Here is a 56,698-nt window from a genome sequence, read left to right on the forward strand (position 1 = left end):
CGCGAACATGTTCTTCGCCCGCTCGGCGTCCTTGCGGGCCAGCCCGCTGTCCTTCAGCGCCTCGACGGTGAGCGAGGTGAGCGGCACCTTGTGCAGGTGGTAGGCCTCCAGCGAGCCGTCCTGGAGCGGGTCGGCGGCGTAACCGACCTTGGCCAGCGCGCGTTTGGTGAACTCGTCGGTGTTGACGATGAGTTCGGCGCCGCGCGGGAGGTCGGCGATGTTCGCCTTCAGGGCGGCGGGGTTCATCGCGACGAGGACGTTCGGTGCGTCGCCGGGGGTGAGGATGTCGTGGTCGGCGAAGTGCAGCTGGAAGCTGGAGACACCCGGCAGCGTCCCGGCGGGGGCCCGGATCTCGGCGGGGAAGTTCGGCAGGGTGGAGAGGTCGTTGCCGAAGGACGCCGTCTCCGAGGTGAACCGGTCCCCGGTGAGCTGCATCCCGTCACCGGAGTCACCGGCGAACCGGATGACCACCCGGTCCAGCCGTCGGATGGGCTTGGCCTGCCGCTGTCTTCCACCGAGCGGAGCGGCGGGTACCGAGGCCCCGCCCTCCCCGTCCGAACCGTCGACTGCCTCGGACTGATCCACCTGACTGGTCACTGCCGCGGACCTCCTCGTGGGCGACCAGCCGCGGGCGTGAGCCGTGTGCCCCGTCCGCCTGGTGCACCATTCGCATCCTAAGCGCGCGGACGATCGCCGGACCGGAACCACGGAAAACGACACCGCCGACGGCCGGGGGCCACCGGCCCGGCCTCAGGAGTTGAGGTACGTCAGCACGGCGAGCACCCGGCGGTGGTCCTCGCCGCTCTGGGCCAGGCCCAGCTTGAGGAAGATGTTGCTGACGTGCTTCTCCACCGCGCCGTCCGAGACCACCAGCTGCCGGGCGACGGCCGCGTTGGTCCGCCCCTCGGCCATCAGGCCGAGCACCTCCCGCTCGCGCGGGGTGAGCCCCGTCAGGACGTCGCCCCGGCGGCTGCGGCTGAGCAGCTGCTGCACCACCTCCGGGTCCAGCGCCGTCCCGCCGCCCGCGACCCGCACCACGGCGTCGACGAACTCGCGGACCTCGGCGACCCGGTCCTTCAACAGGTACCCGACACCCCGCGTGGAGCCGGCCAGCAGCTCGCTCGCGTACTGCTCCTCCACGTACTGGGACAGCACCAGCACACCGACCTGCGGGTACAGCCCGCGCAGTGTCACGCAGGCGCGGATGCCCTCGTCGGTGTGGGTGGGCGGCATCCGGACGTCGGCCACCACCACGTCCGGCAGCGCGTCGGCGGCGGCCAGCTCGTGCACCGTCCGCAGCAGCGCCTCACCGTCCCCGACGCCCGCGACCACTTCGAGCCCCCGGTCGGTCAGCAGCCGGGTCAACCCCTCCCGCAGCAGTACCGAGTCCTCGGCGATGACGACGCGCAGCATGGGAACGGCCTCTCTCGGATCGGGGTAACCACACAAGTCGGGCTCACCCCAGGGGCGCGGGGAACTGCGCGAAACCGGAAGCAACGGCGCCGCACCTCCGCAGCGCGCGGCCCCTCGCGCCCCCGGACAGTGCATGGCGAGCGAAGGGCGATAGCCGAACTACATCGTACGGATGGCCACCGCGTCGCAGAGCCCCTGGAGCGCGGCCTTCGCCGGGCACTCCGGGAGGGGGGCCAGCAGTGCGCGGGCCTCCTCGGCGTAGCGCAGCGTCTCGCGGCGCGCCCGCTCCAACGCGGGGTGCCGGCGGAGCAGCCGTAGGGCCTCGGCGTGCAGCTGGTCGTCCTCGGCGAGGTCGAGCTCCAGCAGCTCGCGCAGCCGGACGTCCTCCGGGTCGGACTCGTCGGCCGGCGTCTGGTGCAGCAGCAGGACCGGCAGGGTCGGGACGCCCTCGCGCAGGTCCGTCCCGGGGGTCTTGCCGGACTCGTGGCCGTCGCTGGCGATGTCGAGCACGTCGTCGGCGAGCTGGAAGGCGGTGCCGATCCGCTCGCCGTACTGGGTGAGGATCTCGACCACCCACGGCTCGGCGCCGGCCATCAGCGCGCCGAAGCGGCCGGAGACCGCGAACAGCGCGCCGGTCTTGCCGGAGATCACGTCGAGGTAGTGCCGCAGCGGGTCGTCCTCGGGGCGGGGCCCAGCCGTCTCCAGGATCTGGCCGGTGACCAGCCGTTCGAAGGCCTCGGACTGGATCCGCACGGCCTCCGGGCCGAGGTCGGCGAGCACCTTGGAGGCGCGGGAGAACAGGAAGTCACCGGTGAGGATGGCGACGGAGTTGTCCCAGCGCAGGTTGGCGCTGGGGGCGCCCCGGCGTACGGGGGCCTCGTCCATCACGTCGTCGTGGTAGAGCGTGGCGAGGTGGGTCAGCTCGACGACCACGGCGGAGGGGACCACACCGGGGGCGTACGGGTCGCCGAACTGCGCGGCCAGCATCACCAGCAGCGGGCGGAAACGCTTGCCGCCCGCCTCGATCAGGTGGCTCGCGGTGATCGTGATGAACGGGACGTCGCTCTTCACGGTCTCGGTGAGCGAGGCCTCCACGGCATCCATCCCGGCCTGCACGTCCCGGGTCAGATCGTGGTCCTGCACGCTCAGCCCGAAGGGCCCCACGACGGTCACGAGGACCACTCCTATCCCTGGTCGAGTCTGCGGCCTGGTCCCTGATGTGCCACCGCTGGCCTACAAGGAGGGTATCCGGTCGTGAATGGATCACTGCACGGGCGTGCGGGTCCGGCACACTCGCGTGTGCCGGGAGACCTCAAGGGGCGCGGGGAACCGTGCGAACGCGGGAGGGCGCAGGTCGTCGCCTTCCGTTTCGCGCAGTTCCCCGCGCCCCTTCTGTGGCTGGTCACCGGCCTTGCAGGGCCGTCTAGCGGACGAAGACCGAGGCCTTGGCCGCCAGGTCGAGGAAGTACTGCGGGAGCAGTCCGAGCCCGAGGGTGACCAGCACGCCGAGGGCGATCGCGGTGGCCGTCATCGCACTCGGCACGGCGACCGCCGGACCGCCGGGCTGCGGGTCGGAGAAGAACATCAGCACGATCACCCGGATGTAGAAGAACGCCGCGACGGCGGAGCTCAGCACACCCACGATCACCAGCGGGGTCGCCCCACCGGCCGCCGCGGCCTGGAAGACCGCGAACTTCCCGGTGAAGCCGCTGGTCAGCGGGATGCCCGCGAAGGCCAGCAGGAAGAGCGCGAAGACCGCCGCCAGCAGCGGCGAGCGCCGGCCGAGCCCGGCCCAGCTGGAGAGGTGCGTCGCCTCGCCCTTGGAGTCGCGGACCAGCGTCACCACGGCGAACGCGCCGAGGGTGGTGAAGGAGTACGCCAGCAGGTAGAACAGCACCGCGCCGACGCCCTGCTTGTTGGTGGCGATCACGCCGGTCAGGATGAACCCGGCGTGCGCGATCGAGGAGTACGCGAGCAGCCGCTTCACGTCCTGCTGGGTGACGGCCAGCACCGCGCCGACCACCATGGTGAGGATCGCCACACCCCACATGACCGGCCGCCAGTCCCAGCGCAGGCCGGGGAAGGCGACGTAGAACAGGCGGAGGAAGGCGCCGAACGCCGCCGTCTTGGTCGCCGCCGCCATGAAGCCGGTGACGGGCGTCGGGGCGCCCTGGTACACGTCCGGGGTCCAGGAGTGGAACGGCACCGCGCCGACCTTGAACAGCAGGCCGACTGCCAGCAGTGCCAGCCCGATCAGCAGCAGCGCGTCGTTCTGGGTGGTGTTGGCCAGCGCCGGGGTGACCGGGGCGGTGCCCGAGACCACGTCGGCGATGTCGCTGAGCCGGACACTGCCCGCGTAGCCGTACAGCAGCGCGGTGCCGAACAGGAAGAACGCCGAGGCGAACGAGCCGAGCAGGAAGTACTTGACCGCCGCCTCCTGGGAGAGCAGCCGCCGCCTGCGGGCCAGCGCGCAGAGCAGGTAGAGCGGGAGCGAGAAGACCTCCAGCGCCACGAACATGGTCAGCAGGTCGTTGGCGGCCGGGAAGAGCAGCATGCCGCCGACGGCGAAGAGCGTGAGCGGGAAGACCTCGGTGGTGGTGAAGCCGGCCGTGGTCGCCTCGCGCTCCTGCTGCCCGCCCGGGACGGTCGCGCCCTGTGCGGTGAAGGCGTCCACCGCCGAGCCGTTGATGCGCGGCTCCAGCCGACGCTCGGCGTACAGCAGCACCGAGACGAAGGCGGACAGCAGGATCACGCCCTGCAGGAAGAGCGCCGGGCCGTCGAGCGCGACGGCGCCCATCGCCAGCAGCCCGGCCTTGGTGGTGCCGTAGCCCTGGGCGGCGAGCACCACCACGGCGGCGAAGGCGCCGACCAGGCCGAGCAGCGAGATCACCAGCTGGGCGGTGTAGCGGGAGCGGCGGGGCAGGAAGGCCTCGGCGAGGATCCCGACGACGGCCGCGCCGAAGACCACCAGCATCGGCGAGAGCTGGCTGTACTCGATGTGCGGCGCGGGGATGCTGGCGCTGTTGCCGCTCGCCGCCTCGATCCACAGGCTGTGGACAGCACTCACTTCTGCTCACCTCCGGAGGTGGCGGCGACCGGGTGGGCCGGCGCCGGGTCGGTCTGGTGGGTCTGGGAGAGCGTGGCGTTCACCGCCGGGTTGACCAGGTCGGTGAGCGGCTTCGGGTAGACACCGAGGAACAGCGTCAGCGCCACCAGCGGCGCGACCACCAGCAGTTCGCGCACCTTGAGGTCGGCCATGCCCTCGACACCGGCCTTGACCGGGCCGGTCATGGTGCGCTGGTAGAGCAGCAGCGCGTAGAGCGCGGCGAGCACGATGCCGAAGGTGGCGATGATGCCGATCACCGGGTACCTGGTGAAGGTGCCGACCAGGACCAGGAACTCGCTCACGAAGGGCGCCATGCCCGGCAGCGAGAGGGTGGCCAGCCCGCCGATCAGGAAGGTCCCGGCGAGCACCGGGGCGACCTTCTGCACGCCGCCGAAGTCGGCGATCAGGCGCGAGCCCCGGCGGGAGATCAGGAAGCCCGCGACCAGCATCCAGGCGGCGGTGGAGATGCCGTGGTTGACCATGTAGAGGGTCGCGCCGGTCTGGCCCTGGCTGGTGAAGGCGAAGATGCCCATGATGATGAAGCCGAAGTGCGAGATCGACGCGTACGCGACCAGGCGCTTGATGTCCTTCTGTCCGACCGCCAGCAGCGCGCCGTAGACGATCCCGACCAGCGCCAGCACCAGGATCGCCGGGCCGAAGGTCCGCGAGGCGTGCGGGAAGAGGCCGAGGCAGAACCGGAGCATCGCGAACGTGCCGACCTTGTCGACGACGGCCGTGATCAGGACGGCCGTTCCGGCGGTCGACTCGCCCATCGCGTTCGGCAGCCAGGTGTGCAGCGGCCAGAGCGGCGCCTTGACGGCGAAGGCGAAGAAGAAGCCCAGGAAGAGCGCCTTCTCGGCCGTCGGGTCGATCACCAGCTTGCCGTCGGCGATGGCGCCCGTGAGCGTCGGCAGGTCGAAGGTGGCGAAGCCCTGGCCCTGCGCGATCACGTACAGCCCGACCACGGCCGCCAGCATGACCAGGCCGCCGAGCAGGTTGTACAGCAGGAACTTCACGGCCGCGTACGAGCGTTGGGCACCCGAGTCCGGGCCGCCCGCGCGGTCGCCGAAGCCGCCGATCAGGAAGTACATCGGGATCAGCATGGCTTCGAAGAAGACGTAGAACACGAAGACGTCGGTGGCCAGGAAGGAGACGATCACCATCGCCTCGACCGCCAGGATCAGCGCGAAGAACGCCTGGGTACGCCGTTTGTTCTCGAAGGTGCCGTCGGGGTTCTGCGCAGGGTCGGCGTCGTGCCAGGAGGCGAGCATCACCACCGGGACGAGCACCGCCGTGAGCAGCATCAGCACCGCGCCGATGCCGTCCACGCCGAGCGAGAAGGAGATCCCGAACGAGCGGATCCAGCTGTACGACTCGGTCAACTGGTAACGGTCGCCGCCCGGTTCGAACTGGACCGCGACGACGGCGGCCAGCACCAGGGTGGCCAGCGAGACGGCCAGCGCGACGGTCTTGGTGGTGCGGCGGCGCGCCTCGTCGGATCCGGCGGGCAGCGCGGCGGTGAGCACCGCGCCGGCCGCGGGGACGGCACAGGTGGCGGTCAGCAGGTAGCTCATGGCCTTCCCTCCTGCTGAGGGTTTCGGCAATCCATCAGACGGACCTCATCAGGAGAGTGGTGGCGACCAGGAGGACCGTGCCGCCGAGCATGGAGAGCGCGTACGACCGGACGAAGCCGGTCTGGACGCGGCGCAGCCGGCCGGAGATCCCGCCGACGGTGGCGGCCAGGCCGTTGACGAAGCCGTCCAGCGCCTTGCTGTCGAGGTAGACCAGCGAGGCGGTGAGCGCGGAGCCGGGCCGGACCAGGACGGCGTGGTTGATCTCGTCCTGCATCAGGTCGCGGCGGGCCGCCCGGGTGAGCAGCGAGCCGACCGGCGGCGTGACGGGGACGGCGGCGCGCCCGTACATCAGGTACGAGAGCAGCACGCCCGCCAGCATGACGGCCGAGGTGAGCAGCGTGACCACGATCGGCGCCAGCGGGGAGTCGCCCTCGGCGTGGCCGGTGACGGGCTCCAGCCAGTGCAGGAAGGAGCTGTTGAAGGCGAACAGCCCGCCCGCGAAGACCGAGCCGAAGGCCAGCACGATCATCGGCAGCGTCATGGTGGACGGCGACTCGTGCGGGTGCGGCTGCTCGCCGGTCGCCGGGTCGGCCTGCCAGCGCTTCTCCCCGAAGAAGGTCATCAGCATCACGCGGGTCATGTAGAACGCGGTGACGGCGGCGCCGGTCAGCGCGCAGAGGCCGAGAATCCAGCCCTCCGTGCCGCCCTTGGCGAAGGCCGCCTCGATGATCTTGTCCTTGGAGAAGAAGCCCGACAGTCCGGGGAAGCCGATGATGGCCAGGTACCCGAGACCGAAGGTGAGGAAGGTGATCGGCATGTACTTGCGCAGGCCGCCGTAGTGGCGCATGTTCACCTCGTCGTTCATGCCGTGCATGACCGACCCGGCGCCGAGGAAGAGCCCGGCCTTGAAGAAGCCGTGCGTGACCAGGTGCATGATCGCGAAGACGTAGCCGATCGGGCCGAGCCCGGCGGCCAGCACCATGTAGCCGATCTGCGACATGGTCGAACCGGCCAGCGCCTTCTTGATGTCGTCCTTGGCGCAACCGACGATCGCACCGTAGAGCAGCGTGACGGCGCCGACCACGACCACCACGGTCTGGGCGTCGGGGGCCAGGTTGAAGATCGCGCTGGACCGGGTGATCAGGTAGACGCCGGCCGTCACCATGGTCGCGGCGTGGATCAGGGCCGAGACCGGGGTCGGGCCCTCCATCGCGTCGCCGAGCCAGGACTGCAGCGGCACCTGGGCGGACTTGCCGCAGGCGGCCAGCAGCAGCATCAGCGCGATCGCCGTCAGCTTGCCCGAACTCGCCTGCTGCGCCGTGCCGAAGACGCCGCTGAAGGTGAAGTTCCCGAACTCGGTGAACATCAGCATGATGGCGATCGACAGGCCCAGGTCGCCGACCCGGTTGACCAGGAAGGCCTTCTTGGCGGCCGTGGCGGCACTGGGCTTGTGCTGCCAGAAGCCGATCAGCAGGTACGAGGCGAGGCCGACGCCCTCCCAGCCGACGTACAGCAGCAGGTAGTTGTCGGCCAGCACCAGCAGCAGCATGGCGGCCAGGAAGAGGTTGAGATAGCCGAAGAAGCGGCGGCGGCGCTCGTCGTGCGCCATGTAACCCACCGAGTAGAGGTGGATCAGCGAGCCGACTCCGGTGATCAACAGGACGAAGGTGATGGACAGTTGGTCGAGCTGGAAGGAGACGTCGGCTTGGAAGCCGTTCACCGGGATCCAGCTGAACAGGTGCTGGTGGACGGCGCGTTGATCCGTCGGGCGGCCCAGCATGCTGACGAACAGCAGCAGGCCGAAGACGAAGGAGAGCGCGGCGGCGAAGGTGCCGAGCCAGTGGCCGAAGCGGTCCAGGTGGCGGCCGCCGAGCAGCAGCAGGGCGGCGCCGGCCAACGGCGCTGCCACGAGCAGCGGAATGAGAGAGTTCACCGAGGGCCTCCGCCTACAGCTTCATCAGGTTGCTGTCATCGACCGAAGCCGAGTGCCTGGTCCGGAAGATGCTCACGATGATGGCGAGGCCGACGACGACCTCCGCCGCCGCGACCACCATGGTGAAGAACGCGATGATCTGGCCGTCCAGGTTGCCGTGCAGCCGGGAGAAGGTGACCAGCGCCAGGTTCGAGGCGTTGAGCATCAGCTCGACGCACATGAACAGCACGATCGCGTTCCGCCGGATCAGCACACCGGAGGCGCCGATGGTGAACAACAGTGCTGCCAGATAGAGGTAGTTGACGGGGTTCACTCCCCACCCTCCCCGTTCTCGGCGGAGTTCTTGGGCACGGTCTCAAGCTCCTTGCGCGGTCCCGTCACGGGCGGCCGGGCGGACGGCGGACGGCCGAGCCACTCGGCGGTGCTGCCCTCCAGCTCGGCCATCCGGCGCAGCATCTCCTGGCTGACGTCGCGGATCTGGCCGCGCTCGCGCAGCGTCCCCATCACCGAGTCCTCGGCGACGGTGCCGTCCGGCAGCAGGCCGGGGACGTCCACCGCGTTGTGCCGGGCGTACACGCCGGGGGCGGGCAGCGGCGGCACCTGGATGTTGTCCCGGACGCGCTTGTCGGCCAGCTCGCGCTGGGTACTGGGGGCCTTCACGTGCTCGCGGTGGGTGAGCACCATCGCGCCGATGGCGGCGGTGATCAGCAGTGCGCCGGTGACCTCGAAGGCCCAGACGTACTTGGTGAAGATCAGCCGGGCCAGGCCCTGCACGTTGCCCTCGGCGTTCGCCGCGGCGAGCCCGGTGAAGTGCGAGAGCTTCGCGTTGGCGATGCCGGCGATCAGCAGCACCCCGAAGCCGAGGCCGCAGACCACGGCCGCGATCCGCTGGCCCTTCAGCTGCTCCTTGAGCGAGTCCTCCGAGGTGACGCCGACCAGCATCACCACGAACAGGAAGAGCATCATGATCGCGCCGGTGTACACCACGATCTGCACGATGCCGAGGAACACCGCGCCCTGGGCGAGGTAGCAGACCGCCAGGGCGAGCATGGTGGCCGCCAGGCAGAGCGCGCTGTGCACGGCCTTCTTCATCAACAGCATGCCGAGCGCGCCGCCGACGGCGATCACGGCGAGGATCCAGAACTGCACGGCTTCGCCGGTGGAGGTCATGAGTGCGTCTCCTTCTCCCGGTCCGTCCGCTCCTGCGGGACGGTGCCCGGCGCCGCCGCGCTGATCTCGCCCCGGTAGTACGCGCCTTCGTCGGCGCCCGGGAAGATCGAGTGCGGCGAGTCGACCATGCCCTCGGTCAGGCCGACCAGCAGCTGTTCCTTGGTGAAGATCAGCGACTCGCGGGAGGAGTCGGCGAGTTCGTACTCGTTGGTCATCGTCAGCGCCCGGGTCGGGCAGGCCTCGATGCAGAGCCCGCACAGGATGCAGCGGGCGTAGTTGATCTGGTAGACCGCGCCGTACCGCTCGCCGGGCGAGTAGCGCTCCTCGTCGGTGTTGTCGGCGCCCTCGACGTAGATCGCGTCGGCGGGACAGGCCCAGGCGCAGAGTTCGCAGCCGACGCACTTCTCCAGGCCGTCCGGGTGCCGGTTCAGCTGGTGGCGGCCGTGGAAGCGCGGAGCGGTGGGCTTCTTCTGCTCCGGGTACTGCTCGGTCAGCCGCTTCTTGAACATGGCCTTGAAGGTCACGCCGAAGCCTGCGGCCGGCCCCAGGATCGACGGCCTGTCGGGTGAGTCGGGCGCGGTGTCGGAGTCTGGCATCTCGGTTCAGCTCCCTTCGGAACGGTCGGCGTTGGAGGTGCTCCCGTTGAGGGCCTCCTGGAGGCGCGGAGCCCGGCTGGGCCGGCGCGGGACGGGCGGCAGCTCCTGCCCGGGCAGCGGCGGCACCGGGTACCCGCCCGCCATCGGGTCGAACTCCGCGGCCGGCTCCGGCTCCTGCGGCTCGGACTGGTGCTTGAGGAAGTCCCGGAGCAGCGCCAGCAGCAGGATCACGCCGATCGGCGCCCCGACGTAGAGCACCACCTGGCTGAAGCCGTAGCCCTGGTTGCGCAGGGCCCGCACACTGGCGACCATCACCAGCCAGACCAGCGAGACCGGGATCAGGACCTTCCAGCCCAGCTTCATGAACTGGTCGTAGCGCAGCCGGGGCAGCGTGCCGCGCAGCCAGATGAAGAAGAACAGCAGCAACTGGATCTTGATGACGATCCAGAGCATCGGCCACCAGCCGTGGTTGGCCCCGGCCCAGAACGCGCTGATCGGGTACGGAGCCCGCCAGCCGCCCAGGAAGAGCGTGCTCGCCAGCGCCGAGACGGTCACCATGTTGACGTACTCCGCCAGCATGAACATCGCGAACTTCAGCGAGCTGTACTCGGTGTTGAAGCCGCCGACCAGCTCGCCCTCGGCCTCGGGCAGGTCGAACGGCGCCCGGTTGGTCTCGCCGACCATCGCGATGATGTAGACGATGAACGAGACCGGCAGCAGCACCGCGAACCAGGTCGGCTGCTGGGCCGAGACGATCTCCGAGGTGGACATCGAGCCCGAGTAGATGAACACCGCCGCGAACGACAGGCCCATCGCGATCTCGTAGCTGATCACCTGGGCCGCCGAGCGCAGCCCGCCGAGCAGCGGGTACGTCGAGCCGGAGGACCAGCCCGCCAGCACGATCCCGTACACGCCGATCGAGGCGGTGGCCAGGATGTAGAGCAGGGCGATCGGCAGGTCGGTGAGCTGGAGCGGCGTCCGGGTGCCGAAGACCGAGACCTCGTCGCCGGCCGGGCCGAACGGGATCACCGCGAAGGCCATGAAGGCCGGGATCGCGGCGATCACGGGCGCCAGCACGTAGACCACCTTGTCGGCCCCGGCGACCACCAGGTCTTCCTTGAGCGCGAGCTTGATGCCGTCGGCGAGCGACTGCAGCAGGCCCCACGGGCCGTGCCGGTTCGGGCCGATCCGCAGCTGCATCCAGGCGACGACCTTGCGCTCCCAGACGATCGCGATCAGGACCGTGAGGACCAGGAAGGCGAAGACGAAGACCGCCTTGAGCAGGACCAGCCACCACGGGTCACGGCCGAAGAACCCGAGGGTCTCGGCGGCTGCGACGGTGTTCATGAGGTCTCCTCCGCCAGGGCCGGTGAGTCCGCCGCGGCGATCGTGACGAGGTGCCCGGCCGTGGTGCCGAGCGTGCGGTGGGCGCCGCCCGGCGTGGAGTTCAGCGGGATCCAGACCGTGCGGTCGGGCAGCTCGGCGGTGATCTCCAACGGCAGGACGAGCGAACCGGCGGGCCCGGTGAGCCGGACGGCCTCGACGGCGCCGATCTCCTGGGCGGTGAGCGCCGAGAGCCGGGCGACGGCCGGGTGCCGGGTGCCGGCCAGGTGGTCGTCGCCCGCCTGGAGGGAGCCGTTGTCCAGCAGCAGCCGGTGGCCCGCCAGCACGGCCTGGCCGGTGGCCGGGCGGGGCAGCGGCGCGGGGTGGGCCGTCGGGGCGGCCGAGCGGTCGCCCGTCCACGGCGTGAAGCGGTCCAGCTCCTGCCGGGCCGCGCGGACGTCAGGCAGGCCCAGCACGTGGCCGAGCGCGTCGGCGAGCATGTTCAGAACCCGTACGTCCGAGTGCAGTTGGGTGCGCATCAGCTGGTCCGGCTTGAGCGCGGCCTCGAACATCCGCACCCGGCCCTCCCAGTCCAGGAAGGTGCCGGCCTTCTCCGCCACCGCCGCGACCGGGAACACCACGTCGGCGTGCCCGGTCACGGCGGACGGGCGCAGCTCCAGCGAGACCACGAACGGCACCCGGGCGAGCGCCTCCTCGGCGAGTGCCGGGTCGGGCAGGTCGTCCAGGTCGAGACCGCCGACCACCAGGGCGTCCAGGTCGCCGTGGGCAGCGGCCGCGAGGATCTGGTCGGTGTCCCGGCCGAGCCGGGCCGGGAGGTCGGCGACGCCCCAGACCGCGGCGGCCGAGGCACGGGCGGCCGGACCGGAGGCCGGCCGCCCGGCGGGCAGCAGGCCGGGCAGCGCGCCGGCCTCGACGGCGCCGCGCTCACCCGCCCGGCGCGGCACCCAGGCGAGCCGGGCGCCGGTGGCGTGGGCCAGCCGCAGCGCGGCGGTGAGCGCACCGGAGACGGTGGCCAGCCGTTCGCCGACCATGATCACCGCACCGGGCGTCCGCAGCAGCGCGGCCGCCCGCCCGGCGTCGTCCGCCAGGCCCTCGTCGTCGGCCAGCGCGGCCAGCCACTCGGCCTCGGTGCCGGGCGCGGCGGGCAGCAGCGCGCCGTGCAGCTTGCCGAGCCCGCGCGTGCGGTGCGAGGCGATCGAGAAGACCGCCAGCCCGTGCGCGCGGTTGGCCTTGCGCAGCCGCAGGAAGACGATCGGCGACTCCTCCTCGGGCTCGAAGCCCGCGAGCAGCACGGCCGGTGCGGCCTCCAGGTCCTGGTAGCTGACGTGCGAGCCGTCCAGGTCCACCCCGTGCCCGGCGACGGCGGCGGCCAGGAAGTCCGCCTCCTCGCCGCTGTGCGGGCGGGCCCGGAAGTCGATGTCGTTGGTGCCGAGCACCACCCGGGCGAACTTGGCGTAACCGTAGGCGTCCTCGACCGTCACCCGGCCGCCGCTGAGCACGGCGGCCCGGCTGCCGAGCAGCCCGGCGGCGGCCGCCGCGAGCGCCTCCGGCCAGGAGGCGGGCGCGAGCTCACCGTCGGCGCCGCGTACCAGCGGCGTGCTCAGGCGCTCGCGCGACTGGCCGTAGCGGAACGCGAAGCGGCCCTTGTCGCAGCTCCACTCCTCGTTCACCTCGGGCTCCTCACCCGCCAGCCGCCGCAGCACCTTGCCCCGCCGGTGGTCCGTCCGCAGCGAGCAGCCGGACGAGCAGTGCTCGCAGACGCTCGGCGAGGAGACCAGGTCGAACGGGCGGGAGCGGAAACGGTACGCCGCCGAGGTCAGCGCGCCGACCGGGCAGATCTGGATGGTGTTGCCGGAGAAGTACGAGGTGAGCGGCTCGTCCGAGCCGATGCCGACCTGCTCCAGCGCGCCGCGCTCCAGCAGCTCGATGAACGGGTCACCGGCAACCTGCTGCGAGAAGCGGGTGCAGCGGGCGCAGAGCACGCAGCGCTCGCGGTCCAGCAGCACCTGGGTGCTCAGCGGGATCGGCTTCTGGTACGTCCGCTTCATGCCATCGAAGCGGGAGTCCGCGCCGCCGGTGGACATCGCCTGGTTCTGCAGCGGGCACTCGCCGCCCTTGTCGCAGACCGGGCAGTCCAGCGGGTGGTTGATCAGCAGCAGCTCCATCACGCCGCGCTGCGCCTTCTCGGCGACGGGCGAGCTGAGCTGGGTACGGACCACCATGCCCTCGGCGACCGGGATGGTGCAGGAGGCGACCGGCTTGCGCTGCCCCTCGATCTCGACGATGCACTGCCGGCAGGCACCCACCGGGTCGAGCAGCGGGTGGTCGCAGAAGCGCGGGATCTGGGTGCCGATCTGCTCGGCCGCGCGGATCACCAACGTCCCTTTGGGGACTTGGACTTCCACGCCGTCGATGGTGAGCGTGACGAGGTCGGTGGCGGTCTTGGCAGGCTCTGTGACCGTCATGCGTGCACCTCCCTCTCGGTGGCGGACTCGTGGGCGGTGGAGCGGCCGGCCCAGACGGTGGAGGCCGCCGGGTCGAACGGGCACTGCCGCTCGGTGAGGTGCCGCTCGTACTCGGAGCGGAAGTACTGCAGCGAGGAGACGATCGGGCTGGCCGCACCGTCGCCGAGCGCGCAGAAGGACTTGCCGTTGATGTTGTCGGCGATGTCGAGCAGCTTCTCCAGGTCACCCTGGACGCCCTCGCCCGCCTCGATCCGACGGAGCAACTGCACCAGCCAGTAGGTGCCTTCACGGCACGGGGTGCACTTGCCGCAGGACTCGTGGGCGTAGAACTCCGTCCACCGGGTGACCGCGCGGACGACGCAGGTGGTCTCGTCGAAGACCTGCAGCGCCTTGGTGCCGAGCATCGAGCCGGCCGCGCCGACGCCCTCGTAGTCGAGCGGCACGTCGAGGTGCTGGTCGGTGAACATCGGCGTCGAGGAACCGCCCGGGGTCCAGAACTTCAACCGGTGCCCGGCGCGCACTCCCCCGCTGATGTCCAGCAGTTGACGGAGCGTCACCCCGAGCGGCGCCTCGTACTGGCCGGGGTTGGTGACGTGCCCGGAGAGCGAGTAGAGCGTGAAGCCGGGGGACTTCTCCGTCCCGAGCGACTTGAACCACTCCTTGCCGCGCACCAGGATCGGCGGCACCGAGGCGATCGACTCGACGTTGTTGACCACCGTCGGGCAGGCGTACAGGCCCGCGATGGCTGGGAAGGGCGGGCGGAGCCGCGGTTGGCCGCGCCGCCCCTCCAGCGAGTCGAGCAGGGCGGTCTCCTCGCCGCAGATGTACGCCCCGGCGCCCGCGTGCACGGTGATGTCGAGGTCGATGCCGGAGCCCAGGATGTCCTTCCCGAGGTACCCCGCCTCGTACGCCTCGGCCACCGCCGCCTGCAGCCTGCGCAGCACGGGGACGACCTCGCCGCGCAGGTAGATGAACGCGTGGTCGCAGCGGATCGCGTACGAGGCGATGACCATGCCCTCGATCAGCGAATGCGGGTTGGCGAACAGCAGCGGGATGTCCTTGCAGGTGCCCGGCTCGGACTCGTCGGCGTTCACCACCAGGTAGTGCGGCTTGCCGTCGTTCTGCGGGATGAACTGCCACTTCATCCCGGTCGGGAAGCCTGCGCCGCCGCGGCCGCGCAGGCCGGAGTCCTTGACCAGGGCGATCAGGTCGTCCGGCGGCATGGCGAGGGCGGAGCGCAGGCCCTGGTACCCGTCGTGGCGCAGGTAGGTGTCCAGGGTCCAGGGGCGGTCGTCGTCCCAGGAGGCGGAGAGGACGGGAGAGAGCAGCTTCTCGGCCGGCTCTGCGGAGGTCATCACGCTTCCGTCCCTTCGTGCCGGGGGGCCACGACCTTGGTGCCCGGGGTGCCCGGCAGGGCTTCGCCCCTGGCGAGCCGCAGGCCCGCCATCGAGGGGGCGCCGCCCGCGCCGGAGGCGTCCACCACGCCGGGGCGCTCGTCGGCGAAGCCGGCCAGCACCCGGGAGGTGTCCTTGAAGGAGCAGAGCTTGGCGCCCCGGGTGGGCAGCACCGCCCGGCCCGCGCGCAGGTCGTCGACCATCCGCTTGGCGCTCTCGGGCGTCTGGTTGTCGAAGAACTCCCAGTTGACCATCACCACGGGGGCGTAGTCGCAGGCCGCGTTGCACTCGATGTGCTCGATCGAGATCTCGCCGTCGGCGGTGGTCTCGTTGTTCTTGATCCCGAGGTGCTGCTGGAGCTCGTCGAAGATCTGGTCGCCGCCGAGCACCGCGCAGAGCGTGTTGGTGCAGACGCCCACGTGGTACGTCCCGGCGGGCTTGCGGCGGTACATCGTGTAGAAGGTCGCGACGCCCGTCACCTCGGCGGTGGTCAGCTCCAACTGCTCGGCGCAGAACCGGATTCCGCTCGGGCTGACGAAGCCCTCCTCGGCCTGCACCAGGTGCAGCAGCGGCAGCAGCGCCGAGCGGGCGACGGGGTAGCGGCCGATCAGCTCGGCGGCGTCCTCGGCCAGTCTGGCGTGCACCTCTGCGGGGTACGGCTTGGCCGGCAGTGCCGGCAGGCCGAGATCTGTGTTGCTCACCGGTCCACGCCTCCCATCACCGGGTCGATCCCGGCCACCGCGACGATCACGTCGGCGACCTGGCCGCCCTCGCACATCGCCGCCATCGACTGCAGGTTGGTGAACGAGGGGTCGCGGAAGTGGACGCGGTACGGGCGCGTCCCGCCATCGCTGACCACGTGCACCCCGAGCTCGCCCTTCGGCGACTCGACCGCCGTGTACGCCTGGCCGACCGGGACCCGGAAGCCCTCGGTGACCAGCTTGAAGTGGTGGATCAGGGCCTCCATCGAGGTGCCCATGATCTTCCGGATGTGGTCGAGCGAGTTGCCCATCCCGTCCGGGCCGACCGCGAGTTGGGCCGGCCAGGCGATCTTCTTGTCGGCCACCATCACCGGGCCGGGCTTCAGCCGGTCCAGGCACTGCTCGACGATCCGCAGGCTCTGGTGCATCTCCTCCAGCCGGATCAGGAACCGGCCGTAGGAGTCGGCGGTGTCGGCCGTCGCGACCTCGAAGTCGTAGGTCTCGTACCCGCAGTACGGGTCGGACTTGCGCAGGTCGTGCGGCAGGCCGGTGGCCCGCAGGATCGGGCCGGTCGCGCCGAGCGCCAGGCAGCCGGCCAGGTCGAGGAAGCCGACGTCGACCAGCCGGGCCTTGAACACCGGGTTGCCGGTGGCGAGTTTGTCGTACTCGTGCATCCGCGAGCGGAGCAGCTTGACGGCCTCGCGGGCCTGGTCGACGGCCCCCGGGGGGAGGTCCTGGGCCAGACCGCCGGGGCGGACGTACGCGTGGTTCATCCGCAGGCCGGTGATCAGCTCGAAGACGTCCAGGATCAGTTCGCGGTCCCGGAAGCCGTAGATCATCAGCGTGGTGGAGCCGATCTCCATGCCGCCGGTGGCCAGACAGACCAGGTGCGAGGAGATCCGGTTGAGCTCCATCATCAGGACCCGGATCACGGTGGCCCGGTCCGGGATCTGGTCGGTGATGCCGAGCAGCTTCTCCACGGCCAGGCAGTACGCCGTCTCGTTGAACAGCGGAGTCAGGTAGTCCATCCGGGTCACGAACGTCGTGCCCTGGACCCAGTTGCGGAACTCCATGTTCTTCTCGATACCGGTGTGCAGGTAGCCGATGCCGCAGCGGGCCTCCTTCACCGTCTCGCCGTCGATCTCCAGGATCAGGCGCAACACACCGTGGGTGGACGGGTGTTGGGGGCCCATGTTGACGATGATGCGCTCGTCGTCGGCCCGGCCGATGGCCTCGACCACCTCGCCCCAGTCGCCACCGGTGACGGTGAAGACCCGGCCCTCGGTGGTGTCGCGGGCGCCGGCGTGCTCGGCGTCCGGCCTCTCGTAGTCGGTGCTCATGAGTACGACCTCCGCTGGTCGGGAGCCGGGATCTGGGCACCCTTGTACTCGACGGGGATGCCGCCGAGCGGGTAGTCCTTGCGCTGCGGGTGGCCCAGCCAGTCGTCCGGCATCATGATCCGGGTGAGGGCGGGGTGGCCCTCGAAGACCAGGCCGAAGAAGTCGTAGGTCTCGCGCTCGTGCCAGTCGTTGGTCGGGTAGACACTGACCACCGACGGGATGCGCGGGTCGCTGTCCGGCGCGGTCACCTCGACCCGGAGCAGCCGGCCGTGGGTGATCGACCGCAGCTGGTAGACCGCGTGCAACTCCCGCCCCTTGTCGTGCGGGTAGTGCACGCCGTTCACGCCGAGGCAGAGCTCGAAGCGCAGCGCCGGGTCGTCGCGCAGGGTCCGGACGGCCTTCAGCAGGTGCTCGCGGGCGACCTGGAAGGTGAGTTCGCCCCGGTCCACCACGGTCTTCTCGATCACGTCGGACGGGTCGAGCCCCTGCTCCTCCAACGCGCCCTCGAACTCGTCGGCGACCTCGTCGAACCAACCGCCGTACGGGCGGACGCTCGCGGGGGGCAGCGCGATCGGCGCGGCCAGGCCGCCGAAGCCGGAGGTGTCACCGCTGCCCTGGGTACCGAACATGCCCTGGCGGCGGCCGACCACCTCCAGCGGGATCTCCTGGCGCGTCGCGGGGACGACGCCCTCGGGGGTGTTGCCGTCGCTCATCGCAGCTGCCCCCGCATCTCGCTGATCGGGGTGGCCTGCAACGCGAACGCCTCGCCGAGCTCCTCCGCGCGGCGCTTGTTCACGCCGAGCGGCTCGTGCTGGATCTTGTCGTGCAGCTTGAGGATCGCGTCCATCAGCATCTCCGGCCGCGGCGGGCAGCCGGGCAGGTAGATGTCCACGGGGACGATGTGGTCCACGCCCTGGACGATCGCGTAGTTGTTGAACATCCCGCCCGAGGAGGCGCAGACGCCCATCGAGATGACCCACTTGGGGTTCGCCATCTGGTCGTACACCTGGCGCAGGACCGGGGCCATCTTCTGGCTGACTCTGCCTGCCACGATCATCAGATCGGCCTGCCGGGGCGAGCCCCGGAAGACCTCCATGCCGAACCGGGCCAGGTCGTAGCGGCCGGCCCCGGTCGTCATCATCTCGATCGCGCAGCAGGCCAGCCCGAAGGTGGCCGGGAAGAGCGACGCCTTGCGCACCCACCCCGCGGCCGTCTCCACGCTGGTGAGCAGAAAGCCGCTCGGCAGCTTCTCCTCGATTCCCATCAGATCCCTCTCAGCCTCTCAAGTCCGGTGGTCTGCCCCCTCGTTCACAAGGAGCGGTCAGTCCCACTCCAGACCGCCGCGACGCCAGACATAGGCGTACGCGACAAAGACGGTGGCGATGAACAGGAGCATCTCGACCAGCCCGAAGATCCCGAGGGCGTCGAAGCTGACCGCCCACGGATAGAGAAAGACGATCTCGATGTCGAAGACGATGAAGAGCATCGCCGTGAGGTAGTACTTGATCGGGAACCGACCGCCGCCCACCGGCTGCGGGGTCGGTTCGATACCGCACTCGTACGCCTCCAACTTGGCCCGGTTGTAGCGCTTCGGGCCGGTCAGTGAGGCCATCACGACGGAACCGACCGCGAACGCCGCCGCGATGGCACCGAGTACGAGGATCGGCGCGTAGGCATTCATGAGGCCCCGCTCCCTCCGTCCAGTCGTCCTTGACTGCAGATCGGAATCACCGGGTCACGCTCCGCTCGACCCGTGATCCGGTTCCCGGGATCCACCCCATGTGAGGCAGTTCACAAAGCCCGGAACGAGCGCATCCTATGCCCGTCCGCTTGTGATCTGCGACACGCAGTTCTGGACGATCTTTGTGATCTGCGCCACCTGACAAACGATCACCAAGGCGATCAAGTCGCGATGTATCTACGCAGCGAAGGCAAATGACCACAATCAGTCGCATTTATCTGTGAACCGACTGGTTAGAGGCCTCGGCCCATATCAATCATCCGCCGCCCATCGCAAATTTCCGGGCCTCAGGTTGACGTGATAGAGCGCCTCACCCTCCCGGGTGGCCCGCCTCGCACGCACGCTTGACCTTTCGTTCACAAGCTCGCGGGCGGGTGGACGGCCGGGCGGGCGTTGGTGGTTGGCGAGCACGGTCGGCGGGGTGGCCGGCGGGATGGTCGGCGGGGACAGCCGAAAGGCTCCGGCGGCAGCCTGTCGGGCTGCCGCCGGAGCCTTCAGGACTCGGGCCGGCCGGTGTGGGACGTCTCGGACGTCTCGGACGCCTCAGGCCGGCACGTCCACCCCGGCCTCCACGGGCTCGCGTACCGGCTCGCGTACCGACTGCCCGGCCGGGGCGGCCGGTTCGGCCGCAGATCCCGGGGCCGAGGCGGGCTCCGGAGCCGACGCCGGTTCCAGGGCACCGGAGTTCACCGCACGGCGGCCCCACTCGGTGCCGACCAGCACCAGGACGCCGCCGGACAGGGCGAGCGCGCTGAGCCGGTCGCCGCCGACCACGGTGCCGAACAGGGCGGCCCACAGCGGCTCGGTGCCGAGCAGCAGGCTGACCCTGGACGGGGAGGTGGCGCGGACGGCCCACATCTGGACCAGGAACGCGAACACCGTGCAGAGCACCGAGAGGTAGAGCAGCCCCGCCCACTGGCGCGGACCGAAGGACTCCGCCACCGCGAGCGGCGAGGCGCCGGCCAGCGGCGAGACCAGCAGGAAGATCAGTCCGGCGGTGGAGAGCTGGATCCAGGTCAGCGCGAGCGCGTCCGTTCCCTTGATCGACTTGGTGCGCGACATCGCCAGCACGTGGACCGTCCGGATCAGCGCCGAGCCGAGCATCAGCAGGTCCCCCACGTTCGGGGTCCGGAAGCCGCCGCCGGTCAGCAGCGCGACGCCCAGCACCGAGAGCCCGGCGGCCCCGAGGAAGACCCGGGGCAGTGCCGTCCGCCGGACGGCGCTCTCGGCGAGCGGCGTGAAGACCATGGTGAGGCTGACGATCAGCCCGGCGTTGGTGGCCGAGGTGTGCACCGCGCCGTACGTCTCCAGCAGGAAGATCGCGCCGAGGATGACGCCCAGCGACGCCCCGCCGAGCCACTCCCGCCGGGTCAGCCGGCGCAGCGAGCGCCAGGCGAACACCGCCAACAGCGGTACCACCAGGCCGAAGCGGAGCACCAGGGTGCCCAGCACGGTGTCCTGTCCGGCGACTTGCTTGAGGACCAGGAAGCTGGACCCCCAGACCACGGCGACGGCGAGCACGGGCAGATCACGGACGGTCTGTGAAGTCGCGCGCATGGCGTTTCCCTCCGGGGCAGTTGGCTGTCAAGGCCCGTACACCGTCGGACGGATCCCGCTCACTGTGAGTGGCGATCCATCCTTGCGTACCGGAGCACCGGCGATCAAACGTTTTGTTCCCGAGGCGCCGCATGGCGGCCCGGAGTTGGGGCAGGGATGAGGTCGCCATGACAACGCTCTCCGGAGGTACCCCCACATGAGAAGAAAACACTGGGCGCTGCTGGTCGCGGCCACCTCGCTGCCGCTCAGCCTGTCCACCTCGGCCGGAGCCGCCGTCGCTGCCCCCGCAGCGCCCGCAACAGCTACGACCTGCACCTATACACCGGCGGTGCCCGCCGACAACTTCAAGGGCATTCCGGTCTTCGACGCGAAGAAGGCCGCCAAGCCGTACAGCGCGACCCTGCAAACCAGCCAAGGCTCTGTCAGGTTCGAGGCGCTCACGGCCCAGGCGCCGTGCACCACCTTCTCGTTCCGTTTCCTGGCCGAGCACGACTACTTCAACCGCACGCACTGCCACCGCCTCACCACCCAGCGGCTCTGGGTGCTGCAGTGCGGTGACCCGACGGGCACCGGCAGCGGCGGCCCCGGCTACTCCTTCCCGGACGAGAACCTGACCGGCGCGACGTACCCCGCCGGGACGGTCGCGATGGCCAACGCCGGCCCGAACACCAACGGCAGCCAGTTCTTCATCGTCTGGAAGGACACCAAGCTCTCCCCCGCCTACACCCCCTTCGGCAAGGTGACGGCCGGGATGGACGTCCTGCAGAAGATCGCGGCCGGCGGCGAGGACGACCAGAACGGCCCCGGCGACGGCTTCCCGAACCTGCCGGTCAACATCAGGCAGGTCCGGATCAGCGCCCACTGAGACCGGCCGGCAAAGCCGGTTCCGGTCAGGAGTCGGCCCGCCCCTGAGCGGGCGGGTCGACCAGGCGGGAGCCCTCCATCAGCATCCCGGCCCGCTTGACCGTACGGATCACCGGCACCAACTCGACGTGCTGGACGGCCTTGAGCGCGCCGATGTGCTCGGTGAGGTACTCGTACAGCGCTTCGGTGTCCCGGCAGGTCACCACCGCGAGCAGGTTCGCCGAGCCGGTGATCGCCGCGGCGAACGGGACCTCCGGATGCCGGCCGAGCGCGGCGCCGGCCGCGGCGAGGTCGGCGGGTGCGACGGTGGCCAGCAGCATGGCCTGGGTCTGGAAGCCGAGCAGCAGCGGGTCGATCTCGACGTCGAAGTAGAGCGCGCCGCTCTCCCGCAGCTGGTCGAGACGGCGCCGGACGGTGGACTCGGAGAGAGCGGCCGCACGGGCGAGTTCGGGGTAGCCGGCCCGGCCGTCCCGGGCCAGTACGGCGAGCATCGCGAGCTCCGCCTCGTCCAGCCGCACCCGGCCGCCGCCGGTGACGGGGCGCTCCAGCGCCGCCACCTGCGTCCCGGCGAGGATGTCGAGACCACCCCACCGCCCCGGCCCGCCCATGTACATCCGCAGGATGGTGTGCGCGGAGATCGCGGTGACCCTGCGGGTGCCGGGCAGCTTCTCCAGCAGCAGCGTGTTCCGGTCCTGCGCGGTCCGGGCCTTGGTGATGCAGTGGATCTCGGTGCCGCCGGAGTTGAGCGTCACCCAGGAGATGTCCGGCCGCCGGGCCAGCGCGTCGGCCACCGCGATCGCCGCGTCCGGAACGCACTGGATCCGCAGCCAGGACTCGAACAACCCGACCCGGTGCCCCAGCGGCAGCCCGACCACCCGCAGCCACCCACCGCCGCGCAGCCGCCGGTAGCGGCGGATCACCGTCTGGTCGGAGACGTCCAGCACCTCGGCGATCCGGCTGAACGCTGCCCGGCCGTCGATCATCAGGGCCTGCACGATCGCCCGGTCGAGTTCGTCCAGCTCCACCTCTTCGCTCATGTTTTCCATCATGACAGAGCCCGTTGGCATCGGAATCCGCCGTACCTGCCGATCTGGATGGTGCGATCCGTCCACCGACTGCGACTTTCGTAGAGCGCGGGCAGGGGTTGTCCGGCGGAACCGGACCGACCGAGGAGACTTCCCATGCGTAAGTGGCTGCCGCTCACCGCGGTGTGCCTGGGTGCGTTCATGCTGCTGGTCGACGTCACCATCGTGACCGTCGCCCTGCCCGACATGGCCACCAGCCTGCACACCACCTTCGCCGACCTCCAGTGGGTGCTGGACATCTACGCCCTGGCGCTCGCCGCGCTGCTGCTCGGCGCGGGCTCGCTCGCCGACCGGATCGGGCGCCGCAAGGTGTACCTGGGCGGGCTCGTGCTGTTCGCCGTCGCCTCGCTGGCCTGCGGCCTGGCGACCGGGCCCGGCATGCTGATCGCCTTCCGGGGGCTCCAGGGCATCGGCGGCGCGGCGATGTTCGCGACCACGATGGCGCTGCTCAGCGGCGCGTACCAGGGCAAGGACCGGGGCATCGCGTTCGGCGTCTGGGGCGCGGTGAACGGCGCGGCGGCGGCGGCCGGCCCGGTCCTCGGCGGGCTGCTGACCGAGCACCTCGACTGGCGCTGGATCTTCTTCGTCAACCTGCCGGTCAGCGTGCTCGCGGTGGTGGTCACCCTCCGGGTGGTCAAGGAGTCCCGCAACCCGCACGCCACCGGCGTCGACCTGCCCGGCATGGTCACCTTCACCCTCGCGGCCGGTGCGCTGACGTACGCGCTGATCCGGGTCGGCGACAACGGCTGGACCTCGGCCACCACCCTCGGCCTGTTCGCGCTGAGCGCGCTCTCGCTGCTCGCCTTCGTCCTGATCGAGCTGCGCAGCGCCCGGCCGATGCTCGACCTCGGGCTGTTCCGCAGCCCGTCCTTCGTCGGCATCATGACCGGCGGGCTGCTGCTCTCGGGGGCCGCCTTCTCCTACCTCGTCTACACCTCGCTCTGGCTGCAGTCGGTGCGCGGCATGGGCCCGGTGACGGCCGGTCTGACGATGTTGCCGATGAGCATCACGGCGTTCGCCGTCTCCGCCGTCGCGGGCAAGAAGCTGCACGGCGTGCAGCCCCGGTACACCATCGGGATCGGCCTGCTGCTGATCGGCGCGGGCGCGCTGCTGCTGGCGCCGGTGGACTCCGGCTCGACCTGGACGGCCCTGGTGCTCGGCCTGGCCGTGACCGGCGCCGGCGTGGGGCTGGCGACGCCCGCGATGGCCGCGGCCGTGATGGCCGCCGTCCCGCAGACCCGGGCCGGGATGGCGGGCGGCGCCCTGAACACCTCGCGTCAGCTGGGCAACGCGCTGGGCATCGCCGTCCTCGGCGCGGTCTTCAAGGCCGGCCTGCTCGACTCGCTCCGTTCCGGCCACGCCGTCCCGGACCCGCAGCACACCGCCGACGCCCTGGGCAGCGGCCGCGCGGGCGCGGTCATCGCCCAGGCCCCCGCCCTGGAACACCCGGTGCACGCGGCCTTCGCCTCCGGTCTCCAGGACACCTTCCTGGTCTCCGGCGCCCTCGGCCTGATCGGCGGCCTGGCCGTCCTGGCCCTGGTCCGCCGCCCGGCGGCGCCGGCCGGGCACGGCACACCGGCGGCCTCCCCGGCACCCGCCCGGGTCTGACCGACGTACCGGAGGGGGCGTGAGCAGTCGCTCACGCCCCCTCCGGCGTTCCGCCGGGACGGCCCCCGGGGGGGCGTCCCGGCGGGGCCGTTCGCCGAGGGCGCCGCGTGGTGCGCTACGGCTTCCACTCGTCGGCGAGCATCCCGAGGACGACCTCGTCCAGGTACTCGCCGACGACCCAGGCGGAGCGGCGCAGCGTGCCCTCGACGGTGAAGCCCGCCCTGGTGGCGGCCGCGATCATCGGGGCGTTGTCCGCGAGCGTCTCCACCTGCAGCCGCTGCATCCCGCGCACCAGGAATCCGTACCGGCAGAGCACCCGCACGACGTCCGCCCCGAGACCCCGGCCCCGATGGCCGGGACGCAGCGAGATCCCCAGATGGGCGGACCGGTGGTGGGTGTTGATGCCCCAGAGCAGGGCTTCCCCGGCCAACTCCCCCGAGGCCAGCTCCACCACGGAGAAGAACGCCACGTCGTCCGAGGACGCGGGCACGGCGTACGGGGAGTCGGCCGCCCCTGGCGGAATCGGCCGCCAGGGGCGGGAGTCGGCGCGGGACCGGGTGGCGACATCGTCGTACAACTCGGTCTGGAGGACGGCCACGTCACTGTCGTGACGGGCCCGGAGAGCGATCTTCGCGCCTTGTATCATGTCACATGGTTATCGATAACGGCCTTGACCTTCAAGCGAATTAATGTCCAGCAGCCGGGCCGCCCTGCCCGGTGGAGCGGCCGGAACAGGGCGGCCCGTGACGTCAGGCGTCCGGCGCGACCTTCGCCAGGCCGTTGATGATGCGGTCCATCGCGTCGCCGCCCTGGGGGTCCGTCAGGTTGGCGAGCATCTTGAGGACGAACTTCATCAGGATCGGGTGGGTCAGGCCGCGCTGGGTGGCGAGCTGCATGACCTTGGGGTTGCCGATCAGCTTCACGAAGGCGCGGCCGAGGGTGTAGTAGCCGCCGTAGACGTCCTTGAGGACGGCCGGGTAGGCCTGGAGGGCCTTCTCGCGGCCGGCCGGGGTGAGGCGGGCGTTGGCCTGGACGATGACGCCGGCCGCGAGCTGGCCGGATTCCATCGCATAGGCGATGCCCTCCCCGTTGAAGGGGTTGACCATGCCGCCCGCGTCGCCGACCAGCAGCAGGCCGCGGGTGTAGTGCGGCTGCCGGTTGAAGGCCATCGGCAGCGCGGCGCCGCGGATCGGGTCGGTCATGTTCTCGGGGGTGTAGCCCCACTCGGCCGGCATGTTGGCGCACCAGGACTTGAGCACCTCGCGCCAGTCCAGCTCGCCGAAGGCGGGCGAGGAGTTGAGGATGCCGAGGCCGACGTTGGAGGTGCCGTCGCCCATGCCGAAGACCCAGCCGTAGCCGGGCAGCAGCTTCTTCTCGGTGCCCCGGGTGTCCCAGAGTTCCAGCCAGGACTCCAGGTAGTCGTCGTCGTGCCGGGGCGAGGTGAAGTACGTCCGGTACGCCACGCCCATCGGGCGGTCCTCGCGGCGGTGCAGGCCCATCGCGAGCGAGAGCCGGGTCGAGTTGCCGTCGGCGGCGACCACCAGCGGGGCGCGGAAGGTGACCGGGCGCTTCTCCTCGCCGAGCTTGGCCGTCACACCGATGATCCGGCCGGTCCGGTCGTCCAGCACCGGGCCGGAGACGTTGCAGCGCTCGTACAGCCGCGCGCCCGCCTTCTGCGCCTGGCGGGCCAGGATCTCGTCGAAGTCGGCGCGCTTGCGGACCAGGCCGTAGTCGGGGAAGGCCGACAGCTCGGGCCAGTCCAGCTCCAGCCGGACGCCGCCGCCGATGATCCGCAGCCCCTTGTTGTGCAGCCAGCCGTTGTCGGTCGACACGTCGATGCCCATGTCGACCAGCTGCTTGGTGGCACGCGGTGTCAGACCGTCACCGCAGACCTTCTCGCGCGGGAACTCGGTCTTCTCCAGCAGCAGGACGTCCAGCCCGGCCTGGGCCAGGTAGTACGCGGTGGTCGCACCGGCCGGGCCCGCCCCGACGACGATGACGTCCGCGCTGCTCTCCACGGTCTCGCTGGTGTCGCTGCTCTCGCTGCTCAGGTCGACGGCGGTCTCGGACACGGTGGCACACTCCTGCAACGGCGGTCGGGGCTGGGCGTCAGGGCGGGGCGTCGGGCGGGGCTCGGACGAGTCTAACTAGCTCTTGAAGCCTCGGTGGAGAGCCACGATGCCGCCGGTGAGATTGCGCCAGGCGACCTTCTGCCAGCCCGCGCCCTGCAACTTGGCGGCCAGCGCGGGCTGGTCGGGCCAGGCGCGGATGGACTCGGCGAGGTAGACGTACGCGTCCGGGTTGCTGCTGACGGCGGTGGCCACCGGCGGCAGGGCGCGCATCAGGTACTCGGTGTAGACCGTCCGAAAGGGCGTCCAGGTCGGGGTGGAGAACTCGCAGATGACGACCCTGCCGCCGGGCTTGGTGACGCGGTACAGCTCGCGCAGCGCGAGGTCGGTGTCCTGCACGTTGCGCAGCGCGAAGGAGATGGTGACGGCGTCGAAGGAGTTGTCGGCGAACGGCAGCCTGGTCGCGTCCCCGGCGGTGAGCGCCAGCTCGGGGTGGCGCTGCTTGCCCTCGGCGAGCATCCCGATCGAGAAGTCGCACGGGACGACGTCGGCCCCGGCCTCGTGGAACGGCAGCGAGGAGGTGCCGGTGCCGGCGCCGAGGTCCAGCACGGTCTGGCCGGGCCCGGCGTCCACCGCCTCGGCCACCGCGCGGCGCCAGGCGCGGGCCTGGCCGAGGGAGAGCACGTCGTTCGTACGGTCGTACTTGGCCGCGACATCGTCGAACATCGCGGCGACTTCGTGCGGCTGCTTGTCCAGGGAGGCTCGGGTCACGCCCCCTATTGTTCACCCTCCCCCGGACAACCCGGGCAATGGGGGCGCACTGAAGCGCGGGAGGCGGCTACCGGAGCGCCCGGCGGCCGCCCTTGCGCCTGCGGCGGGAGCGCTTGCCCTGGGTGAGGGCGGGCATGCCGTCGCCGAACGCCTCGGCGGCGAAGGCGACGGTGGTGCGGATCCGGGTGCCCGGGGTGCGGACCGGCCGGGTGCGGCGGTAGCGCCAGATCCGGGCCACGCAGGCGGCGAACAGCAGCAGGGCGACGGGCACGCTGGTCTGCGCCAGGCTGACGCCCACCGGCTGCGGGTAGCGCTTGCCGCAGACCCGGACGGCGCCGGGGTCGGCCGCGGCGTGCTCCAGGCAGATCGGGTCGCCCACCTTGACGTCCTGCGGCAGCCAGAGATCGGCCGCCGAGTGCAGCTGCCCGTCGGCCCGGTAGCTGACGGCGCTGTAGCTGGCGCTGCCGGTCGGGAGCTGGGTGACGGTGCCCTCGACCCGGACGGGGTGGGCGGCGATCCGGTCCGCGAGGTCGGCCTGCCGCCAGCCGAGCAGGCACATCCCGACCGCGAGCGCCGCGCTCAGCACGGCGGCGAGGTACCAGCCTCGGGCGAGGCTCGTGCCGCGCAGGCGGGGGATGGTCGCGGGTCGCATGGTTCCTGCCTGGCGTGCCGAGGGTGAGGGTGCCGACCCGGTGTGTCACCGGGGTGGCTGTCCGGATCGTAGCCGCTGGCGGTACCTCAGGTCACGGCAGAGATCAATCAGTTTGTGTGACCACCGCCAGAACTGGTGGACTTTCAGCCATCCGCCGTACCACCGCAGGCCATTCCGCGGCAGGCCCGGGTTCAGCAGCACCCGGCGTACACGGACGACGAATCCGGCCGTACGCCCCGCCCGGGCGCCCCTACGCATACGGATGACCGTCTCGGGGCACGAAGAACGGCGCGTGCGACCGCGCACCACCGTCGCACCCGACGCCCCCCCGCTCCCCTGCCGGACCCCCGACGCGCGGGGCATCCGGCGCGTACGGGCCGGGCACCGCGGGGACCCCGCGGGCGGCGGTTCAGCGGCGCCGGTACAGCAGCCGCCCGCCCAGGACGGTGGCCAGGCAGCCGCCCGCGCCCGCCCGCTCCAGCTCCGCCGCCGAGGCCGCGTCGAAGACCGCGAAGTCGGCCCGCCCACCGACCGTCAGGGGACGGTGCACCGCGCCCCGCAGACCGGTCGCGGCCAGCGGGTCGAGCCCGCCGGCCGTCCCGTCGCCGGGCAGCGCGTGCAGGCCGGACCGCGCCACCGCCGTCCGGACCACCGGCAGTTCGAACGGGCCGGCCACCGCCGTCGTCCCGTACCCGAGCATCCGCTGCAGCCCGCGCCGGGCGCTGCCGCCGCGCCGCTCGCCGTCGGCCGCGAGCATCAGCGGCTCGGTGCCCAGATCCTCCCGGGGGTCCGGGTGGTAGGCGCACTCCAGCAGCCAGTGCCCGTGCGGGTTCAGCAGGCCGGGCGTCAGCAGCCCGTCCCACTCCCGTACCCGGGCGCCCCCGGCCGGTACCGAGGCGTAGGGCCCGAAGGCGAGGACGGCGGCGCCGTCGACGAGCACCGCCCCGTCGGTGATCGACGGGGCGGCGGGGTCCGGCAGCAGGACCGAGGCCCGGTGCAGGGTGAGCATCAGGTGGTGGAGAGGATCTTCAGCTCGGGGTGCGCCGTGCCGCCCTCGATCGCGGTCGAGGCGATGTGCGAGGCCACCCGCGGGTCGACCGGGTCGTTCGCCGGGTCGTCCAGGACGCGCAGGTGCTGGTAGGTGGTCGAGCGCTGCGCCGGGGTGCGGTCGGCGGCCCGGATCAGGTGGATCAGCTCGGTCAGGTTGGAGCGGTGCTTGGCACCGGCCGCCGAGACGACGTTCTCCTCCAGCATGACCGAGCCGAGGTCGTCCGCGCCGTAGTGCAGCGACAGCTGGCCGGCCTCCTTGCCGGTGGTCAGCCAGGAGCCCTGGATGTGGGCCACGTTGTCGAGGAAGAGCCGGGCGATGGCGATCATCCGGAGGTACTCGAAGACCGTCGCCTGGGTGGAGCCCTTGAGGTGGTTGTTCTGCGGCTGGTAGGTGTACGGGATGAAGGCCCGGAAGCCGCCCGTCCGGTCCTGCACGTCACGGATCATGCTCAGGTGCTCGATCCGCTCGGCGTTGGTCTCGCCGGTGCCCATCAGCATGGTGGAGGTGGACTCGACGCCCAGGCCGTGCGAGATCTCCATGATCTCCAGCCAGCGCTCGCCCGACTCCTTGAGCGGCGCGATCGCCTTGCGCGGACGGGCCGGCAGCAGCTCGGCGCCGGCGCCGGCGAAGGAGTCCAGCCCGGCCTTGTGGATGCGGGTGATCGCCTCCTCGACCGAGACCTTGGAGAGCCGGGCCATGTGCTCGACCTCGGAGGCGCCGAGCGAGTGGATCACCAGCTGCGGGAAGTCCTTCTTGATCGCGGCGAACGCGGTCTCGTAGTACTCGACGCCGTAGTCCGGGTGGTGCCCGCCCTGGAACATGATCTGGGTGCCGCCGAGCTCGACCGTCTCCGCGCAGCGGCGCAGGATCTCGTCGAGGTCGCGGGACCAGCCCTTGTCGCTCTTGGGCGCGACGTAGAAGGCGCAGAACTTGCACGCCGTCACGCAGACGTTGGTGTAGTTGATGTTCCGCTCGATGATGTACGTCGCGATGTGCTCGGTACCGGCGTAGCGGCGGCGGCGGACGGCGTCGGCGGCGGACCCGAGCGCGTGCAGCGGCGCGGACCGGTACAGGTGCAGCGCCTCGTCCGGCGTGATCCGGCCCCCGGCGGCGGCGCGGTCGAGGACGGCCTGCAGGTCTGCGGGGGATGGGGTCTGCTCGGACACCTGTCGGGCCTTCTTTCTGTCCAACGTCTGGTCGCCTCACGACCAGGGATCAGACCCGGCCGACTTGACCGAACCAGCGTACGCCAGGCCCTCCGGGCCACTGGGCAGGCGGGGTGAGCACAGTCAGGGGCGCGTGGGGGCACCTCCCGGCCGAAGGCTGGGGGAGAACTGCGCGAAGTCGGAAGGCTGCGACGTGTGCCCTCCCGCTTTCGCGCAGTTCCCCGCGCCCCTGACTGTGGCTGATGCCCGCACTATCCGGCCGGGACGGGCTCCAGCAGGCTGACGGTCACGTCGGGGGCGAAGCCGCTGTCGTGGCCGACCCGGCGGGCGAACTCGGCGATCCCGGCCAGCTGCCGGTCGCCGAGCGAGAAGTCGAGCGCCTCGCTGAAGTACCGCTCCAGGACGGGCGCGTCGAACGCCTCCCAGCGGGCGGCCTGCTCGGCGACCTTGGTGACCTCGGCGAGCGAGAGGTCGCGGGACTCCAGGAAGGCGCGGTGCACGGCGGCGACGGCGTCCGGGCGGCGGGCCAGGAAGTCGCGGCGGGCGGCCCAGACGGCGAAGACGAACGGCAGGCCCGTCCACTCCTTCCACATCTCGCCCAGGTCGTGCACGGCGAGGCCCTGCATCGGCGCCTGCTCCAGCGAGGCGCGCAGCGCCGGGTCGCCGATCAGCACGGCCGCGTCGGCCCGGGCCATCATCGCGTCGAGGTCGGGCGGGCAGCTGAAGTACTCGGGCCGGACGCCCTCGCGCTCCTCCAGCAGCAGCCGGGCCAGCCGGACCGACGTCCGGCTGGTCGAGCCGAGGGCGACCCGGCGCCCGTCCAGCTCGGCGAGCGGCACCCGGCTGACGATCACGCAGGACATCACCGGGCCGTCGCTGCCGACCGCGATGTCCGGCAGCACCACCAGTTCGTCGGCGTGCCGCAGGTACTCCACGCAGGTGATCGGACCGATGTCGAGCGAGCCGGCCACCAGCTGGTCGCTGAGCTTCTCGGGGGTGTCCTTGGTCAGGTCGAGGTCGAGCAGGTTGCCGGTCCGGGCCAGCCCCCAGTACAGGGGCACGCAGTTGAGGAACTCGATGTGGCCGACCCGGGGCCGGACGGCCACCTGGTCCGGGGCGAGGTCCGCCGCCGCACCCGGGGCGCCCTGGACGGCGTCCCGCCCGGTGTCCCGGCCCGCATCCTCGCCTGTCTCCGGGCTCCCGTCCCGACTCGCTTCCCGACCGGTCATCACGTGCTCCTTCTGCCTTCGTCCGACCCCCTCCGCAGGGTATGCCCGTGCCTGTGGCGGCTCGTCATCCGGCCCGGCGACACACCGCCGACACACGCCCGTCGCGCCTCCGGTGACCCCTGGTCGGGTCCGCGCTCGCGTGCTACCGTTCCACCCAGTTGCAGTTTGATTCCCCTTGCAGTACTTGAAGCCTGCGGAGCATGTAACCGCGGGCTTTTCGTAGTTTTTCAGCTTTATCGAAAAACTCCGGACCCTCTCCGGAGGCGGGGCGATCAGCGCAGCGGACCGGATGCCACGAGGTGTGGTCTCCAATACGTCCCTCGCAAGGAGAACGGCATGGCTCAGGGAACCGTCAAGTGGTTCAACGCTGAGAAGGGCTTCGGCTTCATCGCCCAGGAGGGCGGCGGCCCCGACGTCTTCGTCCACTACTCCGCCATCAACGCGAGCGGTTTCCGCTCGCTGGAGGAGAACCAGGCGGTGAACTTCGACGTCACCCAGGGCCCGAAGGGTCCGCAGGCGGAGAACGTCACCCCCATCTAGTTCATCTCCTCTGATGATCTGATCGCTCGGGACCCCAGTAGGGTCCGCCGACGGCCGTCCGGGCCGTCACCAAGAGCATGACGAGAAACACCAAGGGGGCCCGCCGCGTCTCGTACGCGGCCGGGCCCCCTGCCTCTGTCCCGGACCCTCCCGCGCCCGCCCGCGTGTGCGACCCCGGACCCGAGGTCCCCCCGGAACGCCGTCGGGGCATGATCGTGGGTATGCCCCGCCTGCCCAGCCCCCCAGAAGCGTTCCGGTCGCTCGACCGGGCCCTGCACCGGATCGGCCTCGACGGCTTCATCCTGCTGCTGCTCTGCACGGTCGGCCTGGCCACCGTGCTGCCGGCCGGCGGAGCCGCCGCCACCGCCGTCACCTGGGCCGTGAAGATCGCCGTCGGACTGCTGTTCTTCCTGTACGGCGTGCGGCTCTCGCCCCAGGAGGCACTGGCCGGCGCCCGGCACTGGCGGCTGCACCTGCTGATCCTCGGCTGCACCTTCGTCCTCTTCCCGCTGCTCGGCGAGGCCGCCCGGCTGCTCCCCGCCGCCGTACTCGCGCCGCAGCTCTACACCGGCGTGCTGTTCCTCACCCTGCTGCCGTCCACCGTGCAGTCCTCCATCGCGTTCACCTCGATGGCCCGGGGGAACGTCGCCGCCGCGATCTGCGCCGCCACCTTCTCCAGCCTGCTCGGCATCGTGCTCAGCCCGCTGCTCGCCGCCTGGCTGCTGGCGGGCGGCGCCGGGGTGCACGTGAGCGGCGGGCAGATCGCGGACATCCTGCTCCAGCTCCTGGTGCCGTTCGCGCTCGGCCAGGCGGTACGGCGCCGGGCCGCCCCCTGGGTGGCCCGGCACCGCGCGGTGACCCTCACGGTGGACCGGGGGTCCATCCTGCTGATCGTCTACGCCGCCTTCGGCGAGGGCGTCCGGGACGGCATCTGGGGACGGGTGACGGCCGGCCAGATCCTGTGGCTGGCCGCCGTCTGCCTGGCCCTGCTCGGGTTCGTCCTGTCCGTCACCGCCACGGCCTCCCGGCGGCTCGGCTTCGACCGGGCCGACCGGGTGACCATCCAGTTCTGCGGCTCCAAGAAGAGCCTGGCGAACGGGCTCCCGCTCGCCACCATCCTCTTCCCCGCCGCCTCGGTCGGGCTGACGGTGCTCCCGCTGATGCTCTTCCACCAGATCCAGCTGATGGTCTGCACCGTCCTCGCCCAGCGCTGGGGGCGGCAGGTCTCCTAGGGTCAGTGCCAGCCCGCCGTCAGCAGGGCCAGCACCTCGGAGGTGATCGCGGACTCGTTCCGCTCGAAGTCGGGCCCGGTCAGCTGCGCCTGGTCCGCCGGGAGGCCGGTCAGCACGGGGGTGTGCAGGTGCCCGCCGGGCAGTCCGGGGCGCAGCTCCAGCCGCAGCCGGTTGCTGCGGTACGCCACCTCGTTGGAGAGGTAGCCGCCGCCCCCGCCGGCCACCGCGCGCGAGCCGGGGGTGGGCCCGTCCGGCCGGTCGACCGTCTCCGTCCCCCCGGCGGGGATCTCGGACACCTCGGTGTGCAGCAGCACCGGGTACGGGGTCTGGGTCGCGGCCGTCATCGCGCCGGTCGGCAGACTGGTCGCGATGAACTCGGCCCCCGGGCCCATCCCCGGTGCCACCACGGGGTTCTCGTACGTGCCGCCGGAGAGCGCCCGCTCGTTGTCGGGGTACGGATCGGCGGAGCGGGCCCGGCCCGCCCAGGCCTCCAGCGTGAAGAGGCCCGGGTACCCCTGGCTGATGGTGGTGATCCGGTCCGCCGCACGCGGGCCGGCCGCCATCCGGGGGCCGAAGGCCCGCTCGACGATGCCGTGGTCGAAGTCGGCGTACCGCACCGGCAGCACGACGGCGCGGATCTCGGCGGTCTCCCCGTCGTCCAGGGTCACCCGCCGCCCGTTCAGCCCCAGCACGGCCGAGCCGGACGGGTTGGCCGTACGGATGTCGTTGTCCAGCCCGAACGGGTCGAACCCGCTGACGAACAGCCGCTTCACCCCGGGCGTACCGGCGAAGCCGTTGCCGGTCAGCCCGCGCGAGGCGTCCTCGAACCGTCCGCGCAGCGCCGCCGCGTCCACCGCGAAGCCCGGCTGCCACCGGTCCAGCTGTCCGTCCATCACCAGCCGCGCCCAGTACAGCGGCCGGTCGTCCCCGGCCGCCAACTCCCCGCCGGGGCGGTGTCCCTGGGCCCGGTCCACCGCCGCCCACCAGAGCGCCGACCCCCAGGCCCGCACCAGCCCGTCGGCCTCGGCCGCCGTCCGCACCCCGCAGAGCGCGGCGGGGAACCGCGCCGGGAAGGCGGCCAGCCCGCCCTGCCCGATCAGCTCCGTGGTGCGCGGGTCCGCCAGCCGCTGCTGCTCCGGATCGGCGGGGGCCCGCTGGACGAGACAGCTCGCGTCGGCGGCGTGCGCGGTGGAGAGCGGGAGTGCGACGGTCGTCGTCGCCGTGAACAGCGCGGCGGCCAGGGCCCAGGATCGCGATGGCTTCATGATGTGCACATTACATATTGACGCCGCGTCAGGGCAGAGGGCGTCCGCTCTGTCGCGGTTCTGCACCAGAGCCCCTCCGACAAGCGGCGCAGCGCCGGACGGCGGCTAGGTTCTGGAAGGAACACGCAGATCAGGGGGCGGCATGGCGACATCGACGTGGGGGCGCGCCGCCCTCGGCACACTGCGGTTCGCGCTGGTCGCGTTCGCCTGCCTCGGGATCCTGGCGGTCCTGCTGTGGAGCCTGTCCTGGCAACTGTTCGACTTCAACGGCCCCGACCCCCTGGACACCACCGCCTACGACGCCTACCTCGACATCGGGCTGGCCTGGGCGATCGGCATCGGGATCGCCGGCATCGTCGGGTCGTTCACCCTGCGCCCTCGCGGCGCCCGCAGCTCCCTCGGCTGGCTGGCCTGCTGCGACCTGGGGCTGGCCCTCGCGGTCCTCTGGCCGGTCCAGGCCGTGGCCCTCGCCCTCCTCTTCGCGGCCAGGGCCGGGAAGCGGTCCCGGTGGCTGCGCGGATCCGTGGCACTGGCCGGAGTCGCCGTCCTGGCCGTCGGCGGCACCTGGGGCTTCCGGGGCCACGAGGCCGAACAGCCCTGGGACCCGGACAGCCCCGCCGCCACCGCCCTCGTCGGGACCTGGACCGGCCCCGGGGGCCAACTGCTGGAGCTGCAACCGGACGGCCACTACCGCACCACCACCTACCCGGGCGACCCCGCCCCGGCCACCACGCCACAGCCGCCCTCGTACCTCACCGGCACCTGGAAGCTGACCGCGTTGTCCAACGCGGACACCCCTCGGACCGTCGTCCTCGACGGCGCCGCCATCGGACTGGACGTGTACGGGGCCCTCTCCCCCACGACGCTCTGCGAGCCCCAGGGCCCCGACTTCTGCGACGTCGCCCTGCACCGGACGAAGCCGTAGGACTCCCCGCCACTGCCACCCCCGCCGCTCCCGCCCGACCGGATGCGGCCCGCGCCGCCCGGCGGTTGACTGGAAACGGAGGGCGGGGAACGCGAGAGAGCGAGGGGTCCGAGATGGCCGTTGTACTGAAGATGCGCTGGGCCGGGGTCACTCCCGAGCACTACGAAGCGGTGCGCGAGGCGGTGCGCTGGGAGGAGCAGCCTCCCGAAGGACTCGCCCTGCACGTCGCGTCCTTCGACGCCGACGCGATGTACGTGACCGACGTCTGGAACTCGCCGCAGGACTGGGAGACGTTCTTCGCCGAGCGGCTCCGCCCCGCCGTCGAGAAGGCCGGCCTGCCGGGCCGGCCCGACAGCGACCTTCTCCCGCTGCACCGGCGCTTCGTGGCACCCGGCGTCAGCGGCGGCGCGTAGGCAGCGGGGACGCGTAGGCAGCGGGGACGCGGCGGGAAGGAACGCGCGGGACGCGAGCAGCGGCGGCGGACCGGCCTTCGGCTACCGCTTCCCGAAGGCCGCCTCGGTCATGCCCTCCGAGGCCGGCCCGGCCGGTCCGCCGCCGCTGCTCGCGTCCCGGTCGGACGAGCCGTCCAGGACGGCAGCCTGTCGAATGTGCACCTTTCCGACATGTCCGACGCGTGGGCAGGCCGCGCCGGCTCCGGACGGGCGGTACGCGATCCGATTGACCGACCGCGAGTTATACGTATAACTTGATAAGCGATCCCCTTGCCGCCCCCTGCCCTCCGGGAGACCGCCCCATGGGCTACCTCGCCCTGCTCCGCGCCCCGCACGTCACCCGGCTGCTGTTCGGCACCCTGCTCGGACGCCTCCCTGCGGGCATGACCGCGCTGGTCATCGCCCTCGCACTGCGCGAGGCCCACACCCCGTACAGCAGGATCGGCCTGGCCACCGCCGCGTACGCGATCGCCGCCGCGATCGGCGGCCCGGTGCTCGGCCGGATCGTCGACCGGACCGGGCAGCCGAGGGTCCTGCTCGGCGCCGCCGTCGTCGCCGGGTTCGGCTACGCCCTGCTCGCGCTCGCACCCGGCTCGCCGCTGGCCGCACCGCTCGGGGCGGCGATCGCCGGGCTGGCCATGCCGCCGCTCGAACCCTGCCTGCGCTCGCTCTGGCCCGCCGTGGTCGAGGAGCGGCAGCTGGACACCGCGTACGCCTTCGACTCCGCCTCCCAGCAGATCCTGTACGTCGCCGGGCCGCTCGCGGTGGCCGGGATCTCCGCCGCCTTCGGCCCGGCCACCGCGCTCTGGGCGGCGGCCGGGCTCGGCCTCGCCGGTGCGCTGGTGGTCGCCACCGCCGCCCCCGCCCGCGCCTGGCGGGCCCCCGCGCGCGGCGCGTCCTCCGGACTGCTCGGGCCGCTGCGCTCCCCCGGGCTGGTGCTGCTGCTGATCGGGCTGGCCGGCGCGGGCTGGACGGTCGGCGCGCAGAACGTGCTCTTCATCGCCTACGCCGAACAGCACCCCGGCGGCCTCCCCGGCGGCGCGGGGAGCCTGCTCGCCCTCGCCGCGCTCGGCGGGCTGCTGGGCGCGCTCGCGTACGGCGCGGTGCGGTGGCGCAGCAGCACCGCCACCCGGACGTGGGTGATGGCCCTCGGCATGGCGGTCAGCTACCTGCCGCTGCTGCTGCTCCCCGGCCCGGTGCCGATGGCGGCGCTGGCCCTGCTCTCCGGCATCGGGCTGGCCCCGCTGCTGGCCGCCGCCTTCGTCCTGGTCGCCGAGCTGGCCCCGACCGGCACGGTCACCGAGGCCTTCGCCTGGCTGGTCACCCTCTTCGCCACCGGTAACGCCGCCGGGTACGCCGTCTCGGGCGCCCTGGTCTCCGGCTCCCTCCAGGCGGTCGCCCTCTGCTCGGTCGGCGGGATCACCCTCGGCGGGCTGCTGCTGCTCGCCGCGCGCGGCCTGTTCCGGCCTGCGGCGGCCGTCTCACTCGAACGGGTAGCAGAACCGGTATCCGTCTCCTGAACCCGCCCCGCGCCTACGATGGTGGCACCCGAAGGAGGCTGAGCATGACTCTCACCCACCCCGAGCAGCGGATGACTTCACTCCGACAGAGTGCCGAACTGGCCGAGCGGGCCACCGGATTCCGCGCTGAGATCATCCAAGGGGTCCTGATGATGTCGCCCAGCCCCCGCGGGGCACACGCCGGCGTCAATCGGCTGCTGCGCAATCAGCTGGAGGCCCGGCTCAGCCACGACCTGGCCTCCTTCGAGGGTGTGTCCGTCGCCATGCCCGACGACGACACCGACTACGCGACCCCGGACCTCATCGTCCTGCCCGAGGCCTTCGGCGAGTCGGACGACTGGCTGGCCGACCCGGCCGACGTCGAGCTGGTGGTCGAGGTCGTCTCGAAGAGCAACAGCCGCAAGGACACCGTGACCATGGTCGAGTGGTACGCGACCGCCGGGCTCCCGGTCTACCTGCTCGTCGACCCCCGGAACGGGACCTGGGTGCTGCACAGTGCCCCCGAGAAGGGCGCGTACCGGGAGGTGCTCCCCGGCGAGTACGGCGAGGACATCGCCCTCCCGACCCTCGACGGGCTGACGCTGACGACCGACCGCCTGCCCCGTTACGGGCGCTGACCCGCCGGACCACCGAAAAGCAGGAGGGCCCGCAGTGCTGCTGCGGGCCCTCCTGCCGGTTGCCACCGGATCAGCTGTGGCGGCCCCTGCGCCGCCGGGTGGTCAGGGCGAGGAGCAGCCCGAAGGTGGTGAGGGCGGCGGCGAGGGCCGAGAGCGGGCCCGCCGGGAGGTCGGTGCCGGTGTCCGGCAGATGACCCGGGTGGCTGGGGCTGGGGCTCGGGGCGGGCGTGGTCGGGGGCACGGTCGGGGGCACCGTGGGAGGCACGGTGGGAGGCGGGGTCGGGGGCGGGGTGGGCTTGACCGGCATGATCAGGCCCATGTCCAGGTCGAGGTAGTCGGTGCCGCCGGTGAGCTCGACGGTCTGGGTGAGGCCGGTGGCCGGGTCGGCGTCGGAGTCACGGGCGGGGTCGGCGACGGCCCGCAGCGCGTGCTGCTTGGTGACGACGGCTCCGGCGGGGATGGTGGTCAGGTCGAAGTGGACGGCGTACGTGCCGTCCGGGAGCTTGGCGAAGAGGTAGTGGCCGCTGCCGTCGGTGACGGTGCTGACGGGCTTGCCGTTCCGGTCGCGGACCTGGCGTCCCTGACCGTCGATCAGGTACTCACGGACGCCGGGCACACCGGGCTCGCCCGGGTCCTGGAGGCCGTTCCGGTTGAGGTCGTCCCAGACGAAGTCGCCCAGCGAGTTGGACGGCGTGGTCGGCCACTGCACCGCGACCCCGACCTTGGCGGGTTCGGCGGGCAGCAGCTGGTTGCCGCTGCTGTCGGTGGCGGTGTAGGCGAAGCTGTTCCAGGCGAATCCGGCGTCGGGTGCGTCGACCGAGGCGACCATCTGCCATTCCAGCGTGAACGTCCCGTCGGGCGGCAGCGCACCGGGCCGCCGTACCCGGAACCAGGTCGCCAGACCGGGGCCGGGGAAGGTAGCGCTCCACTGCGCGCCCGCGTTGCACGGCGCGTCGGCGGGTGTGGTGGGCAGTGAGGCCGGGCGGCAGGGGTTCGGGTCGGTCGCGTACTCGATGACCACCGACGGGTCGCTGCTGGTCAGCGGCACCGTGAGGGACGGCGTCCAGCTGCTGCCGCGCGTGGTCTCCGGGTTCAGCACGTAGCCGTCGCCGGGGGCGGGCAGGCGGTCGTACGCGACGAAGTCGGTGACGGCCTCGGGCGAGTCGTTGCGGACGGTCATCCGGTACGAGATGTCCCCGCCCGGCGAGGCGGTGGCGGTGCTGCCGTAGTCGGCGTCCTTGTCGCCCTTGACCTCCTTGTACGCGTGCAGCACGGCGGGCGCGTCGATCTGCACCTGGGAGCTGGCCTTGCAGAGCTTCTCGGTGGTGTTGCCGTTGCCGTTCAGGTCGAGGTCGTCCGGCACGCCGGTGTCGGTGCCGAAGTAGAAGCAGGTGACCGGCGGTGACGGGTTGTCGACGGTCACGAAGATGTCGTTGGTGAGCATCCCCGACTTGGCGCTGCCGGCCACCTGGGCGTCGAAGAGCACCCGGTTGGCGTTCGCGTCGTGCAGGTACGTCATGTCGGGGGCCGGGGCGGCCCAGGTCATCCGCAGCAGCTGGCGGCCGTCCTTGCCGGGCAGCACGACGACCTCCTGCGGGGCCTTGCTGTCCGGGTACCTCGGGTCGGTCCGGACGGAACCGTCGACGTAGACCATGCCGGGCGGCAGCAGGTCGAAGAGGACCAGCGGCTTGTCGAGCACGTGGCCGGTGCGGTTGTAGGGGACGACCTGGAAGGTCGCGGTGCCGCCCGGGGAGAGCACGGCGCCGGCGGTGGTGGTCTTGGCGGCGCCGAGGTTGGTGGCGTCGGTGACCCGGGTGTCGGCACAGGCGTTGGCGCTGGACTGCTCGCCCGCCGCGTTGGTGCCGACCGCGTCCACGCAGTTGTGCAGCGGATCGGGCGCGGTGGTGCCGTCGTGACCGGTGTAGAGCACCTGGGACAGCACCTGGATCGAGTTGCCGGGGCTCCAGCCACCCGGGATGGGCCCGTTCCAGCTGAACCGCAGGCCGTCCAGCCAGCGGCCGTCCGGGACGCCGAGCCGGTCGTTCGCCGGGTCCCCGGCGCCGTGGTCGATGAAGACCCGGCGGGCGGCGGAGCCGTTGAACGGGGTGCCGGGGGTGAAGGTCTGCCAGGCCGGGTCGCCGTTCAGGCGGTATTCGAGGGTCATCACGATGCTGGTCGGGGCCCAGGCGTCGAGCTGGATGCTCTGCGGGTCGAGCCAGTTGTAGAGGTTGGTGGTCGTCCCGGCGCCCGGGTCCGTCATCACCAGGCTGGTGGCCGGGCCGGAGGTGTTCTCGGGGAACAGGCTGAAGCCGTTGATGTCGCCCGAGGTGACGGCCGGGCCCCAGGTCTTGCGGACGCCGACGACGATGCCGGTGGTGGGCGGCTGGAAGACCGGCGTCCTGGCGTCGGCGGTGGAGAGGTCCTGCTCGGGGTCGGGGCCGAGCGGATCGCCCTTCAGCGTCACCGAGTTGGTCGAGGTGGTGCCGCTGGGGAAGGTCGGGTCCGGGTAGTGGACCACCAGCACGTTCGGGTAGCGGCAGCCCGCCTGGCCGTTCCCGGCGCGGAACTCGCCGATGTCGTAGCCCCAGGTGTTGCTCCCCGGCGGGTTCTCCGTCCAGCCCGGCGAGCGGCCGGTGTCGACCACCGCGCCGGGCGGCAGGGTGTCCACCAGGCGGCTGGTGTCGAGGTCGACGTTGGGCCCGGGGGCGTCGGAGCAGGCGCCGAACTGGTACGTCACCGTGCGGCCGTCCGCGCTGCTGGTCTGGACGCCCTTGGTGACGGTGTACTCGGGCTGGACGACGGCCGTGGTGGTCGCCGTGCCGGTCTTCGGCGTCTCGCCGTCGGCCGTCAGCGTGGCGCTGTTGACGGCCTTGGCACCGTTGGCGGTGGTGAAGTTCGGGTACTTGAGGACGACCGTGACGGTGGCCGTGGTGCCGGGCGCCAGCGGACTCTTCATCTTGATGATCGCCGTCTCACCCATCGCGCCCGCGGCCGGGATGGTCGACCCCGCCACGTCGACGGTGGACGAGTCCGGCGTCCAGCCCACGAACTCCATCCCGGCCGGGAGCTGGTCGGCGATCTGCGCGTCGGTGCACTCCGTCACCGAGCAGGTGTAGCTGAGCGTGTAGGTGACGTTCTCACCCGGGGCAGGATTGGCCTTGTCGACCGTCTTGGAGAAGGTGTTCGCCGCCTGAGCGGGCTGCGCCGCGATCGAACCGCTCAGCAGTGTTCCGCAGAGCAGACCGAGAGCGGTCAGCACGCGTGATGTTCGGGTCACGCCCCGGGGGATGGTCTTCCGCATGCTCCCCAGTTGAGCCCGGCGGACGCGGCTTGCCGCGCTGCACCGGCTGGAAGTGACGGTCTTTCATCCGATAGCACTACAGGTCGGCAGCACGACAGGTCGGCGCGGGGCACCCCGGCCGTCGCGCCCGACGGCGGCTCAGTGGGCCGGGCGCGCCGCCCGCGTCGAGGCCCGGACCACCAGACCCGTCGTCAGCGGCGGCACCGGGGGGACGGGCTCGCCCGCGAGGAGGGCGGCCAGCGCGCCGACGCCCACCCGGCCGAGCTCCTCGCCCGGCAGGTCGACGGTGGTGAGGGGCGGAGCCAGCAGGTCGGCGACCGGGATGTTGTCGATGCCGACCACGGAGACGTCCGCCGGGATGCGCAGGCCGAGTTCGGCGGCGGCCTGGTAGAGGCCGGAGGCGACCACGTCGTCGTCGCAGACCACCGCGTGCGGCCGGTCCGGGCGGCCGAGCAGCTGGTACGCCGCCGACCGGGCGGCGCGCTGCCCTTCGTTGAGGCTGACGCCGACCTCCAGCACGTCGAGACCGTGCGCGGCGGCCTCGAAGGCCGCCTGCCGGACCCGGAAGGTGTACGCGGAGTGGGTGGAGCGCAGATGGCCGATCCGGCGGTGCCCCAGCGCGACGAGGTGCTCGACGGCCTGCCGCATGCCGCCCGCGACGTCGAGTCCGACGGTGGGCCGGGTGCCGCCGGTGGCCGGGTCCGCGTCCAGGAAGACCACGGGGGTGTCGGCGGGCAGCTCGCCCAGCTGGCTGTCGTCCGGGGAGCAGATCAGCAGCCCGTCGAAGCGGCTGGTGGTGGCGGCCTCGGCCAGGGTCGAGCTGCCCCAGCCGGAGCTGACCACCACCGCGAGGCCGTGCTTCCCGGCCTCCTCGTGGACGCCGGACAGCACCCGGCCGAAGAACGGCCCGAGGATGTTGGGGACGGCCAGCAGGATCATGCCGCTCCGGCCCAGCCGCAGCTGGCGCCCGGCGGCCTGCGGCCGGTAGCCGAGGCTGCGGGCCGCCTCGCGGACCCGGTGCCGGGTCGCCTCGGAGACCCGGTGCCCGGCCTCGGACCCGGAGAACACCAGCGAGACCGTCGCCTGGGAGACCCCGGCGAGCGCGGCCACGTCCCGCCCGGTGGGGCGGCGCCCCGCCACGGGGGGCTCGGGCAGGGTCACCGGGTCGGCTCCCCGGGGCGGGCCGGCACCGCGGGTCAGTTCTGCTGGGCGGTCGCCGCGCGGGCGGCGTCGTCCGCCGCGTCCTCCTCGGCGTTCTGGCCGGCGATCCGCTGCGCCGTGCGGGAGCGCAGGCCGGAGACCTTCGCCTCGATCTGGGCGGACATCTCGTCCCGCTGCTTGCTCAGCAGGACGTAGCTGAGCGGCGCGGAGACCAGCCCGGCGAGCAGCACCAGGAAGACGTAGCCGGCGGCGCCCGCCACCGGGATGACCCCGAAGTGCCCCAGCAGCACGGCGACCAGCAGGCAGCCGAGGAAGATGGTGGCCCGCATGGAGGTGTAGCGGAGCGTGGCGTGCGACTTGCTGCTCACGGGAACGTCCTTACTGCATGGGGTACGACGGCGGCGCTGGCGCGAGGTGCGCGGGTCTCCCAGTGAAGCATGCCCGGCGGCGCGGCTTCGCAGGCCCCACCGCAGGAGCGGCCCGGAGCGGGTGTCAGCGCAGGTCGAGCCACATGGTCACGTCGTCCCGGTCGTCGCCGGGCGCGACCCGGATCGCCCCCGGGACCCGGCCCACCTCGACGTACCCGCAGCGGCCGTAGAACTTCTCCAGCCCCAGCCCGCCGCGCAGCGTGAGCCGCAGGCCGTCCAGCCCCCAGCCCCGCGCCACCCGCTCGGCCTCGGCCAGCAGGTCGGCGCCGTATCCGCGCCCCTGGAAGTCCGGGTGGACCATGACGCGCTTCAGCATCCGCCAGTGGTCCATCAGGTTGAAGCGCATGTCCTCGAAGAACAGCACCCCCGCCAGCCGCCCGGACTCCGGCTCGTACGCGGCCAGCAGCACGTCCGCCCGGTCCTCGTGGAGCCCGGCGAACTGGTGCTCCGCCGTCGCCCGGACCTCGTCCTCGGTGACGGGCGGGACGAAGCCGACGGCGCCGCCCGCGTTGCTGACGTCCGTCCAGAGCGTGACGATCGCGGCGTACAGCCCGGGGGTCATCTCCGGGGCGAGAACGTACCTGAGAGTCATACTCGCAGAGCCTAGTAGACCCTTACGACACATCGGTACGCCCCTCACGCCACCGGCGCACTCGCCGTCCCCGTCGCCGTCACCGTCACGCCGTCCCCGCTCCCGTCGCCGTCACGCCGTCGCCGTCGCCGTCACCGTCGGCGTCGGCAGCGGGCCCGTCCGCAGCGCGAGGCAGAACAGCACCGCGACCGCGCAGAGACCGCCCGCGCCGTACCAGGCGAGGTCGTAGTCACCGAACTTGTCCCGGGCCAGCCCCGCCAGGCTCGCCACCACGGCGGCGCCGATCTGGTGGCCGGCCAGCACCCAGCCGAACACGATCGGCGCGTCCGCCCCGAAGTGCCGGCGGCAGAGCGCGACGGTCGGCGGCACGGTCGCGACCCAGTCCAGGCCGTAGAAGATCACGAAGGCCAGGATCGGCGGCTTCGGCGAGCCCGCCAGCAGGTGCGGCAGGAAGAGCAGCGAGACGCCGCGCAGCGCGTAGTAGACGACCAGCAGGTTCCGGGAGTCGAAGCGGTCGGTGAACCAGCCGCTCGCGACCGTCCCGGCCACGTCGAAGACGCCGACCAGCGCGAGCAGGCTCGCGGCGGTGGTGACGGGCATGCCATGGTCGTGCGCGGCCGGGATGAAGTGGGTGCCGACCAGGCCGGCCGTGGTGGCGCCGCAGATCGCGAAGGAGCCGGCCAGCAGCCAGAACGCCCGGCTGCGCGCCGCCTTCCGCAGCACCCGCAGGCTGCGGGCCAGCGCACTGCCCTCGGTCACCGGGACGGGCGCGGGCTCGGTGGCGCCGTACGGGAGCAGCCCGAGATCGGACGGCCGCTCGCGCATCAGCAGCAGCACCGGGACGGCGACCGCGGTGGCGCAGAGCGAGACCACCACGACCGCCGTCCGCCAGCCGTGCTGCTCGACCAGCCACGCCAGCAGCGGCATGAAGACCAGGTTGCCCGCCGCTCCGGCGGCGGTCAGCACCCCGGTGACCAGGCCCTGCCGGGCGGTGAACCAGCGCCCGCTGACGGTGGTCGCGAACGCCCCCGCCATCGAGCCGCTGCCGAGCCCGACCAGCACGCCCCAGCAGAGCATCAGCTGCCAGCTCCGGGTCATCAGCACGGTCAGCCCGGCGCCGGTGGAGATGGTCAGCAGCGCGCAGACCACCACCAGCCGCACCCCGAACCGGTCCATCAGCGCGGCGGCGAAGGGCGCCGTCAGCCCGTACAGGGTGAGGTTGACCGAGACGGCGGCGGCGACGGTGGCGTGCGACCAGCCGAACTCGACGTTGAGGGCGTCCATCATCAGGCTCGGCGTGGAGCGGAAGCCCGCCGAGCCGAGCAGGACGAGCAGGGCCACGCCCGCGACCACCCAGGCGTAGTGCACCCGGGGCTCCCTGGCGGAGGCGGCTGCGGGCAACGGCAGGGGTGCGGCGCCGGACAGGGGTGCGGCGCTGGGCGCGGGCAGGGCTTCGGGGGGCATCTCGTTCACGGGCGCGTCGTTCACAGCCCGATTCTGCTGACGCCGGGTCGGCCGGACGAGAGCCCTGACTGCCAGCTTTCGTCGGGATCGAGCCACCGCCCGCATGCCGGATGGCGGCCCGCCGAGGCGAGCCGCCATCCTCCCTCCCCTGCGCACGGGCCCTGAAGCCGCGCGCGAGCGCTCCGTACTCGCCGAGGACCCACCCGGCGCACGGTCGGCAGCTGCGGTCCCCCTGCTGACACCGTGCGGGTGTTGCCTCGACGTCCCCTCACTCAACGGAGAGCTGCACCCAAGAGTGATCAGTCGGATACGTCACGTCAATGGGTTGTCGGAAATTCGGAATGGTTGCCGCGCACTTCCGTCCACCGGGATCACGGATGATCGAAACGTGCGCCCCTCGCGCCCCCTGGGCAATCCGTCGGCCGGGCCGCCCCGCCCGCACCTCGGATCGCACCCGAGCGCCCCGCCCGGCCACACCCGCCCGCATCCCGGCCGGCCGCCGTCATCGGGCCGCCGACCCGCCGTCAGCCCGCGTACGCCCCGGCGGCGGGCTCCTGGCCGGCCAGGGCCAACGGCTCCGGGTCGGCGCCGATCTCGCACCAGACCCGCTTTCCCGAGCCGTCCGGGTACCAGCCCCAGCGGTCGCAGAGCAGCTCCACCAGCTCCAGCCCGCGCCCGTTGGTCGCGTCGCCGACCGCGTGCCGGGGTGCGGGGGCCGTGCAGCTGGCGTCCGCGACCTCGACCCGCACCAGGCGGCAGCCGAGCTCCGGCCCCGCCACCGGCATCATCAGCCTCAGGACGGCCGGACAGCCGGTGTGCACCACCGCGTTGGTGACCAGCTCCGACACCACCAGGACGAGCGTCTCGGCGATCGGCGCGTCCGGGGCGAGGCCCTGGCCCTGCAGTCGGGCCCGCACCCACCGGCGCGCCCGGGCGACCTCGGACGGATCCGCCTGGACCGCCAGCTGCACCTGAAGTACCTGCACCGCTCCACCACCCGCACTCGCAGTTCGGCCATACTCCCGGCTGCCCGAAGCGGAGCAGCAGGGGACTTGATCTCACCGGTCCGACCGCTCGGCCGGCTCGTCCGGACCGTCCTCGGGGACTGCCCATGACTTCGTCACGAATACGCCTCAGGATGATCCGGCAGGTGGGTCGCTGCAAGCGCTTCGGGCATATTCCAGCGATCGGGGGATAGAGCGGTGCATACTGTGCCGCTCACCCTGCCGAACTTCGTACCGGCGACCGTCCCGCCACCCGGTCCGGCCTGGTCACATGCCTTGCGGCCCGCAGCATGACGAACGTACCGCCCCCCACCCCGCCGAGTGCCGCCGCCACGAGCGAACCACCCTTCCTACCTGTGTCCACCGGAAGTCGAACAGCAGCAGGCTTTGCCTTAGCACGATCTGACGATCCAAAATATTCTGTTCCTTTTTCCGTACGATTTCCGCACAACTCCGAAACACCTCGGGATACGGTGGGCACCGAAGCCCGGATCCGGGCTTGCGAACGGGCTGGCCGGCGACAAGGGAGAGGCCGTGGCGGCTGCCGACCCCACCACGAGCCGGCCCCGGCCGGACCGGGACACCGACCTCCGCGAGCGGCTGGTCCAAGGCGAGGAGACCGCCCTCGGCGAGCTCTACGACCGGTACGCACCGGCGGTCTACGCATCGGCCGAACGGCTCCTCTCGGACGAGGCCACGGCCGAGCGGCTCACCCGCGAGGTGTTCTGCCGGACCTGGACCCACCCGGCGGAAGCCCTCCCCGAGGGCCCTGAGGGCTCTGCGGGCCCCGCCGGGGACCCGCTCGGCCACCACCTCGAAGCCGTGCTCCACCGCCTCACCCCGGCCCTCTCGGCCCGGTCGGCCGCTCCCGGCGGCGGACCCGCCCGACCGGCCGCCGACGACCCGCTGGACCCGGCCGGGGCGCTGCGGCGGCAGGTGCTCGGCCAGGCGCTGGCCCGGCGCGCACCCGTGCTGCCCGTCCCGCCCTGGGCCGCCCCCTACGCGGCGGAGACCGCCAAGCTGGACGCCCTGCTGCGCGACCTGGGCCCCGACGAGTGGCGCGAGATCGCCGAACTCCCCTGGTACGGAGGGGTCCAGCGCTGGCGCCCGGCCGAAGTGCTCTGCCACCTCGCGGCCGTGGACGGCTACCTCGCCCCGCCGCTCGGCCTGCCCGACCCCGTCCCCGCCGTGCCGCCCGGACCGGACGGCGTGCTGGAGCGCACCGGGGAGCTGGCGGGCGCCCACCTCCGCTCCACCCCGGCGACGGTCCGCGAACTGTGGCGGCGGCAGAGCCACGCACTGGCCCGCGCCGCCGCGCTGGGCGTCAGCGGATCGACCCTGGTGGACTACGGCTTCGCCGCCCTGCCGCTGCGCGACGCCTTCGTGGACCGCGCCTTCGAGTGCTGGATCCACGGCGACGACATCGCCCGCGCGGTCGACTACCCCTACCCGCCGCCCGCCCCGGCCCACCTCCGGCTGATGGTCGACCTGGCCGCCCGGATGCTCCCGGCCGCGCTCGCCGCCCTGCGCGGGCCGCAGGAGCCCGGGCCCGGACGGCTGCTCAGGCTCGTGATCGAGGGCCCGGCGGCCGGCGAGTGGCTCGTCCCGCTGGACGCGACGACGGTGGACCCGACCGCCCGGCCGGTCGCCTCGATGGCGCTGGACGGCCTGGAGTTCTGCTACCTCGCCGCCGCCCACCGCGACCCCGCCCACATCCCGGTGGGCGAGACCGGCGACCGGACCGCCGTACGCGAGGTCCTACGAGCCGCACCCCTCCTGTCCCGCCCGTAACGGGCAACCCACTAGGGGCGCGGGGAACTGCGCGAACAACCGTGCACGGACGTCGTGCCTCGGTCGCGCAGTTCCCCGCGCCCCTGGGAGGTGCATGGCTGACGCGCGAAGCGACGAGCGTCAGGCGAACACGACCGTACGCGTCCCGTTGAGAAGCACCCGGTGCTCGCTGTGCCACTTGACCGCGCGGGCCAGCGCCTGGCACTCGACGTCCCGGCCGATGGCGACCAGTTGGTCGGGGGTCACGTCGTGGGTGACCCGGGCGACCTCCTGTTCGATGATCGGGCCCTCGTCCAGGTCGGCGGTGACGTAGTGGGCGGTGGCGCCGATCAGCTTCACGCCCCGGGTGTGCGCCTGGTGGTACGGCTTGGCGCCCTTGAAGCTGGGCAGGAAGGAGTGGTGGATGTTGATGACCCGTCCGGAGAGCGCCCGGCACAGGTCGTCCGAGAGCACCTGCATGTAGCGGGCCAGCACCACCAGGTCGACCTGCCGCTCGGCGACCAGGTCCAGCAGCTGCTGCTCCGCCTCGGCCTTGGTGTCCCCGGTCACCGGGATGTGGTGGAACGGGATGCCGTACGACTCGGTGAGCTCGCGGAAGTCGGTGTGGTTGGAGACCACCGCCGCGATCTCCACCGGTAGCGCGCCGATCCGGGTGCGGAAGAGCAGGTCGTTCAGGCAGTGCCCGAACCTGCTGACCATCAGGACGATCCGCATCCGCTCGGCCGACGGGTGGATCTGCCAGTCCATCCGGAAGGAGGCCCCGACGGCGGCGAAGCCGGCCCGCAGCTTCTCGGCGCCGACCTGTCCCTCGGCCGAGAAGTGCACCCGCATGAAGAACAGCCCGCTGTCGCCGTCCCCGAACTGCTGGCTGTCGACGATGTTGCAGCCGGTCATGAAGAGGTAGCTGGAGACCGCGTGCACGATGCCCTGCTTGTCGGGGCAGGACAGCGTGAGGACGTACTGGGCGCTGGCCGTCTGCTGTTCCACGGTCGTTCCGTTCTGGGTTCTGAGGCGTCGATGGTGCCGCGAGCCGTCCAGGCTTTCACATTCCGGACGCCGCAGGCCCGGCCGACCGCACTGCGGACAGGCTCGGGCCGGCCGGCCTCGGACCGACCGGCCTCAGTTGATCCGGGTCAGCATCCGGAGGTCGTCGAGCGTACGCGGCTCGGTGTCCGGGTTGTCCCCGTCCGAGACCGCCAGCCGTATGTGCGCCGCGCGGGCCGCCAGGACGGCCTCGGGCCACTCCGGGTGGCCCAGGTAGGCGGCGGCGGGGGCGTCCGCGCCGACCTCGTGCAGGACCTGCAGCACCCGCAGCACCGCCGCGCCCACGAGGGCGGCCTCCTCGGCGTCCCGGAAGATCGTGCCGACGTACTTCTCGGCGGGCCAGCGGTCCAGCCAGGTGTCCTCGACCAGGCGGTACACGGCGTCGGTCACGTCGCCGTAGCCCGGACGCCCGGCCAGCCAGGCGTCCTGCTGGAAGGCCGGGTCGGAGAGCATGTGCAGGGCCGAGCGCAGGCGGGTGCGCCAGCGCCACCAGGGCAGGTCGTTGAGCGGCTGGCCGCCCGTCGTGCTGGAGCGGTGCCCGGCACGCGAAGGGTTTCGAGCAGACCGAGACGAAGAATCTGTACTGGAAGAGTCCGTACGGGCGGAATCGCTACTGGCCGACATGAGGTCCGATCGTACGTTCCCGGCCCGGCTGAGCTCCACCCGCGTCTTCTACACGCGTCACACACTTGTCACGCACCGGAGTTCCGCCCCCGTTTGCCCGGCGTTCTCCTTTCGTCCCTCTCGCCGCACCCGGCCCGGTCAAGGCTGAGAGGCCGACCGGAGCGGTCAGGCGTCTGGGGAGGGAGACAGCTCATGAGGCTGACCGGAACGCGCGAGGACCGGCCGCTGCCAGGCGGCGGACGCTCGGGCGGACAGCGACGCCGGCACCGGACGGCGACGGCGCTGGCCGCCGCCACCGTGCTGCTGCCCGCCCTGCTCGCCACCTCCGCGTGCGGCGGTCCGGCCGACGCCGCCGCCGGGGACGGCGACGTGACGGTGATGACCTGGGCCCCCTCCGGGACGGGCGCCGCCGACCGGCCGGGCATGACCAGGCTGGCCGACGCGATCGGCCGCCGGCTGGACGCCAAGGGCGGCCTGAACGGGCACCACGTCCACGTGCTGACCTGCAACGAGCACAACACCGCCGACGGGGCCGCCGGGTGCGTGCAGCAGGCCCTCGCGGCCCACGTGATCGCGGTGGTCGGGTCCTACAGCCAGTACGCCGACAGCTTCATGCCCGCGCTGGAGACGGCGGGCATCCCGTACATCGGCGGATACGGCCTCTCGCTGCCCGAGTTCAGCAGCCCGCTCTCCTACCCGGTGGCCGGCGGCACGCCCGCGCTGGTAGCGGGCATGGGGCTCCAGCTGGTGGCGGCCGGGTGCCGGACGGTCAGCCTGATCCGCCCCAACACCCAGGCCGGGGACACCCTGGTCGGCTACCTGTCGGGAGCGCTCACGCCCAGCGGCGTCCAGCTGACCGACGTCAAGGCACCGGAGAAGTCCAACGACTACACCGGCATCGCCCAGCAGGCGATCGGCGACGACCGGCCCGGCCACTGCGTGTCCAGCGCACTCGGCTCCGAGCCGACCTCCAACCTGCTCGACCCGTACCGGCGGCTCGGGCCGAAGAACACCGTGTTCGCCTCGGTGATCGGCAGCGTCCAGCAGTCGGTGGTCGACTCCACCGGCGGCGACGCCGGGCCGCTCAACGGCGCGTACGCGACCGGCTGGTACCCGCCCGAGCCCTCGCACGTCTGGGACCCGCTGCGGGACACCATCCTCGGCTACGCCGACGGCAACGCGATCGACGTCTCGGACCCGGGCGTGGAGACCACCTGGGTCGCGTACGAGGTGCTCCGGCAGGCCGCCGGCCGGGTCGCCCCCGGCACGCCGCTGACCGCCAAGACCCTGCGGGCCGTACTGGACCGGGGCGAACCGATCGAAACCTCCGGCGCGACCCCGCCGCTGAGCTGGGGCATGGCCAACATGCTGCCCAGCGCGGACTCGCCCCGCCTGGTGAACACCTCGGTGACCTTCCAGCAGGTCCGGGGCGGCCGGCTGGCCGAACAGCAGAACACCTTCGTCGACGTGCGATGGGTCCTGGCCGGGGGCAAGCCACCGGCGTGAGTCACCGGCTCCCCCGGACCTGCCCCCAGGGGCCCTGGGGGCGACCCTAGAGCTCCGAGGGGCCCTTGGAGGCGAGGCCGGTCTGGGTGGCGATGGCGTTCCAGAGGCCGGAGGCCTGGGTCTTGGCCTGGGTCGCCGTGCCGCTCGCCGCGTCGCCGTCCTTGAGGTGCGGGTCGTCCTGCTTGTTCGGGTCGCAGGCCGCGACCGCGTCGGCGGCCCAGCCGGCGTACGCCTGGTCGGCGGCGGCGGAGGCCTGCCAGGCCTTCTGCAGCTGGTCGGCCAGTTGGGCGCCGTTCGGCAGCTGGTCGACCTTGAGGGTGGCCAGCTTGGTCACCAGGTCGGCGCGCTGGGCGGCGGCCTGGGTGAGCGCCGCCTGGGAGTCCGGCAGCTTCTCGCACTTCTTGACCGACCCGACCGCGCCGATCACGGCCTGCCGGCTGGTGTTCGCGGTGCCGAGCAGGTCGGACAGCGCCTGCGCCTGCGCCTGCATCGCGGGGCTCACCTGCGAGCCGCCGGGGGTGGCCGGGGCCGAGGTCTCGGTCTTCGCGACCGGCTTGGTCTTCGGGGTGGCGGTGGTGCCGCTCTTCGCGTCGCCGCCGCTCATCAGCACGGCGACCAGGACGCCGGCGGCCACGCAGCCCGCGACCACCCCGCCGATGATCATCTTGTTGTTCGAGCGACGGCCGTCACCCTCCGGCTGGTACCCCTGCCCGGCCGGCGGGTAGCCCGGGGGCACGGACGGGGCGCCGTACGGCTGCTGCGGCGCGCCGAAGGACTGCTGGCCCCCGAAGGTCTGCTGCGGGGCACCGAAGCCCTGCTGCTGGCCGCCGAAGCTCTGCTGACCGCCGTACGAGGGCTGCGGGGCGCCGAAGCCCTGCTGCTGGCCCCCGAAGGACTGCTGGCCGCCGTAGGAGGGCTGCGCGTCGAAGCCCTGCGGGGCGCCCTGCGGCATGCCCTGCGGCATGCCCTGCGGGGCCCCGAAGGACTGCTGGCCGCCCATGGTCGGGTTGCCGGTGGGGTACGGCGGCAGGTACTGCGTCTCGGGCGCCGCCTCGGCCGAGGGCTGCTGCGGGTACGGGGGCTGCTGCTGGCCCAGGTACTCGGGGGCGCCCTGGAACTGGCCGGTCGGGCCCGTCTGCTGCTGCGGGTGCTGCTGCGGCGACCCCGACCGGTCGTCCGGTCCGGCCGGTTCCGGCCGGAACAGGTCGTCCATGTTGAAGTCGTTGGAGCTGGAGTACGAGCGGCGCTGGCTCAACGCGATTCCTCACCTGTGTACGGCACCGGCTGTGCGAGGGCAGCGGACAGCGACCGGACGGCCTCCGGCCACCCGCACCGTCTTCCCCGTGTCCGCACCCGGGCCTTCCTCGGTTCTTCCGCGCGCTCGCTGACGGCGGACCACGACTGCTCGGCAACCTCGGTAACGCAGTGACGCCGAATATCACGCCCACGCTACCCGTTCACCAGTACAGGTGACTACGCGGGCCGGGATTCTCTCACGCGGCCTCCACCTCGGCCCGTGCCTGGAACTCCCGGACGACCCGGTGGTCCCGGTACGGCTCCAGGCGGCGGCGGAACTCGTCCAGGTACTCGACCCCACGGTTCGACCGCAGACCACTGAGCAGCCGCACCGCCTGCGCGCCCGTCTCGCAGGCCCGTTCCACGTCGCGCTGCTGGAGTTGGGCCGTCGCCAGCAGCACCAGGTCGACCGCACGGCGCCGGACCCTGGTCGGCGGGTGGAGTTCGAGCGCGGTGCGGGCGTACTTCTCGGACTGCGCCGCCTGGTCGAGGTCCCGGTGACAGTGCGCCAGCTCGTCGGCGAGGTAGGCCTCGTCGAAGTGCACGATCCAGTCGGGGTCGTCCGCCGGGTTGCGCTGCTCCATCGCGGCCAGCGCCTTGGCGGCGACCGCCTCGCAGGAGCGGACGTCGCCCAGCAGGGCGTGGCCCCGGGCCTCGGCCGCGTAGAACATCGCCATCGCCGTCGGCGTGGCCACCGAACGGGCGCCCTCCTGCGCCGCGCGGGCCAGTTGGGCGATCTCGCGCGGGTTGCCGAGGGTGGCGGCGAGGTGGCTCATCGAGGCGGCCAGCACGTAGCCGCCGTACCCCCGGTCGTCCGCCGCCTGGGCCAGCCGGAGCGCCTGGATGTAGTACCGCTGGGCCAGGCCGGGCTGGCCGGTGTCCACCGCCATGTAGCCCGCCAGCTCCGTCAGCCGGGCCACCGCGCCGAACAGCTGACGCCCGGTCTCCTCCCGGTACGCACCACTGAGCAGCCCGGAGACCACGCTGTTCAGGTAGTGCACGACGACCGGCCGGACGTGTCCGCTGCCGAAGCGGTGGTCCAGTTCGACCAGCATCTGGGTGGTGGCCCGGATCGCCGCCACGTCGGCCGGCCCGACCCGGACGCCGCCGGCCCGCGCGACCACCGGGTCGGGCGGGGTGATCAGCCAGTCCCGGCTGGGCTCGACCAGCGCGGACGCGGCGACGGTGGCACCGGCCAGGAACTCCCGGCGGCCGACGTCACTGCGCCAGAGCTCGCAGACCTGGTCGAGCGCGCCGCTGAGGGTGGCGGCGAACTGGAGCCCGACGCCGGAGCTGAGGTTCTTGCCGTCGGCCATGCCGATCTCGTCGACCGTCACCCCCCGGCCGAGTTTGCGGCCGAGCGCCTCGGCGATCACCGCGGGTGCCTGCCCGCGCGGCTGCTGGCCCCGCAGCCAGCGCGCGACGGAGGTCTTGTCGTACCGCAGGTCGAGCCCGTGCTCGGCGCCGCAGAGATTCACCCGGCGGGCGAGGCCCGCGTTCGAGCAGCTCGCTTCCTGGATCAGCTGCTGCAGACGCTCGTTGGGCTGTCGTGCGACGAGTGGTCTAGCGGCCATGGGCTTCGCCTCCCCACGCCCCCGGCCCTGACCGGCGGGCGACGATTCTGCTCTCGGTTGCCGACGTACCGACCGGTTGGGGCTTCTGACCCCACGTTAGCGATCAGCGACACCAGCGGGATACCCACGGTGACGGCCCCACTCCCCACGCGCCCTGCCAAATGCTCCCGTGCGCCCCCGCCTGCGCCGGGCGCTCCCCCTCCAGGCACCAGAGCTCGCGCATCAACCATGCACCTCCAGGGGCGCGGGGAACTGCGCGACCGAGGCACGACGAAGGTGCACGGTTGCGCGCGCAGTTCCCCGCACCCCTGTTGTGGTTGCCCGAGTGCGTACGTGGTCCAAGTGCGCCCGGTTTCCCCGTAACCGTACTCACCGAAGGTAGTTGAGCAGCATGTGGAAGAGACCCCAGGAGCCCCGGAGCAGGGCCTGCCCCCGCTGCTCGTAGAAGCCGTCAGTTACGCAGAGGACCGCCACTGGGAGGTCGCGCCTGGCACCTGGCTGGTCGAGGGCGACGGCCCGGCGCGCTGCTCGTGCGGCGACCGGAGCTGTGCGCTGCCCGGCGCGCACCCCGTCACCGAGGACTGGCGCCGCAAGGCGAGCGCCGGGCCGGGCGTGGTGCGCCGGTGGTGGACGGAGAACCCGCGCTCCTCCATCCTGCTTCCGACCGGCCGCTCCTTCGACGCGCTGGACGTGCCGGAGACGGCGGGCTGCCTGGCGCTGGCCCGGATGGAGCGGATGGGGTTGACGCTCGGCCCGGTGGTGGCCGTTCCCGCCTCCGCCGGGCAGGCCGGGCGGCGGCTGCTCTTCCTGGTCCTGCCCGGTGTGCTGGCCAAGCTCCCGGACATGCTGCGGGGGCTCGGCTGGGCGCCCGGCCGGCTCGACCTGGTGGCCCGCGGGGAGGGCGACTGGATCATCGCCCCGCCGTCCCGGGTCGGTCCGTACAGCTTCGCGCAGTGGGCCCGGCCGCCGTCCGCGCTCAACCGCTGGCTGCCGGACGCCGCCGAGCTGATCAACCCACTGGCGTACGCCTGCGGCCGGGAGGCCCCCGCGGCCTTCCGGGTGCCGCAGGGCCAGCCGGCGGTGGCCCGCTGACGACGGACCAGCTCCACCTGAGCAGCCGCCCTACGCCTATCGGGTGAGGGCGGGCGCCGCGCGAGACCCTGCGCGGGAACTGACGGGCCTTGCCTCCCACCGGAGGCGGGGTCCGTCAGACGCGTGTACGGGATAAGAGACCGGTGTACCCGGTCGCCACCTGCGAAAAGCCCCTCGTACGAGTGACAACGCTCAAGGATTGCCAAGATCTGCCGAGGGGAGGAATTGCTCCGAGCGGGGACGACGGACCGGACGGAAGGAGCAGCTCGGGGCAGCAGACCAGGCAGGACCGCAGGAGGGGACGCAGGACGCCGGAGGGGCGCTCGGACGGGGAAGCCGGGTGTGGCGGAAAAAGGGGAGGACCGGGGGCCTGTGGCACCGGCCGCGCTCGGGGCGGCCGGTCGGCACGGGAGGGCAGGGGCCGGGGAGAGGCCCGGAGGGGCGGCGGGCCCGGTGCGTGGGGACGCACCGGGCCCGCCGGCATGACGGCCGGGGCCCGGGGATCCGGCCCGGTCTCGCTGGGAACCCCAGAAGAAATCCCCGGGTCGGACTCCCGCGAGGGGACTCCCGGAAGGCGCGGAGCACTCGGCCCCGGTGGAGCGGGCCGGGCACGGCGGAACAGATCGGGCAGGACAGCGCACGGGCCAGGTGGAACGGCTCAGACGCGGGCGACGAAGACGTGCACCGCGATGTCCTTGCCCACCTCGGCGGCGTCCGCGCCCAGGCCGACCTGGATACCGCCGACGCCGGCCGACACCCGCACGGTGGCGCCCGGACGGACTCCGGCCCGGCTGAGGGTGCGCATCAGGTCCTCGTCGGTCTGGATCGGCTCGCCGATCCGGCGGACCACCACGTCCAGGCCCGCGTCGCCCGGCCGGACGGTGTCCAGCGTGAGCAGGGCGGCGTCGAAGCCCTCGCCCTCGGCCTTGGTGTCGCCCAGCTCGTCCAGGCCCGGGATCGGGTTGCCGTAGGGGGACTGGGTGGGATGGCCGAGCATGGCGAGCACCTTGCGCTCGACCGTCTCGCTCATCACGTGCTCCCAGCGGCAGGCCTCCTCGTGCACCTCCTCCCACTCCAGGCCGATCACGTCGACGAGCAGGCACTCGGCGATCCGGTGCTTGCGCATCACCCGGACGGCGAGCCGCCGGCCTTCGTCGGTGAGTTCGAGGTGACGGTCGCCCGCGACCTGCAACAGGCCGTCACGCTCCATCCGGCCCACGGTCTGGCTGACCGTGGGGCCGCTCTGCTCAAGGCGCTCCGCGATCCGGGCACGCATGGGGGTGATGCCCTCCTCCTCCAGCTCCAGAATGGTGCGAAGGTACATCTCTGTGGTGTCGATCAGCCCAGACATCGCCGCTGGCTCCGTTCCTCGGTGTCCTCGGTGCCAATTCTGACGTACCGCGCGGACATACCAGCACGCCCGAGCCCGTGCCCCGGCCCATTTCGTCCCTGTTGACAGGGGAGTACCCCAGGCCGCACGGTGCTCGCCGTAGCTTTCTCCATTGCTTTTCTCCCTCTGCGGCCCGGAGCACGGCCGCCCGGTACGGTACGGAGATCTGATGAGCGACCTGGTCGGACGGTATTTCGACGCTGCGGTGTCCCATCTCCAGCGGATCCGCACCGAGGAGGCCGCGACCATCGAGCGGGCCGCCGAGCTCCTGGCCGAAGCCGTCGCGGACGGGCGGAGAATCTTCACCTTCGGCGCCGGACACTCCTCACTGGCCGCCCAGGACGTGGTCTACCGGGCCGGCGGACTGGTGGTGATCAACCTGCTGAACGTCCCCGGGATGACCGGCGTCAGTGTGATGCCCGCACCACTGGGCAGCGCGCTCGAGCGGGTCTCCGGCCTCGCCACCGCGGCCCTGGACCACACCCCGGCCCGGGCGGGCGACCTGCTCTTCGTGATCTCGCTCTCCGGCCGCCAGGTGATGCCGGTGGAGCTGGCTCAGCACGCCCGGGCCCGGGGGCTGGCCGTGATCGGGGTGACCTCACTCGCCTACCCGGCCGAGGTGTCCTCCAACCACCCCTCCGGGACCTATCTGAAGGACCACTGCGACGTGGTGCTGGACAGCAAGATCGCGGTCGGCGACGGCGAGCTCAGCACCCCGGGCGCCGAGACCCCGTTCGGCTCGGTCTCGACCGTCGTCACCAGCGCGCTGATGCAGGCCGTGGTCGCCTCGGCCATCGGCAGGCTCACGGCCCGGGGCGTCACTCCGCCGCTGTTCCGCTCCGGCAACGTGGACGGCGGCACCGACTGGAACGCCAAGGCGATGGCCGAGAACGCCGAGCGGATCTTCTACGCGTTCTGAGCCGTCCGCGTCCCGGCCCGCGACGCGTCCCGCACGGTAGGCGTCCCGTCCCGGACGGGATCCGGCCCGAACACCCGTCTCTGTCCGCATCACCCCTGTTCCGTAGGGCGGTTGACGCCCATACTGGCGTGA

General features: G+C 72.1%; 50 protein-coding genes. 12 read left to right on the forward strand and 38 right to left on the reverse strand.

The window, feature by feature from the left end; all coding sequences use genetic code 11:
• From ABD330_RS11025 to ABD330_RS11110, 18 genes are all read right to left on the reverse strand, one after another.
• A partial coding sequence (locus ABD330_RS11025) for a 2-oxoacid:acceptor oxidoreductase family protein (protein ID WP_344463490.1) occupies window positions 1-597 on the reverse strand: 597 nt, incomplete at its 3' end.
• Between the two features lie 153 nt (window positions 598-750).
• Window positions 751-1,413, reverse strand: coding sequence for a response regulator (locus ABD330_RS11030; RefSeq protein ID WP_344463492.1), 663 nt, complete (start codon window positions 1,411-1,413; stop codon window positions 751-753).
• A 159-nt stretch (window positions 1,414-1,572) separates the two neighbouring features.
• Window positions 1,573-2,586, reverse strand: coding sequence for a polyprenyl synthetase family protein (locus ABD330_RS11035; protein ID WP_344463494.1), 1,014 nt, complete (start codon window positions 2,584-2,586; stop codon window positions 1,573-1,575).
• 250 nt (window positions 2,587-2,836) lie between these two features.
• Window positions 2,837-4,480 carry an NADH-quinone oxidoreductase subunit NuoN gene (nuoN, locus tag ABD330_RS11040; protein ID WP_344463496.1) on the reverse strand — a complete coding sequence of 548 codons (1,644 nt, stop codon included), beginning with the start codon at window positions 4,478-4,480 and terminating at the stop codon, window positions 2,837-2,839.
• Window positions 4,477-6,093 carry an NADH-quinone oxidoreductase subunit M gene (locus tag ABD330_RS11045; RefSeq protein ID WP_344463498.1) on the reverse strand — a complete coding sequence of 539 codons (1,617 nt, stop codon included), beginning with the start codon at window positions 6,091-6,093 and terminating at the stop codon, window positions 4,477-4,479. The genes nuoN and ABD330_RS11045 overlap by 4 nt, the downstream gene beginning before the upstream one ends.
• 34 nt (window positions 6,094-6,127) lie before the next feature.
• Window positions 6,128-8,026 carry an NADH-quinone oxidoreductase subunit L gene (gene nuoL / locus ABD330_RS11050; protein ID WP_344463500.1) on the reverse strand — a complete coding sequence of 633 codons (1,899 nt, stop codon included), beginning with the start codon at window positions 8,024-8,026 and terminating at the stop codon, window positions 6,128-6,130.
• Window positions 8,027-8,039: 13 nt separating this feature from the next.
• A complete protein-coding gene (gene nuoK / locus ABD330_RS11055) occupies window positions 8,040-8,339 on the reverse strand; it encodes an NADH-quinone oxidoreductase subunit NuoK (RefSeq protein WP_035798594.1) in 300 nt (99 codons plus the stop codon).
• Entirely contained in the window at window positions 8,336-9,196 is an 861-nt protein-coding gene (locus tag ABD330_RS11060; RefSeq protein WP_344463502.1) for an NADH-quinone oxidoreductase subunit J, read from the reverse strand. Before ABD330_RS11060 ends, nuoK begins: the two co-directional genes overlap by 4 nt.
• Window positions 9,193-9,792, reverse strand: coding sequence for an NADH-quinone oxidoreductase subunit NuoI (nuoI, locus tag ABD330_RS11065; RefSeq protein ID WP_344463504.1), 600 nt, complete (start codon window positions 9,790-9,792; stop codon window positions 9,193-9,195). Before nuoI ends, ABD330_RS11060 begins: the two co-directional genes overlap by 4 nt.
• Window positions 9,793-9,798: 6 nt before the next feature.
• On the reverse strand, window positions 9,799-11,139 hold the full coding sequence (gene nuoH, locus ABD330_RS11070; RefSeq protein WP_344463506.1) for an NADH-quinone oxidoreductase subunit NuoH: 1,341 nt from the start codon (window positions 11,137-11,139) through the stop codon (window positions 9,799-9,801).
• A complete protein-coding gene (locus tag ABD330_RS11075) occupies window positions 11,136-13,601 on the reverse strand; it encodes an NADH-quinone oxidoreductase subunit G (RefSeq protein ID WP_344463508.1) in 2,466 nt (821 codons plus the stop codon). Before ABD330_RS11075 ends, nuoH begins: the two co-directional genes overlap by 4 nt.
• Window positions 13,598-14,956, reverse strand: coding sequence for an NADH-quinone oxidoreductase subunit NuoF (nuoF, locus tag ABD330_RS11080; protein WP_344463510.1), 1,359 nt, complete (start codon window positions 14,954-14,956; stop codon window positions 13,598-13,600). Before nuoF ends, ABD330_RS11075 begins: the two co-directional genes overlap by 4 nt.
• Window positions 14,956-15,696, reverse strand: a complete 741-nt coding sequence (nuoE, locus tag ABD330_RS11085; RefSeq protein WP_344463512.1) for an NADH-quinone oxidoreductase subunit NuoE — start codon at window positions 15,694-15,696, stop codon at window positions 14,956-14,958. The genes nuoF and nuoE overlap by 1 nt, the downstream gene beginning before the upstream one ends.
• Window positions 15,693-17,036 carry an NADH-quinone oxidoreductase subunit D gene (locus ABD330_RS11090; RefSeq protein ID WP_344463514.1) on the reverse strand — a complete coding sequence of 448 codons (1,344 nt, stop codon included), beginning with the start codon at window positions 17,034-17,036 and terminating at the stop codon, window positions 15,693-15,695. The genes nuoE and ABD330_RS11090 overlap by 4 nt, the downstream gene beginning before the upstream one ends.
• Window positions 17,033-17,749, reverse strand: a complete 717-nt coding sequence (locus ABD330_RS11095; protein WP_344463516.1) for an NADH-quinone oxidoreductase subunit C — start codon at window positions 17,747-17,749, stop codon at window positions 17,033-17,035. The genes ABD330_RS11090 and ABD330_RS11095 overlap by 4 nt, the downstream gene beginning before the upstream one ends.
• Window positions 17,746-18,300 (reverse strand): NuoB/complex I 20 kDa subunit family protein, encoded by a 555-nt coding sequence (locus tag ABD330_RS11100; protein WP_344463518.1) that lies wholly within the window; start codon window positions 18,298-18,300, stop codon window positions 17,746-17,748. Before ABD330_RS11100 ends, ABD330_RS11095 begins: the two co-directional genes overlap by 4 nt.
• Before the next feature lie 57 nt (window positions 18,301-18,357).
• Window positions 18,358-18,717 (reverse strand): NADH-quinone oxidoreductase subunit A, encoded by a 360-nt coding sequence (locus tag ABD330_RS11105; RefSeq protein WP_014137597.1) that lies wholly within the window; start codon window positions 18,715-18,717, stop codon window positions 18,358-18,360.
• A gap of 603 nt (window positions 18,718-19,320) precedes the next feature.
• The gene (locus ABD330_RS11110; protein ID WP_344463520.1) at window positions 19,321-20,334 is read right to left on the reverse strand and encodes a DMT family transporter; all 1,014 of its coding nucleotides are present in this window, start codon (window positions 20,332-20,334) and stop codon (window positions 19,321-19,323) included.
• Between the two features lie 196 nt (window positions 20,335-20,530).
• Here ABD330_RS11110 and ABD330_RS11115 point away from each other — a divergent pair, with 196 nt between their 5' ends.
• Complete coding sequence (locus ABD330_RS11115; RefSeq protein WP_344463522.1) at window positions 20,531-21,199, forward strand: peptidylprolyl isomerase; 669 nt, start codon at window positions 20,531-20,533, stop codon at window positions 21,197-21,199.
• Between the two features lie 25 nt (window positions 21,200-21,224).
• Here the strand turns inward: ABD330_RS11115 and ABD330_RS11120 are convergent, their stop codons facing one another.
• Window positions 21,225-22,235, reverse strand: a complete 1,011-nt coding sequence (locus ABD330_RS11120; protein ID WP_344463524.1) for an AsnC family transcriptional regulator — start codon at window positions 22,233-22,235, stop codon at window positions 21,225-21,227.
• 144 nt (window positions 22,236-22,379) lie between these two features.
• Between ABD330_RS11120 and ABD330_RS11125 the strand changes: the two genes are divergently transcribed.
• The gene (locus tag ABD330_RS11125) at window positions 22,380-23,891 is read left to right on the forward strand and encodes an MFS transporter (RefSeq protein WP_344463526.1); all 1,512 of its coding nucleotides are present in this window, start codon (window positions 22,380-22,382) and stop codon (window positions 23,889-23,891) included.
• Window positions 23,892-24,006: 115 nt separating this feature from the next.
• On the opposite strand, the gene ABD330_RS11130 is transcribed toward ABD330_RS11125, so the two are convergent.
• From ABD330_RS11130 to ABD330_RS11160, 7 genes are all read right to left on the reverse strand, one after another.
• On the reverse strand, window positions 24,007-24,537 hold the full coding sequence (locus ABD330_RS11130) for a GNAT family N-acetyltransferase (RefSeq protein ID WP_344463528.1): 531 nt from the start codon (window positions 24,535-24,537) through the stop codon (window positions 24,007-24,009).
• A gap of 103 nt (window positions 24,538-24,640) precedes the next feature.
• Window positions 24,641-25,963 (reverse strand): geranylgeranyl reductase family protein, encoded by a 1,323-nt coding sequence (locus tag ABD330_RS11135; RefSeq protein ID WP_425555499.1) that lies wholly within the window; start codon window positions 25,961-25,963, stop codon window positions 24,641-24,643.
• A 75-nt stretch (window positions 25,964-26,038) separates the two neighbouring features.
• A complete protein-coding gene (locus ABD330_RS11140) occupies window positions 26,039-26,731 on the reverse strand; it encodes a demethylmenaquinone methyltransferase (RefSeq protein ID WP_344463530.1) in 693 nt (230 codons plus the stop codon).
• 67 nt (window positions 26,732-26,798) lie between these two features.
• Window positions 26,799-27,383, reverse strand: a complete 585-nt coding sequence (locus ABD330_RS11145; RefSeq protein ID WP_344463532.1) for a hypothetical protein — start codon at window positions 27,381-27,383, stop codon at window positions 26,799-26,801.
• 409 nt (window positions 27,384-27,792) lie between these two features.
• Window positions 27,793-28,392 (reverse strand): hypothetical protein, encoded by a 600-nt coding sequence (locus tag ABD330_RS11150; RefSeq protein WP_344463534.1) that lies wholly within the window; start codon window positions 28,390-28,392, stop codon window positions 27,793-27,795.
• Window positions 28,392-29,600, reverse strand: coding sequence for a cyclic dehypoxanthinyl futalosine synthase (gene mqnC / locus ABD330_RS11155; RefSeq protein ID WP_344463536.1), 1,209 nt, complete (start codon window positions 29,598-29,600; stop codon window positions 28,392-28,394). Before mqnC ends, ABD330_RS11150 begins: the two co-directional genes overlap by 1 nt.
• A gap of 251 nt (window positions 29,601-29,851) precedes the next feature.
• Complete coding sequence (locus ABD330_RS11160) at window positions 29,852-30,829, reverse strand: menaquinone biosynthetic enzyme MqnA/MqnD family protein (protein WP_344463538.1); 978 nt, start codon at window positions 30,827-30,829, stop codon at window positions 29,852-29,854.
• Between the two features lie 336 nt (window positions 30,830-31,165).
• Between ABD330_RS11160 and ABD330_RS11165 the strand changes: the two genes are divergently transcribed.
• Both ABD330_RS11165 and ABD330_RS11170 read left to right on the forward strand, forming a co-directional pair.
• Entirely contained in the window at window positions 31,166-31,369 is a 204-nt protein-coding gene (locus tag ABD330_RS11165) for a cold-shock protein (RefSeq protein ID WP_188305323.1), read from the forward strand.
• A gap of 221 nt (window positions 31,370-31,590) precedes the next feature.
• The gene (locus tag ABD330_RS11170) at window positions 31,591-32,601 is read left to right on the forward strand and encodes a bile acid:sodium symporter family protein (protein WP_344463542.1); all 1,011 of its coding nucleotides are present in this window, start codon (window positions 31,591-31,593) and stop codon (window positions 32,599-32,601) included.
• 2 nt (window positions 32,602-32,603) lie between these two features.
• Here the strand turns inward: ABD330_RS11170 and ABD330_RS11175 are convergent, their stop codons facing one another.
• A complete protein-coding gene (locus tag ABD330_RS11175; RefSeq protein ID WP_344463544.1) occupies window positions 32,604-33,866 on the reverse strand; it encodes a pyroglutamyl peptidase in 1,263 nt (420 codons plus the stop codon).
• Window positions 33,867-34,008: 142 nt separating this feature from the next.
• On the opposite strand from ABD330_RS11175, the gene ABD330_RS11180 reads away from it, so the two are divergent.
• The 4 genes from ABD330_RS11180 to ABD330_RS11195 all read left to right on the forward strand — a co-directional run bounded on the left by ABD330_RS11180 (window position 34,009) and on the right by ABD330_RS11195 (window position 37,380).
• Window positions 34,009-34,791: a hypothetical protein gene (locus ABD330_RS11180; RefSeq protein ID WP_344463546.1), complete on the forward strand. Its 783-nt coding sequence runs from the start codon at window positions 34,009-34,011 to the stop codon at window positions 34,789-34,791.
• Between the two features lie 113 nt (window positions 34,792-34,904).
• Complete coding sequence (locus ABD330_RS11185) at window positions 34,905-35,204, forward strand: hypothetical protein (RefSeq protein ID WP_344463548.1); 300 nt, start codon at window positions 34,905-34,907, stop codon at window positions 35,202-35,204.
• Between the two features lie 341 nt (window positions 35,205-35,545).
• On the forward strand, window positions 35,546-36,763 hold the full coding sequence (locus tag ABD330_RS11190; RefSeq protein ID WP_344463550.1) for an MFS transporter: 1,218 nt from the start codon (window positions 35,546-35,548) through the stop codon (window positions 36,761-36,763).
• Window positions 36,764-36,807: 44 nt separating this feature from the next.
• Complete coding sequence (locus ABD330_RS11195; RefSeq protein ID WP_344463552.1) at window positions 36,808-37,380, forward strand: Uma2 family endonuclease; 573 nt, start codon at window positions 36,808-36,810, stop codon at window positions 37,378-37,380.
• A gap of 70 nt (window positions 37,381-37,450) precedes the next feature.
• Here ABD330_RS11195 and ABD330_RS11200 read toward each other — a convergent pair whose 3' ends face one another.
• The 6 genes from ABD330_RS11200 to ABD330_RS11225 form a co-directional block, all read right to left on the reverse strand.
• On the reverse strand, window positions 37,451-40,681 hold the full coding sequence (locus ABD330_RS11200; RefSeq protein WP_344463554.1) for an SdrD B-like domain-containing protein: 3,231 nt from the start codon (window positions 40,679-40,681) through the stop codon (window positions 37,451-37,453).
• 138 nt (window positions 40,682-40,819) lie between these two features.
• The gene (locus ABD330_RS11205) at window positions 40,820-41,842 is read right to left on the reverse strand and encodes a LacI family DNA-binding transcriptional regulator (RefSeq protein WP_344463556.1); all 1,023 of its coding nucleotides are present in this window, start codon (window positions 41,840-41,842) and stop codon (window positions 40,820-40,822) included.
• A gap of 35 nt (window positions 41,843-41,877) precedes the next feature.
• Entirely contained in the window at window positions 41,878-42,210 is a 333-nt protein-coding gene (locus ABD330_RS11210) for a DUF4229 domain-containing protein (RefSeq protein ID WP_344463558.1), read from the reverse strand.
• Window positions 42,211-42,334: 124 nt separating this feature from the next.
• Complete coding sequence (locus tag ABD330_RS11215) at window positions 42,335-42,862, reverse strand: GNAT family N-acetyltransferase (RefSeq protein WP_344463560.1); 528 nt, start codon at window positions 42,860-42,862, stop codon at window positions 42,335-42,337.
• Between the two features lie 111 nt (window positions 42,863-42,973).
• Complete coding sequence (locus tag ABD330_RS11220; RefSeq protein ID WP_344463833.1) at window positions 42,974-44,326, reverse strand: MFS transporter; 1,353 nt, start codon at window positions 44,324-44,326, stop codon at window positions 42,974-42,976.
• A 524-nt stretch (window positions 44,327-44,850) separates the two neighbouring features.
• A complete protein-coding gene (locus ABD330_RS11225) occupies window positions 44,851-45,312 on the reverse strand; it encodes an ATP-binding protein (protein WP_344463562.1) in 462 nt (153 codons plus the stop codon).
• A gap of 552 nt (window positions 45,313-45,864) precedes the next feature.
• Here ABD330_RS11225 and ABD330_RS11230 point away from each other — a divergent pair.
• Window positions 45,865-47,121 (forward strand): MDMPI N domain containing protein, encoded by a 1,257-nt coding sequence (locus tag ABD330_RS11230; RefSeq protein WP_344463564.1) that lies wholly within the window; start codon window positions 45,865-45,867, stop codon window positions 47,119-47,121.
• A 120-nt stretch (window positions 47,122-47,241) separates the two neighbouring features.
• On the opposite strand, the gene purU is transcribed toward ABD330_RS11230, so the two are convergent.
• Together purU and ABD330_RS11240 are read right to left on the reverse strand one after the other, a co-directional pair.
• The gene (gene purU / locus ABD330_RS11235) at window positions 47,242-48,108 is read right to left on the reverse strand and encodes a formyltetrahydrofolate deformylase (RefSeq protein WP_344463566.1); all 867 of its coding nucleotides are present in this window, start codon (window positions 48,106-48,108) and stop codon (window positions 47,242-47,244) included.
• Between the two features lie 132 nt (window positions 48,109-48,240).
• Window positions 48,241-48,789, reverse strand: a complete 549-nt coding sequence (locus ABD330_RS11240; protein ID WP_344463568.1) for an SCO4402 family protein — start codon at window positions 48,787-48,789, stop codon at window positions 48,241-48,243.
• A 192-nt stretch (window positions 48,790-48,981) separates the two neighbouring features.
• Between ABD330_RS11240 and ABD330_RS11245 the strand changes: the two genes are divergently transcribed.
• Window positions 48,982-50,295, forward strand: coding sequence for an ABC transporter substrate-binding protein (locus tag ABD330_RS11245; protein ID WP_344463570.1), 1,314 nt, complete (start codon window positions 48,982-48,984; stop codon window positions 50,293-50,295).
• Window positions 50,296-50,341: 46 nt separating this feature from the next.
• On the opposite strand, the gene ABD330_RS11250 is transcribed toward ABD330_RS11245, so the two are convergent.
• A complete protein-coding gene (locus ABD330_RS11250) occupies window positions 50,342-51,550 on the reverse strand; it encodes a hypothetical protein (protein WP_344463572.1) in 1,209 nt (402 codons plus the stop codon).
• 238 nt (window positions 51,551-51,788) lie between these two features.
• A complete protein-coding gene (locus tag ABD330_RS11255; protein ID WP_344463574.1) occupies window positions 51,789-53,165 on the reverse strand; it encodes an NsdA family TPR-like regulatory protein in 1,377 nt (458 codons plus the stop codon).
• A 393-nt stretch (window positions 53,166-53,558) separates the two neighbouring features.
• On the opposite strand from ABD330_RS11255, the gene ABD330_RS11260 reads away from it, so the two are divergent.
• A complete protein-coding gene (locus tag ABD330_RS11260) occupies window positions 53,559-54,257 on the forward strand; it encodes a bifunctional DNA primase/polymerase (protein ID WP_344463576.1) in 699 nt (232 codons plus the stop codon).
• A 658-nt stretch (window positions 54,258-54,915) separates the two neighbouring features.
• Here ABD330_RS11260 and ABD330_RS11265 read toward each other — a convergent pair.
• Complete coding sequence (locus ABD330_RS11265; RefSeq protein WP_344463578.1) at window positions 54,916-55,608, reverse strand: iron-dependent transcriptional repressor DtxR; 693 nt, start codon at window positions 55,606-55,608, stop codon at window positions 54,916-54,918.
• A 208-nt stretch (window positions 55,609-55,816) separates the two neighbouring features.
• On the opposite strand from ABD330_RS11265, the gene ABD330_RS11270 reads away from it, so the two are divergent.
• Entirely contained in the window at window positions 55,817-56,566 is a 750-nt protein-coding gene (locus tag ABD330_RS11270; protein WP_344463580.1) for a sugar isomerase domain-containing protein, read from the forward strand.
• The last annotated feature ends 132 nt before the right edge of the window (window positions 56,567-56,698 follow it).

The organism is Kitasatospora kazusensis (assembly GCF_039529945.1).
Lineage (GTDB): Bacteria > Actinomycetota > Actinomycetes > Streptomycetales > Streptomycetaceae > Kitasatospora > Kitasatospora kazusensis.

Excerpts from the sequence above, each read along its gene's own strand:
- ABD330_RS11165 (WP_188305323.1), top strand. The coding sequence starts at position 31,166 with ATGGCTCAGGGAACCGTCAAGTGGTTCAACGCTGAGAAGGGCTTCGGC.
- ABD330_RS11125 (WP_344463526.1), top strand. The coding sequence starts at position 22,380 with ATGCGTAAGTGGCTGCCGCTCACCGCGGTGTGCCTGGGTGCGTTCATG.
- ABD330_RS11190 (WP_344463550.1), top strand. The coding sequence starts at position 35,546 with ATGGGCTACCTCGCCCTGCTCCGCGCCCCGCACGTCACCCGGCTGCTG.
- ABD330_RS11270 (WP_344463580.1), top strand. The coding sequence starts at position 55,817 with ATGAGCGACCTGGTCGGACGGTATTTCGACGCTGCGGTGTCCCATCTC.
- ABD330_RS11170 (WP_344463542.1), top strand. The coding sequence starts at position 31,591 with ATGCCCCGCCTGCCCAGCCCCCCAGAAGCGTTCCGGTCGCTCGACCGG.
- ABD330_RS11175 (WP_344463544.1), bottom strand. The coding sequence starts at position 33,866 with ATGAAGCCATCGCGATCCTGGGCCCTGGCCGCCGCGCTGTTCACGGCG.
- ABD330_RS11115 (WP_344463522.1), top strand. The coding sequence starts at position 20,531 with ATGAGAAGAAAACACTGGGCGCTGCTGGTCGCGGCCACCTCGCTGCCG.
- ABD330_RS11180 (WP_344463546.1), top strand. The coding sequence starts at position 34,009 with ATGGCGACATCGACGTGGGGGCGCGCCGCCCTCGGCACACTGCGGTTC.
- nuoF (WP_344463510.1), bottom strand. The coding sequence starts at position 14,956 with ATGACCTCCGCAGAGCCGGCCGAGAAGCTGCTCTCTCCCGTCCTCTCC.
- ABD330_RS11060 (WP_344463502.1), bottom strand. The coding sequence starts at position 9,196 with ATGACCTCCACCGGCGAAGCCGTGCAGTTCTGGATCCTCGCCGTGATC.
- nuoH (WP_344463506.1), bottom strand. The coding sequence starts at position 11,139 with ATGAACACCGTCGCAGCCGCCGAGACCCTCGGGTTCTTCGGCCGTGAC.
- ABD330_RS11095 (WP_344463516.1), bottom strand. The coding sequence starts at position 17,749 with ATGAGCGACGGCAACACCCCCGAGGGCGTCGTCCCCGCGACGCGCCAG.
- ABD330_RS11185 (WP_344463548.1), top strand. The coding sequence starts at position 34,905 with ATGGCCGTTGTACTGAAGATGCGCTGGGCCGGGGTCACTCCCGAGCAC.
- ABD330_RS11120 (WP_344463524.1), bottom strand. The coding sequence starts at position 22,235 with ATGAGCGAAGAGGTGGAGCTGGACGAACTCGACCGGGCGATCGTGCAG.
- ABD330_RS11100 (WP_344463518.1), bottom strand. The coding sequence starts at position 18,300 with ATGGGAATCGAGGAGAAGCTGCCGAGCGGCTTTCTGCTCACCAGCGTG.
- ABD330_RS11160 (WP_344463538.1), bottom strand. The coding sequence starts at position 30,829 with ATGACCGGTCGGGAAGCGAGTCGGGACGGGAGCCCGGAGACAGGCGAG.
- ABD330_RS11045 (WP_344463498.1), bottom strand. The coding sequence starts at position 6,093 with ATGAGCTACCTGCTGACCGCCACCTGTGCCGTCCCCGCGGCCGGCGCG.
- ABD330_RS11255 (WP_344463574.1), bottom strand. The coding sequence starts at position 53,165 with ATGGCCGCTAGACCACTCGTCGCACGACAGCCCAACGAGCGTCTGCAG.
- ABD330_RS11265 (WP_344463578.1), bottom strand. The coding sequence starts at position 55,608 with ATGTCTGGGCTGATCGACACCACAGAGATGTACCTTCGCACCATTCTG.
- ABD330_RS11220 (WP_344463833.1), bottom strand. The coding sequence starts at position 44,326 with ATGCCCCCCGAAGCCCTGCCCGCGCCCAGCGCCGCACCCCTGTCCGGC.
- ABD330_RS11090 (WP_344463514.1), bottom strand. The coding sequence starts at position 17,036 with ATGAGCACCGACTACGAGAGGCCGGACGCCGAGCACGCCGGCGCCCGC.
- ABD330_RS11150 (WP_344463534.1), bottom strand. The coding sequence starts at position 28,392 with ATGCTCACCCTGCACCGGGCCTCGGTCCTGCTGCCGGACCCCGCCGCC.
- ABD330_RS11200 (WP_344463554.1), bottom strand. The coding sequence starts at position 40,681 with ATGCGGAAGACCATCCCCCGGGGCGTGACCCGAACATCACGCGTGCTG.
- ABD330_RS11105 (WP_014137597.1), bottom strand. The coding sequence starts at position 18,717 with ATGAATGCCTACGCGCCGATCCTCGTACTCGGTGCCATCGCGGCGGCG.
- ABD330_RS11110 (WP_344463520.1), bottom strand. The coding sequence starts at position 20,334 with ATGCGCGCGACTTCACAGACCGTCCGTGATCTGCCCGTGCTCGCCGTC.
- ABD330_RS11215 (WP_344463560.1), bottom strand. The coding sequence starts at position 42,862 with ATGACTCTCAGGTACGTTCTCGCCCCGGAGATGACCCCCGGGCTGTAC.
- ABD330_RS11195 (WP_344463552.1), top strand. The coding sequence starts at position 36,808 with ATGACTCTCACCCACCCCGAGCAGCGGATGACTTCACTCCGACAGAGT.
- ABD330_RS11245 (WP_344463570.1), top strand. The coding sequence starts at position 48,982 with ATGAGGCTGACCGGAACGCGCGAGGACCGGCCGCTGCCAGGCGGCGGA.
- ABD330_RS11130 (WP_344463528.1), bottom strand. The coding sequence starts at position 24,537 with ATGATACAAGGCGCGAAGATCGCTCTCCGGGCCCGTCACGACAGTGAC.
- ABD330_RS11145 (WP_344463532.1), bottom strand. The coding sequence starts at position 27,383 with ATGCGACCCGCGACCATCCCCCGCCTGCGCGGCACGAGCCTCGCCCGA.
- ABD330_RS11075 (WP_344463508.1), bottom strand. The coding sequence starts at position 13,601 with ATGACGGTCACAGAGCCTGCCAAGACCGCCACCGACCTCGTCACGCTC.
- ABD330_RS11030 (WP_344463492.1), bottom strand. The coding sequence starts at position 1,413 with ATGCTGCGCGTCGTCATCGCCGAGGACTCGGTACTGCTGCGGGAGGGG.
- nuoI (WP_344463504.1), bottom strand. The coding sequence starts at position 9,792 with ATGCCAGACTCCGACACCGCGCCCGACTCACCCGACAGGCCGTCGATC.
- ABD330_RS11240 (WP_344463568.1), bottom strand. The coding sequence starts at position 48,789 with ATGTCGGCCAGTAGCGATTCCGCCCGTACGGACTCTTCCAGTACAGAT.